The organism is Herbaspirillum rhizosphaerae, from assembly GCF_046025915.1.
Taxonomy (GTDB): domain Bacteria; phylum Pseudomonadota; class Gammaproteobacteria; order Burkholderiales; family Burkholderiaceae_D; genus Herbaspirillum; species Herbaspirillum rhizosphaerae_A.
In genome coordinates this window covers 57,672-115,342 of record NZ_JAQQFR010000003.1, presented here as the reverse complement: position 1 = coordinate 115,342, position 57,671 = coordinate 57,672, and the positions used below count along the sequence as shown (strand labels likewise).

Here is a 57,671-nt window from a genome sequence, read left to right as displayed (position 1 = left end):
GACTTTTACCATGGCGCCCGACCGTGATATCAAAGTGGAATATGCTCAACGCGCTCCTATTCTGGCAGTGATGCATCCGCATCATCCTTTAGCTGGACGCAAGCAAGTGGTGCTATCAGAACTGGCCGGCTATCCGCTCGCGCTGCCAAAAAAGAACATTACCATGCGCCGCCTGATTGACGCCTGCTGCAGTCGCAAGAACTTGCTGCTGGAGGCCACACTGAGTAGCGACTCCATCAACGCCTTATTGGGATTTGCCCTCGCAGGCGATGGAGTGACCTTTGCCGTGGGACTATCGATCCGAAAACTGGTCCAGAATGGCCAGCTCGTCGCACTGCCAATCCGAGACCGTGACATGAATACGCTTCAAATGGAAATCCAGTCCCTGTCAGGACGCACCTTACCGCAAGCAGCCCGCGCCTTTCTCAATACATTGACTACGTGCGCGAGCACTGACAACGCTCTTTTGGAAGGAAACGGTTGATGCAGCCTCAGACAGAAATCGTTGCCAGTGGCAATGCACAGATCGCGGTTGAATGGGCCGGCAATGGCCGCCCGATCGTTTTCCTGCATGCTAACGTCGCAGATCGTCGAATGTGGCGTCATCAGTTTGACACGCTCTCCGACAGCTATCGTGTCATCGCTTTTGACCGGCGTGGATTCGGTGAGACCAGGATGGTAGACGAACCCTATCGCCAGACAGACGATCTATTTGCCGTGTTGGATCAATTAGCTGACAGTGAAGAAGCGGCTATTCTGGTTGGCTGCTCACGCGGTGGCGGCATCGCCATCGATGCCGCCCTCGCCGCCCCTAAGCGGATTGCGGCACTGGTTTTGGTTGCCCCAGGCGTCGGTGGCGCTCCTGCTACGACGCCGATCTCGGCAGTACAACGTCTGCTGGACGCCACCGCAGCGGCCAGCAAGTTCGGAGATCTCGACAAGGTCAATCGACTGCAAGCCGCACTTTGGCTCGATGGCCCCCTTACGAAGGAGGGACGTATCGGAGGAGAAGCTCGGGAACTGTTCCTGTCCATGAACGCGGTCGCTTTGGCGACCCCGTCACTGGGCCGTGCAATCGAACCTGAGCCGGTTTGGGACCGGCTCGACCAAATCACGGTTCCTGTCCGTATCCTGTGCGGCACCCTCGATATCCCGCACATCAAATCACGTTGTGAACAACTCGCAGCAAGGCTGCCGAACAGCCAACTTGAGATGCTGAACGGATGCGCTCACTTGCCAAGCCTCGAGAAACCCGAGCATTTCACCGAGCGGCTACTGACGATTCTCGCCGACTGCCATGAAAGTAATTATCAAATGATTCGCCAACACGATGAATGACTCACCATAAAAGGCGCAATTTTTTGTAAACAATTTGTCGCTACCTTACTCAGAATTGCGAGGCGACCAATCGAGAGCCGTATTGCCTTTTTTGAACTGATGATAGCCGTGACAATTAACGGGTGACACCTGATAGCGCTTTCGTCCCTGAAGTCTGACAGCCATAATTGACACATAAAAGTATATGTTTCTTAGCGCCCCACCTGAAAACGAACAACCTATTCGCTGATACCATCAATCGCTGCGCATATTATCGGACTCAAGGAGAAATCGTCTGTTACTTCCAAAGACCATCAAACGTGATCTCTTGATTTTGTGGATATTGATTGCTACGGTCGCGCTGACATTAGCGTGGCTGCTGTTGCAACTAAGCCGCCAAGGAGCATCGTCGCAGATTGCCCAAGCACGCAATCGTGTTTCGATAAGCTGCGAAACGATTCGGGCTGGTGCTTTACGAGCACACCTCGTGGCATCGAAAAACGATGTTGCAACTTCGCTTTCGTCTTCAGCATCACAAGCTGTAATCGATCTGGCACTCAATGAAGAGCCTGGCATGGAGGGTGGTTTTTGGCAAGCTGGGCAAGGAGTCGTCGCTTACGCATTCCCGACTTATGACGGCACCGGTATCAAGCGCGATCCTCCGAGCGCTGAACTTGAGCGAATCGTTTCAATCGCACAGCGCGCGCGCGACTCTGCCAGTCTGATCACCGACGTACGCCCTGGACTACGAGAAGCTGTCGTTTTCGCAGCCTGCCCTGTGGAATCTGATTCAATACCCTTGATTGCGTGGACGCTTAAGCGCGTGCCCATTTTCGGCGCCGATGTATTGAATCAGTTACTCATCGCTCTGGGACTCTTGCTGGGTTTTGTCATCCTATCGGGGGCGTGGCTTGGATGGACCATCACACGGTGGAGACAGCAGTTTGCACAGGTGTCGGAACAGCTCGCTCAGGCAGAACGTCTGGCCACGCTTGGACGTATTTCGGCCGGACTTGCACATGAAATACGTAATCCTCTTGGCACCATGCGGATGAAGGCAGAGAACGCGCTGGCAGCGCCTGCCGACGTCCGCGAGGTCCGCGTAGCGGGAGCATTGGAATCGGTACTCTCACAAACTGCGCGTTTAGAATTGTTAGTATCGAGCTTGCTGGCATTGACCCAGCCATTTCGTGTTGAACGCAAGCCGGTAGATCTATACGAATGGCTTGAGGAACGGCGGCAAGCTCACATCGACACAGCATTAAAAAATGATGTCCGGATTGATTTGGTGATTGCCCCTGATACAGCCCTGTTGGCTCAAAGAACCTGCCAGTTTGATCCGGTGCAAATGGCGAGAGTATTGGACAATCTTCTTCTTAATGCATTAGCCCATACCGGTCGAGCCGGGGTTATAGAGATCGGCGCCAACCGTTTGCAAAATGGTGCTTTGCAATTGTGGGTTGCTGATAACGGTGCGGGCATACCTGTTGAGTTGCGCCACAGTATTTTTGAGCCATTTACTACCGCTCGCCCGGGAGGCACGGGATTAGGCTTGGCCCTCGTGAGAGAGATCATTCAGGCTCATGGCGGCAAGATCACACTTGTAGAAACGTCGACTGGCGCGCGGTTTGAAATGGAGTTGCCATGGCACGCATCCTGATTGTCGACGACGACGTCGCGTTCCGTAACAGCCTGGCGGAGACGCTACGCGATCTTCGCCACACTGTGCTTGAAACCGGTACCTGCGAAGCAGGTCTGCATCGCCTTCGCACCGAAGTAGTAGACGCTGCTATCGTCGACTTCCGATTGCCTGGCGATGACGGATTGGTATTCCTGCGCCGCGCGGCGCAGATATCGACGATACCGTGCATTATGCTCACGGCCTATTCCAGTGGCAGCAATACGATCGAAGCGATGCGTTTAGGTGCTTTTGATCATCTGATCAAGCCAGTTTCGAGAAATGCACTTGTAGAAATGCTTTCCCGGGCGCTGCAATACAGGCAGGCAGCAGAGGATCATCATGATGCCTTAGCCTCGACGCCTCTGGAAATTTCAAGTGATCGTCACGAACTCATCAGCAGCAGCGAAGCCATGCGTCAAGTGTTCAAACGTATCGGATTGGCTTCTGGCAGTGATGCGACCGTCTTGATAACCGGAGAGACCGGCACCGGTAAAGAACTGGTGGCGCAGGCCTTGCATCGCAACAGTCCACGATCCGGCAAACCGTTTGTCGCCGTGAATTGCGCTGCGATCCCGGCCGATTTGATGGAAAGCGAATTATTCGGGCACGTCAAAGGCGCATTTACGGGAGCGATTACCGACCGGGTGGGACGGTTTCGTGAGGCCGATGGCGGCACCCTATTCCTGGATGAAATCGGCGATATGGCCTTGCCGACACAAGCCAAAATTCTACGTGTGCTGCAAGAGCGCGAACTGACGCCTATCGGTGGAAATCAGGTAATTTCTGTCAATGTGCGGATTGTGGCGGCGACGCACCGGGATCTTCCGGCCAATGTGAAAGAAGGACGTTTCAGAGAAGATCTCTGGTATCGGCTTCAGGTGGTGCCAATTTTTCTCCCCCCGCTACGCGAACGTTTTAGTGACGTGCTGCAGTTAGCCGAACATTTCTTGCGCCTGATCAGCGGCGACACGCCAAAGCGCTTGACCCCGGCTGCCGCCAAAATGTTGCTGGCCTATCACTGGCCCGGCAATGTACGTGAATTGCGTAACGCCATGGAGCGCGCAGCAGTTCTGAGTCATGGGAAATTTATCGACGCACAGCACATCGGTTTGCCGGCCAACTCAGGATCGGCACCAGGACCAGATATCGATTGGAATGGAAGTCTGGCTGACGCTGTGAGCTATGTTGAGCGAGAAATGATCGTACGTGCATTGGCGGCTGCTGCAGGAAGCCGATCCGATGCAGCGCGTCGCCTTGGCCTATCGCGTCAGCAACTCTATCGCAAGCTGGAAGAATTTGGCATCACCTGAGACGGTATGTCAGTCGACATTGTCCGATTACGTGACATGACATTGTCACCAGAGCGGACAATCTAGTTGCAAAAAACAGGTAAGTCATTGATTTATAAAGATTCTGATGTAGGCATGATGATTGCGATAGTGATGATGTCACCCATCACTTCAAGGAGTTATCATGCACTCTCTCCGAGCACTCAGTGCCATTGCCGTAATCCGTGCCATCGCCGTTGCAGTCGGGTCGTACTCCATCAGCGCTTACGCCTTGCCTCCAGTTCCTGAGGACGTCCCACCACCTCCGCCGTCCGGGCAACTTACTTCGGTAAGCATGGTGATTCCGCCGGTTGCACAGGGACAGGTCAAGCGCATGCTAATCAATCCTTATGGAGAAGTAGACGGCTTGCGGCTTGAGGACGGCACTATTGTTAAATTTCCACCCCACATGAGCAATGCCTTGGCTGACTCGGTCAAGCCAGGCCAGATGGTCCGTGTTCTCGGACGTTCTGAAGCGCGTGGCACAGTCAAAGCCGATGCGATCATCAACCTGGCGACATCGCAGACCGTATTCGACCAGCCACCCGCAGTTGGGGATGGCAGGCCGCTGCCACCCCACTTGCGCGCCCAGACTCTACGGACACAAAAGGCAGAAGGCAGGATCGATGCGGTGTTGACCGGTCCGCGGGGGGAAGCCAACGGTGTCATTCTGACCAATGGCAGCATCGTTCGCTTTCCTTCTGAAAGCTTGCGCCTGTCAATGCAGCAAGGAGCGCCTTTTGCGGCATCTGGATTAGGAACCAGCAATGCCTACGGTACGTCGCTGGAAGCCGTGAGCGTTGGTACGAGCCTGTCAACACTTCAACCTATCTACGATCGATTGCCCTGAGATGGCCGGATTACCGGTGCCTGTCCGGGTGCGCATGGCGGTGTTCACCCGGACAGGAAAACAGACGTCTCTGAATTGCCTACCTTTATAAAGAACAACAACACATGTCTCCCAAAATCTTACCTATCGTTTTCCTGCTGGTGTCGAATGTCTTTATGACTTTCGCCTGGTATGGTCATCTCAAATTCGAAAACAGACCTTTATATGTAGTCATCCTGGTCAGTTGGATGATTGCTTTCGCTGAATACTGTTTTGCCGTGCCTGCAAATCGCATAGGCCACACCGTCTACAGTGCTGCGGAGTTGAAGACCATGCAGGAAGTTATCACCCTGGTGGTGTTTTCCATTTTTTCCATCTTTTATCTGGGAGAACAATTCACGCTCAATCATTTGATCGGCTTTGCCTTTATCTGCCTTGGGGCCTTTTTTATCTTCAAGGGACCCATCGGGTAGAAATCATCATGACGACGCGACGATCGCCCCCTCCTTCCGTAGCATGGTTACCTGGACTGAATTTCTTTTTGGCTGATGTGCGTGATGGGCTGGGGCCCTTTCTCGGCATATTTCTCATGAGCCGAGGCTGGCAGGCAGATGATATTGGCTATGTCATGACGATCGGCGGCATCGCCGGGATGTTGGCAACAACGCCGCTGGGAGCATTAGTTGATGCTTCCAGATCAAAGCGATTTTTGCTGGCACTCGGAGCTGTTTTTGTAATCATGGGGACGCTGGCACTTTTCATTTCCTCGTCGTTTGCCGTCACTGCAGCTTCTCAAATCGGCACCGGTATTGCCGGGGCCATCATCGGCCCCGCCATCGCTGGCATGACGCTTGGCATCGTTGGACAAGATGGATTGGCGCATCAGTTGGGCATCAATGAAGCATGGAATCATGCCGGCAATATGATATCGGCGGCATTCGCAGGACTATTGGGTTACTACTGGGGCTTACCGGCGGTGTTCATTCTCATGGGATTAATGGCTGTTGGCTCGCTGGCCTGCCTCTGGAAAATCAGACCGCAAGACATAGACCACAGCGTCGCCCGGGGACTAGAAAAAGACGCTGGGGATACCAGCTTCGATACATCAGCTCTGAGGGTGCTAACCAGTTCCGTACCGCTGCTGTTATTGGCAACAACAATGATGCTATTTCATTTTGGTAATGCAGCAATGCTTCCCTTGCTTGGACAGTCAATCGTCTCGCAGGGGCTTGCCGATCCCAGTGCATTCACGGCGATGACGATTGTCATCGCTCAATTGGTGATGATTCCCGTTGCCCTATTGGCAGGACGTTCTGCCATGCGCTATGGCTACTGGACGCTGGTGATGGCGGCCATGCTGGCATTGCCTATACGTGGTTTGATCGCTGCATACTGGAATTCGCCGTGGGCTTTGATCCCCGTCCAGCTTCTTGACGGGATCGGTGCCGGGTTGCTTGGCGTGGCGCTTCCGGGGCTTGTGGCGCAGATACTGCGAGGTAGCGGCCATATCAACATCGGCCTTGGCGCGGTGACGACAATTCAAGGCGTCGGAGCCTCATTGAGCCCTGCATTGGCAGGCATGATTGCACACCAATATGGCTATAGCATGGCCTTTATTGTGCTCAGCGCAATCTCTTCCATCGGTCTGTTTGTCTGGTTCTTTTCCGCCGAAGTATTTGCGAACCATAAACCGATCTACAAACGATCCGACGAGCCGACACGACCTATTACGACTATTCCGCCTTGAATCATGACGAACGCTAATCTACGTACGTCGACTGCTTCTTCAAAGGCGACTTAAACCCGGTTGTGGTTTTGCATCGAACACTGCCCCACTCACAGAACATCATGCTGATCACGACCTTAAACAGCGCTTCCGGGGATGGCACGGCCATCCCCGGCGTTGTTTCTGCCCTTAGATCTGACGGATACCTCCGTCGACAAACAGTTCGATACCGTTCACGAAGCTGGCGTCATCGGAGGCAAGGAAGACCGCTGCCTTGGCGATCTCGTCCGGCTCGCCGACACGGCCCATCGGAATGAGCGAGGCCAGGTGATCGAGGAAACCTTGCTGCTGAGCAGGATCGGTGCCGACAAGCTCGACCAGCCCGGGCGTCTTGATCGGGCCGGGGCTAAGGGTATTGATACGGATACCGCGGCCTTTGAGGTCGAGAATCCAGTTGCGGGCAAAGGCGCGAACTGCCGCTTTCGACGCCGCATAGACACTGAACGCTTCGGTTCCGCCGCTCGCGGCGGTCGAACCCGTGAGGATCACGGATGAACCGCTGCCCAGCAACGGCAACGCGGTTTGTACGGTGAACAAAGTGCCTTTCACGTTACGCGAGAACGTATCGTCGAAATGCGCTTCCGTAATCTGACCGAAGGGCATGAACGAGCCGCCGCCAGCGTTGGCCACAAGAATGTCCAGCTTGCCGTGCTGTTCTTTGACGCGATCAAAAAACGCCTGCAGTTGCACGGTGTCTGAGGAGTCCACCGATGCGCTTTGCACGCTACCGCCGATGGTCTTTACGGCCGCATCGAGTTCCGCCTGGCGACGGCCGGTGATGTACACAATCGCACCCTGGCTGACAAAACGCTTCGCAATAGCCAGACCAATACCAGTGCTGCCGCCGGTGACGACTGCCACTTTTCCCGCAAGTTTTAATTCCATGATTTTTCCTTCATCGTTGAAATGCGCACCTGATTAGTGACGCCTGTAACTTAGTGTGGCCTCCCACCTTGTCAAAGAGAAGACAGGCGGCAGCCATATCATTTATGCTTTAGTTGCATAAATTGAATTGAGGGGGATCGAAATGGATAAATTGCTGTGGATGCGCTGCTTCGTACGCGCGGTCGAAACCGGTAGTTTTTCGGTGGTCGCCAGAGAAATGCAAATCGGTCAGCCAAACGTGAGCCGCCATATCGCGTCGCTGGAAAAATCGCTTGGTACGCGCCTGCTGCATCGCTCTACGCGGCATATGGTGGCCACACCCGAGGGTCAGCGTTATTACGCCCAGGCGCGCCATGCGCTTGACATCATTTCTCAGGCCGAGTCCGATGCACATGGAGAGCAAGACCCCCATGGGTTGCTGCGCGTTGCCTGTCCGGAAAGTGTCGGTTCCGAGCTGATCATCGCAGCACTACCGCGTTTTCTCGACCGCTATCCACATGTAGACGTCGAGCTGCGCCTGGGGGACGAGTACATAGACTTGGTGGCCGAAGGGGTCGATATCGCCATCCGCGGAGGGACGCTCAAGGACAGCGCCCTGCGCGCACGGCGCGTGGGCACGTCTGAGCGCATTTGCGTAGCCAGTGATGCCTATCTGCAAAAACACGGCCTGCCGGGGCAACCGGAAGACCTGCTGCGCCATCAATGCATCATCTACACCTTGCTGGCTGGAGGCAGCGGCGCCTGGCCGTTCAAGAATGGACCTGTACCTGTCAGCGGCAGGACGCGACTCAACAACCTCGACGGCATACGCCGCGCCGTACTGCAGGGCTTGGGGGTCGGCTACCTTCCCTCGTGGATGATCGCCAGGGAACTGCGCACGGGCGAACTGCGCGCCTTATTGACCGACCATGCAACAGCCCCGTCCCCTCTGAACGTCTTGTATTCGGCCGACAGGCTGCTGCCGCAGCGGGCCGGCGTCTTCATTGAGTTCATCACAAAGGTGTTTGCGGACACTCCCGGCCTGAACGGCACTTCGCTGGTTTAAATTGATCCATGCTGCCAGCCTCCGGCGAAGACTGCGCCCCGATCGTACGCCCCTCATCACCCAACGCTTGCAGCTCCAGCGTGGAACGTGTATCTAAAGCTGCTCAAGACGAGCCCGAACATCCTTAGCGCGTGTACGGAGCGCATCCAGCTGGTCCCCTTGCATTTTTTGGAGTTGCTTATACACCATGCCCAAACGCGTATTGTTGCGCAGCAGCGGTTCATGACGCGCAAAAAAATCCCAGTACAACGCGTTGAACGGACAGGCGTCGTCACCGAGTTTTTGTTTCGGATCGTATCGGCAGCCCTGGCAGTAGTCGCTCATGCGTTGGATGTACGCACCGCTACTGACATAGGGCTTGGTCGCAATAAGGCCGCCATCCGCCCATTGACTCATGCCCAAGGTATTGGGTAGCTCAACCCACTCGAAGGCGTCTATATATACGCCTAAATACCAGCGATGCAGTGCCTGCGGATCCAGTCCGGCCAGCAGCGAAAAATTACCGATCACCATCAGGCGCTGAATGTGATGCGCGTGCGCAGTCTGCAACGACTGACCGATGGCATGGTGCATGCAGCGCATCTTCGTATCGCCAGTCCAGAACCAGCTTGGCAGGGGCAGCTCGTGACCGAGCGTATTGCACTCGTCATAGCCTGGCATATGAGCCCAATAAATGCCGCGCACATATTCTCGCCAACCGACAATCTGTCGGATAAATCCTTCCACGGCCGCCAACGGCGCACTACCGTTGCGATAGGCTTGCTCTGCGCTGCGCACCACTTCAAGCGGATGAAGCATTTTGACGTTAAGCGCAAACGACAGCAGCGAGTGAAACAAGCGCTGGCTCGTGCTGCTCATGGCATCTTCAAAGTCGCCAAAATGAGGAAGGGAGCTGTTGATGAATGCATCGAGACACGTCAGCGCCTCCTTGCGATTCAAGGGCCAGCGCATCTGCATTGCCTGCGGATCGCCAAAGCTGCGCACACCGCAACGCTGCAACAGCTCCCACAGGGCCTGATGGTCATGGGTCGGACGAGTATCTGCCGGCTCCGCCGGCGTTCCGGGCCAAGGCTTGCGGTTATCGTGGTCAAAGTTCCATTGGCCGCCTTCCGGCTTGCCTTGCGCATCGACAAGCAACGTAAAGCGGCGGCGCATATGGCGATAGAAATGCTCCATCAGCCATTGCTTGCGGCCCGCGTACAGCTGGGCCATTTCGTTGCGAGACGTCAGAAAATGTTCACTGTCGACTTCTGTCGTGGCAAATTGCTGCTGCGCAGCCCATGACCGAAACTCAGCATCCAGTCGCCATTCGTCTGGCGACTGCCATTCCAGGCGCTCTGCATCGTAGCGTCGCATCATTGCCCCCAGATTCTCCGAGATGGATTGTCGGTTGCTCGGATCGTCAAGCGCCACGTATCGTACACGGTGACCTGCCTCACGCAGATGACGCGCGAAGTCGCGCATCGCAGCAAAGATGGCTAAAATTTTTTGTGCATGATGCAATACGTAGTCAGTTTCCTGCCGTACTTCCATGAGTACATAGACGACGTGGGGATCTACGATCTGAAACCATGAATGTTCGGTGTTGAGCTGGTCGCCGAGGACCAGGCGCAAAGTACAAGTACTGCTTGTCATGCGAGGCTCCATTGGTGCAAATACGTCGTGTTTTTCTACTTGTTGCGACTCCGCACCAGGCGATGGTGTTCGGCCAGCTGTCTGTTTATGGCATTGTAGTCAAATCACTCCCTGCTTCTCAACGCCTGCATTTTTACGCTAACAACGCGAGTCGAAAAAAATGGCGCCGTGACAACGGGCGCCATTTCTGGACAAAAAGAACAGTGACTCGCTCAGGCGCTTTTCTTCGCAGCCTTCTTGCGCGGTGTCTTGGCAGGTGCTGCAGGTTCGTCCGCCATCGGTTGCCCGGCAACATTTTCTGCGCCATCGTTGGCTGCCGCAGCACGTTCGCGCGCAAAGTTGATGCGACGGATCATGCTCTCATTAGCTTGCGGGCCGGGCGTAAAGACGAACTCCGGCGAACTCAGCGGCTTGCCGGTCTTGCGGTCGACCATGATCGGGTCAGCCACTTCGCCCGAGGTCGAATCGACCAGCAGCACGCTTGGGCCTTCCGGCGCAAAGTGCTTGTTGCCCCAGCTGTTGAGCGCCACCAGAATGGAACGGAAATCACGTCCCAGATCGGTCAGCACATATTCGTAGCGCGGCGGACGCTCGCTGTACTGGCGACGCTCCAGCAGGCCGGATTCGACCAGCGAGTTGAGACGGCGCGTGAGCATATTGGGCGCGATATCCAGGCTCTTCTGAAACTGGTCGAAACGCGTCAGCCCGTGCATTGCATCGCGCAGGATCAGAATGCTCCACCATTCACCCACGCGTTCGAGCGTACGGGCGACCGGGCATTGCATGTTGCCAAAGCTTTTACGTTCCATAGACAAGTCCCATCAAGCTGATTATCATTCGATTGAACAACTTACTATCATTTTGATACTTACATTATAAAACAACTCGAAGGAGACCGCCATGTCCGATGTACTGATGTATTTGGAAGACTTTTCCTCCGGCCAGAAATTCAATGTCGCCGCCACCGAAACACTCAGCGCCGACGATATCAAAGCCTTCGCCACGAGCTACGATCCCCAGCCCTTCCATCTGGATGAAGCCGCAGCGGCGCAGAGTTTTTTTGGCGGCCTGGCGGCGAGCGGCTGGCATACAGCGGCGCTGACCATGCGCCTGCTGGTAAAGACGTTGCCGATCAAGGGCGGCGTCATTGGCGCGGGCTTTGAAGAGTTTCGCTGGCCGCGCCCTACTCGTCCGGGCGACGTCCTGCGCGTTGAAGTCGACGTGCTGGAGGTGAAGTTCTCACAGTCGAAACCGCAACAAGGCTTCCTCAAGCATCGCGTCACCACCTTCAATCAGAATAACGAACCGGTACTGATCATGACCGGCAACCTGCTGGTGCCGCGCCGGCCTCAGACTTGATCTGCCGATCGTTTAATTTTCGAAGATGAACTGCGTCGCCTTGTCGGCCGACAAGGGACGACCGTAGAAGTAGCCTTGAATCTCGTCGCAGCCCCAGGCGCGCAGCAACTCGCGCTGGTTGGCGGTTTCGACGCCTTCGGCGATGACCGACAGGCCCAGATGGTGGCCGAGATTGATGACCGCCTGCACGATTGCCGCGTCTTCGCTGTTAGGGCGCAGATGGCGGATGAAGGATTGGTCGATCTTGAGCTTGTCGATGGAGAAGCGCTTGAGATAAGCCAGCGAGGAATAACCCGTACCGAAGTCGTCAATCGCCAGCGTCAGGCCCCGCTTGCGCAGATCTTCCAGCAACTCGATGGTGCGTTCGACATCGCGCATGACGATGCCTTCGGTGATTTCCAGTTCGATGAAGGATGGATCGATCTGGCTTTCGCTCAAGGTCTCGGTGACGCGGCGCAGGAAGGATGGATGATGGAACTGGCGCGGCGAAATGTTGACGGCGATAACGAACTTGCGCGGTGTCTCCAGGCTCCAGATCTTGGCCTGGCGGCAGGCTTCGGCAAGCACCCAGTCGCCGATCGGCACGATCAGGCCGGACTCTTCGGCCAGGGGGATGAAGTCGGCTGGTGAAATCAGTTCACCGTTACGACGCCAGCGCACCAGCGCTTCAAAGCCGACCAGCTTGTCGTCCGTCAATCCTTGCTGGGGCTGGAAGTGCAATTCCAACTCATTGCGTTCGATGGCGTGACGCAGTTGCGCTTCCAGCGCCAGGCGCTCTTGTGCACGCGTATTGAGCGCATTCGAATACTGTACAAAGCAATCGCCACCGGCGTCGCGCGCTGCCTGCAGCGCGGCATCGGCATTCTGCAACAGATGCGCGTGCTCAGCGCCGTCGCGTGGATACTCTGCGCCGCCCATGCTCATGCTGGAAAAAATCTCATGCTGGCCGAACTCAAACGGCTGACGCATGTATTCCTGCAGGCTCGACAAGGCTTCCTGAAAATTCAGATGATCGCCCTTGGACTTATAGAGGATCGCCACATTGGCGCCGTTGAGACGAAACACTTCGCCGCCGTGACGCTCAGCAGCACGCTTGATGCGGCTCGCCATTTCCTGCATCAAACGATCGCCGAACGCATGGCCGAGGCCGCCGACGACGCGTTCAAAACGGTCGATCATGCCCAGCACCACGGTATGCGGTTCATTTTCCATGGTCTTGAGACGGCGCTCGAACGAGCCTCGGTGCGCCAGGCCGGTCAGGGGATCGTGGGCTGCAGCGAAGGCCAGCGCATTCTCCGAACGGAAGCGTGCCCACACGTGATACATCATGAACAGGGCTGCCAGCAGCATCCCGACGCTGTAGACATGTACAAGCCACGAAATCTGATCAACCCCGGAGTTGGCCATGTCGCCGACCTGATAGACGGAACGCTCGACATCGTGCTTGGCCTGATCCAGCAAGGTACGCACGCTATTGGTCTTGACGTTGAGATCCGCAAGCAAGGCGCGCGCAGGTTCGCGTGCGGTCGAGGACGAGTTTGCCATCAGTTTTTCCAGCGCCGGCCCCATGGCCAAAATCGCGTTGTAATTACTGAGCAGATCGGACATCTGCGCGGCTTGCTGCAAATCGCGGCGCACGAAGTCGAAATTGGCAGTCATCTGCTCGGCGGCCTCGGCTTCAATATGATCAAAGCGATCGCGGCCGATGGAGGCGACATAGTATTTGTTCAGTGCCAGCTGATAGCGCAGCAAGGCGCTTTCAAAATCCGAGAGATGACGCAAGGTCGGGATTTTCTCTTCCAGCAGCGGTGTGGTGGACGAACGAATATCATTGGCCGTACGCGCCATGGCAAAAAACAGCGCGATGCCGGCGGCAATCACGACCACCAGCAAACCGTAAATCGCCCAGCGATAACGTCGGCTGACTACTTGCATAAAAAGAACCCCAGCGAAGAGACCCACCCCCGGAAATATCGCAGCAGATGGAATCCAGGCGCGACCGGCATCCGGTCACCTCGCGCCAAACATGACAATCGACGCAACAATATGACGATGTGCGGCAACGGCCCATTGTTCGGTGGGGACGGTGACATGCGGCAGCGTTCCCTGCTTCCCATTTACAGCGAAACTGTATTTCCCTGAGTCAGACTTGATCATTATTGGCAGGCGCCGCCTTGGATTGAACCCTCGGCCCCCGCATCATTGCTTTTATCCACAGCGCTTGTCGAAGCGTCTTGTTATTTTGATTCGGTAGCTTAGCGAGGAAAATTATACCGGCAATACTGTTGGCAACCGCAATTCCAGAAGACCAGCGAGCCAATACAGAAAGATATTTGGTAAATTTCCAACAAGAATTTTCTGTGAGGGATGCAGATGCCCGTTTTTGGGGCAAACCGGCCATGGGAATAGCGTACCGGTGGAAAGGTCTTACCGCATAGACCGACAAGATCCCGCGCCGACGAGTCCGGACTCTTGTGGGTCTATACCGTTAATGAAACGACAAACTTCGCGTTTTCAAGTCTTCATCCGGCATCGGGTTGCGCCGACGGTTGCGCCAGTTGAAATGCCTTGAGCTGGCCGCAGGCTTCATCAATCGCTGCCAGCGTTGGATAAGGCGTCATATCCACCTCGAAACGGCGCGCATTGAAAATCTGTGGAATCAGGCAACAGTCGGCCATCGTGGGGGTGTCGCCGAAACAGAAACGTCCGCGCTGCGGACTCGCAGCAAGTTGCTGCTCCAGTGCCGCAAAACCCAGCTTGACCCAATGCTGTATCCACTGCTGCTTGACCTCCTCGCTCACACCCAGCTCCTGCTTGAGCATGCGCAGTACGCGCAGGTTGTTGAGCGGATGGATGTCACAGGCAATTGCCAATGAAATCTCGCGCACATGCGCGCGATCCAGCAGGCCCGACGGCAGCAGCGCCGGAGTCGGAAAGCGTTCTTCCAGATATTCCAGCATCGCCAGCGATTGCGTGATGTGGCGTCCGTCCTCTTCCATGACCGGCACCAGCGATTGCGGATTCAGTGCGCTGAATGCCGGTGCGAACTGTTCGCCGCCGTTGTTGACCAGATGCACCGGCACGGTGTCGTAGGACTGGCCTTTCAAATTCAACGCGATACGTACCCGATACGATGCCGAACTGCGGAAGTAGCTGTAAAGATGAATCGTCATACCTTCGTCTCCTTGGTATTTTTATGCTGGATTTATACTGGAATCATCAAAGTGAACGCGCCGGCAATACCGTGGCCGCCACGTCACCGAAACCGATGCGCGGCAGACCGTCGCGCTCGGCCCAGCCGCGCATGATGACGGTGTCGCCGTCTTCGATAAAGATACGCTTCTCGCCATTCGCCAGACTGATGGATTGCTTGCCGCCGGCGGTCAGCTCCAGCAGTGACCCGGCCGACTCAGGCGTCGGGCCTGACAAGGTGCCCGATCCCAATAAGTCGCCGGCGCGCAGGTTGCAGCCGCCGACGGTGTGATGCGCCACCAGTTGCGACACGGTCCAGTAAGCGTCCTTGAAATTGCCCAGTGACAGACGCTGCGGTGCAGTGCCTGCTTCACGCATGGCCTTGGTCTGCAGCAGCACCTCCAGTTGCACGTCGAAAGCGCCACCCGCGCGCAACTCGGCAGAGTCAAGGTATGCCATCGGCTGCGGATCGGCTGCGTCGCGTGTCCACGTCGCACGATACGGTGCCAGCGCCTCAATCGTGACAATCCATGGCGAAATCGTCGAAGCAAAATTCTTTGCCAGGAAAGGGCCGAGCGGCTGGTATTCCCACGCCTGCACGTCGCGTGCCGACCAGTCATTCAGCAGACACAGGCCGAACACATGCGACTCGGCCTGACCGATATCGATGGCGTCGCCGATGGCATTGCCCTGCCCCATGAAGACGCCGACTTCCATTTCATAATCGAGACGCTTGCACGGGCCGAATACCGGCGTGTCGGAAGTCGGCGGCTTGGTCTGGCCGACCGGACGGCGGAACTGCTGGCCCGACACGGCAATCGACGACGACCGGCCGTGATAGCCGATCGGCACCCATTTGTAATTGGGCAGCAAAGGGTTATCGGGCCGGAACAATTTACCGATCGCCGTCGCATGATGGATTGAGGTATAGAAGTCGGTGTAGTCACCGATCTGTGCCGGCAGCGCGTGTTCGGCTTCGGCTTGCGGCACCAGCGCCGACTCCAGTTGCGACTGATGCACCGAGCCGTCTCGTAGCAACGTCGACAAGGCAAGACGCAAGGCCGACCAGGTCGCGGCATCGAGTTCCATCAGAGGATTCAGATTGCTGCCCGCAGTCGCTGCGACGATGGCTTGGTGAACGACCTCGCCGAAGCCGCTGAATGCGCCGCTTTCAAAGGCTGCACGCAAGTCAAGAATCTGATCGCCGATGGCGACACCGGCGCGGAAGGATTCTCCGCTACCCTTGCAGCGGAACACGCCGTACGGCAAGTTTTGAATCGGGAAATCACTGCCGGCGAGATTGGCCGAGGCAACCCAGCTGCGCAGGGCGACGTCGTGGGTTTCGTTCAAAGAGATACGCATTATTGCTCCGGGCCTTGTTGTGGGTTGAAGTGCTTCTTGATGTCCATCCAGCACTGATAATAATTTTTTTGCAGCGTCGGCGAAGTCAGTGCATGACGCGTCGGCTTGATGATGTTGCGTGTCTCGAACATGAAAGCCATCGTATCCGTGACCTTGTTGGGCTTGCTGGTATCACTGTGACTGGCCTTCTCGAAGGTCGCGCCGTCGGGGCCGTGGCCGGTCATGCAATTGTGCAGACTGGCACCGCCGGGCCGGAAGCCCTCCGCCTTGGCGTCGTACTCGCCATGGATCAGGCCCATGAACTCGCTCGCGACATTGCGGTGGAACCAGGGTGGACGGAAAGTATGTTCGGCGGCAAGCCAGCGCGGCGGGAAGATCACGAAGTCCAGCGTATCCACACCCGGTGTATCGCTCTGCGCCTGCAGCACGAGGAAAATGGATGGATCAGGATGGTCGTAGCTGATCGAGCCGATGGTATTGAAATGGCGCAGGTCATACTTGTACGGCGCGTAATTGCCGTGCCACGCCACCACGTCCAGCGGCGAATGGCCGATCTTTGCCTGCCACAAGTTGCCGCCGAATTTGGCGATCAGGCGGAAGTCGCCTTCGCGATCTTCATACCAAGCCTGTGGCGTGAGGAAGTCGCGCGGATTGGCCAGACCGTTGGAACCCAGCGGCCCCAGATCCGGCAAGCGCAACAGTGCACCGAAGTTTTCGCAGACATAGCCTTGCGCCTGTCCATCCGGCAGCTTCACCTGAAACCGCACACCACGCGGGATCACGGCGATCTCTTGCGGTTCGAGATCGATCACACCCAGCTCGGTCAGCAATTGCAGGCGCCCGGCTTGCGGCACGATCAGCAATTCACCATCGGCCGAATAGAAAAAACGATCCGTCATCGATTGATTGGCGGCATACAAATGAATCGCACAGCCGGTCTGCGCGTCAGACGAACCATTGCCGGCCATGGTGATCAAGCCGGCGACAAAATCCGTCGGCGCCGTCGGCATGGTATGCGGGTCCCAGCGAAATTGATTTGGCGGCGTCTCGACATCGTCGAAGCGCGCGATCATGCCGTTGTCGATGCGCTCAAACGGCTCGTGCATCGCCGCCGGACGAATCCGGTACAACCATGAACGGCGGTTGTGACTGCGCGGCGCTGTGAATGCCGTGCCGGACACCTGCTCTGCATAGAGACCGTACGCGACTTGCTGCGGCGAGTTCTGATTGAGCGGCAAAGCGCCCGGCAAAGCCTCGGTCGCGAACTCATTGCCGAAGCCGGACTGATAGCCGGTAGCCTGTGCAGCGGCCTTGGCGATGGAGGATTCTGCAAGCGTATTCATGATGCGTCCTTCTCAAAACAAAATCGGAAAATTATTGCGGCCGATACCAATGCAGGCGCGCCACCATTAGCGCTGAGATGATTGCCGGCACGGCAGCCGCAATGAACAACGAACTGTTGGCCCATTGCATGGCGATCAGTTGACCGCCGATCACCGGCCCCAGCACGGAGCCAATGCGACCGATGCCGAGCGCCCAGCCGATACCAGTCGAGCGCAGTTGCGTCGGATAAAAAGTCCCGGCCAGCGCATTCACCGCCGGTTGACCGCCGACCACGCAAAATCCTGCTACCACCACGCTGATGAACAACAGCACCGGCATCGTCGCCACGTGACCGATCAGGGCGATGAACACACAAGCGACCACAAAGCAGCTTCCCAACACTCTGGTGAAACCGAAACGATTGATGAACCAGCCCAGCGTCAGCGTGCCGACAATGCCGCCCACTTGTAGCGAAGTACCTATCAGCACGGCAGTGCCGGTCGAGTAACCGGCATCCTTGATCAGCGTCGGCAACCAGTTGGAGAGGAAATACAGATTGATCAGATTCATGAAACTGATCAGCCACAACAACAGCGTCACACCGGCACGGCCTTCGCGAAACAGCTCGGCCACCGGCATGCCGTCGTTCTTGGCCTCCTTGACGACGACAGTGCTGCCCTCATTGACTTGCAAACCCGGCTGTACTTTGTTGAGCCAGCGCGCGACTTGTTTCATCGGGCGCTTGCGCAGTACCAGAAACTGAATCGATTCCGGCAGCCAGATCAGCATCGCCACACCCAACGCTGCCGGGATCAGACCGCCGACCAAAAACACCGAACGCCAGCCGAAAGCTGGAATCAGCGCTGCGCTGACAAAGCCGCCTACCGCCGCACCGACTGTGAAACCGCACGACACCAGCATCATGCGTGTGACGCGCTTGCTGTTGGGGCTGAACTCGCCGACCAGCGCCATCGCATTCGGCATGATGCTGCCCAAGCCAAAGCCGGTGATGAAGCGCAGCACCAGCAACTCGTCGATGGTTTCAACGCGCGTGGTCAGCAACATGCAGACGGCGAAGAAGAAGGTGGAAACAATCAGTACCGGACGGCGACCGTACTTGTCGCCCACCGGCGTCAACACCAGCGAACCCAGCAACATGCCGAACAGACCGGCGCCAAATACCGGGCCGAGGCTGGCCTTGTTGACATGCCAGTCGCCGATGATGGCAGGCGCGACATAGCCCATGGCCTGGATGTCGAAACCATCGATGATCAGGCACAGGCCGCACAGCAGCAACAGCCCGAATTGAAATGCGCCGAAACGGCTCTGCTCGACGACCTGGTCGACATTGATCACATCAGATTGCATCTGTGCTCCTCCAGATTGGTTGTGGATACGCGCGGCTTATCTATATATCAACGCAGCGCTTTTTTATTAGTGTAAGACTGTAGTGCAATGATGCGACTTTTACGATATAAATGGATCAATGTAGTTCATTGATATGATGAATAGTGATCAAAGCGTCAATACTGAACGAATGCTTCAAACATGATCGAACCAAAAGATATCGACCTCAATTTGCTGGTGGTATTTCAGGAAGTCTTCCAGGACCGGCAAATCTCTTCCGTAGCGCGCCGCCTGAATCTGTCGCAGCCGGCGGTCAGCAATGCACTGGCGCGCCTGCGTCGCACCTTCGGCGATGCCCTCTTCGTGCGGACGGCGCAAGGCATGCAGCCGACGCCGTTTGCCCAGCAATTGGCCGAACCGGTGGCGTCGGCGCTGCTCCATGTCTCCAAGGCGCTGAACCGGCAGGAAGCGTTTTCCCCTGCGACGAGCGAACGCCATTTCACGATTGCCATGACCGATGTCGGCGAGGTGTATTTCATGCCGGTGCTGATTGAACAATGCAGCCTTCTGGCGCCAGGCATCCAGATCAGCACGGTGCGCGCCGGCACGATTGACCTGAAGACCGAGATGGAGTCGGGCCGCGTCGACCTCGCCATCGGCGCATTCGACAATGTGTCGAGCGCCTTGTATCAGCGTCGCCTGTTTCGCCAGAACTACGTCAGCATGTTTCGCCAGGGTCATCCGCTGGCAGGCAAGAAGGTCACCATCAAGGAGTTCCTGGCGGCCCGGCATCTTGTGGTGTCCTCGCTGGAAAGCCCCTACGACCGCATCAACCAGAATCTGGAAAAAGCGGGCATCCGGCCGAACGTGCATTTTCGCGTGCCGCACTTCACCGCCGTGCCGTACATTGTCAGCACCACCGACCTGATCGTGACGGTGCCGCAAAAATTGGCCGAAAGCGCGGCGCAGCCGTTCAACCTACAATACATTCGTCCGCCGTTGCGCCTGCCGTCCTTGCAGACCAACATCTTCTGGCATCGCCGCTTCAATCAGGACGAAGGCAATGTGTGGCTACGCGGGTTCATCTCGGAGCACTTTGCCGAATAAGATACTTGGGAGACAGGAATGCATTATCTGCACTACGACCGCGAACAGTTGGACCGGCAATACAACGTGCGCTCCGGCATACCGCGTTTTCAGGATATCTTCGACCGCTGGAATCAGCAGGCAGACGTCTATCGCCAGCAATTGACCAGACTCCCGCCGTTGCGCAGCAATCTTCACTACGGCACGCACCGGCTGCAAACTCTGGATTATTTCCCGGTCGCCGACGCTGCTGCGCCGCTGCTGGTCTTTGTGCATGGGGGCTACTGGCGCTCGCTGGACAAGAACGACTTCAGCCATCTCGCCGAGCCCTACCGGCAAGCCGGCATCGCGGTGACCATGATCAACTATCGCCTCGCACCGGAAGTCGACATCCCCGAAATCGTTGCCGACGTGCGTGCGGCATTCGCCTGGTTGTACCGGCAAGCGTCGTCGTTCGGCTTCGATGCCGAGCGCATTTATGTCTTCGGCCATTCCGCCGGCGGCCACCTTGCCGCTGAACTGGCTAGTACCGACTGGCACAGCGCGGGTCTGCCGACGGACGCGATCAAAGGATTGTGCGGGGTCAGCGGCCTCTACGATCTGGAACCGATACGACTGTGCTACCTCAATGAGACCTTGCAGCTGGATGGGCCGCAAGTGCAGCAATACAGTCCGCTGCATCATCTGCCTGCAACGAAAATGCCGGTCATTCTGACGGCAGGCGGCGCAGAGTCGGCGGAGTTTCACCGGCAAAAAAACGCGTATGCGCTGGCGCTTCATGGCGCCGGCTTTCCTGTTCAACAAGTCAAACTTGCAGACGGCCATCATCTGGATGTCATCGACAAACTTGCCGACGGCAGCGGTGAACTGGCGCAAGCCATTATCGCCATGGTCGGCAAATAGCCGACGCCAAACTGCAAGAATGAAAAACGGCGGGTGGTATCATCTCCGTTCTTCGCGTTGCATCTCCGGCGGTATCAGGCATTACCCCTTACCTGTCATGGCAAGCCACTGCATGATCAGAGACCGCGCCCCGTATTTGCATCTTATTCCGCTCTCTGCCTGTCTTCCAGCGTAAGAGCCTGATTGAGTTTCACTGAGTTTCGCTGATGTCCCGTCCACCTCTGCTGCAAATCATTCCCCTGGCCGCGCTGACCGGCGTCGGCATGCTGGCGACCGATCTCTACCTGCCTGCTTTGCCGCATCTTGCGCACGATCTCGGCACCGACGTGCCGACTGTGCAGGCAACGATTTCGTCTTTCATGATTGCACTGGCGCTATCGCAATTGTTCTGGGGCGCCGTGGCGGACAAACTCGGCATGCGCAATACGCTGCTGGCGGGCGTCGCCTTACTGGCCGCGACCGGCGTCGCCTGCGCGCTGGCCTCGGATGTCGATGCGCTGATCATTTATCGCACGATTCAGGGCATCGGCGCAGGTGCGGCAACGGTGGTAGTGCCGGTGTTGCTGCGGCGGCGCTTCACCGACGCCGATGCGGTGCGTGCAATTTCATGGGTCAGCATCGCCGAATCGATCATCCCGGCCATCGCCCCGGTGATCGGCACCGGCATCCTGCTGGTATCGGGATGGCGCAGCAACTTCTGGCTGGTGGCAATACTGGCGCTGATCTTGCTGCCCTTCATCCTGGCGCTGGTGCCGGGCCGGCAGATATTGCATTCACCCGAAGAAACCATCAGCTATCCCGCCCTATTGCAAAACCGTGCTTTCCTGCGCGACGCTACCGTCTACGGACTGACCTTCGGCGCGTTGATCACCTTTGTTGCCAGCGCACCGCATCTGATTGAACAATGGAGCGGACGCGGCCCCGGCACCTTTGCATTAATGCAAGTCTGCGGCGTGTCGTCCTTCATCGTTGCCGCCTCGCGCGCAGGCGCCATGGCGCATCGCTGCGGCACCTACAAACTGATGAAAGCCGGCGCGATCGTCCAGTTGTTTTCCGTCGCCGGGCTGATCGCACTGGGCATCGTTGAAATACACCACGTTGTGCCGCTGATCCTCTGCTGGATGCTGTTCTGCGCCGGGCTCGGTCTGCGTGGCCCGTCCACAGTGACGCGCGCGCTGTCGGTGCCGAAGTCGCTGACCAGCCTGGCGTCCGGCTTCCTGATGTTCCTTGCTTTGACGCTGTCGGGTATCGGCACGCAGATTGCTGGTTTCCTGTTGCATTACGGTCTGCTGCCGGTGGCTTTGCTGGTTGCCGCCATGATCCTGGCCAGCATGGTGTTGCAAAAAGACACCGCAAGCGCGTGAAACAGCTGTTTTGCAACATACCGGATACATTGAGGAATAATTCTCATTCTCTTGATCATCTATAATAGAGCGCTTTAGCAAAACGCCTTCCGCTCGCTGGTTTCCTCCGCTGTTTCAGTTTCAGCTCGCCGCCAGCCAGCTAATGAGAAAAACATGTTCAAGAAAATCTGGTTCCAGATCCACTGGTTCATCGGCATCACTGCGGGCACCGTGCTGATGTTCATCGGCGTGACCGGCGCCATCCTGTCTTTCCGTGAAGAAATTACCGACTGGCTCAATCCCGGCATCGTCCATGTCGCCGTACGCCAGGAAGCCGCGTTGACGCCGCCGCAAATCCTCGAACGCCTGCGCGCAGAAGTGCCGCACGAACGCGTTGCCGTACTGATCGCGTCGACCGAACCGGGTGCTTCCGTGCGCATCAATTTCGCACCGCCACCGGGTGTGCGCCGCGGTGAAATGCGCTACGTCGATCCTTATACCGGCGCGCTGCTACCACCGTTGGCAGGCAACGAGTTCTTCGAATTCACCGAACGTTTCCATCGCTGGCTGCTGCTGCCGACCGACACCGGCAAGATCGTTGCCGGCAGCCTGTCGATGTGCTTGTTGATCCTGGCGCTGTCGGGCCTGTACATGCGCTGGCCGCGCCGCGCGCTGAACTGGCGCGCCTGGTTCAAGCTGGACTTCGGCCTGTCCGGCCGTTCTTTCCTGTGGAATCTGCACTCGGTGATCGGCACCTGGGCGTTGGTGATGTACGTGATCTTCACGACCACCGGCATGTTCTGGGCGTTCGACTGGTTCAGAGCCGGTGTCACTACGCTGGCAGGTCAGGAAACACCGGTACGCGCACCTCAGTCCAAAGACGCCAAACGCGACAAACCCAAAGGCATGGGTATGAACATGGAGAAGGACAAAGATAAGTCCGAGAAGTCCGACAAAGCCGACAAAACCGAACCTGCCCCGCTCGACCTCACACTGGCCTGGAACACGTTCGTGCGCGAAGCCGGGCCGTACACGCTGGTCAATATCCGCATTGCCGAGAAAACCACGCAGCCGGTTCAGTTCAACTACCTGTTGCCGGACGCCTCGCACGAACGTGCGCGCAACCGCCTGAACGTGTTGCCACAAACCGGCGAGATCAAGCTTAATGAGCGCTTCGCCGACAAGAGCACCGGCGGCCGCTTCATCGGCGCGATCTATCCGCTGCACATGGGCACCTACTGGGGCTTGCCAGGCCGCATCATCATGACGATTGCCGCGCTGATCATGCCGTTGTTCGGCATCACCGGATGGATGCTGTATCTGGATCGCCGCCGTAAAAAACGCGCCGTCCGCGCTGAACGCGCACTGCTCGATCAAAGCAAGACTGCGGCTGCAGGCACGACACCAACCGGCAACAAGGAAACCGTCCTGCTGGCCTATGCCACGCAAGCCGGTCAAGCCGAACGCATCGCCCTGCATACCGCAGCCGCATTGCAAAAAGCCGGCGTCGCCGTCACCGTCCAATCGTTGGCGACGCTGGATCCGGAACGTCTGCGTCATTTCCATCGCGTGCTGTTCGTGGTCAGCACCTTCGGCGAAGGTGAACCGCCCGACAATGCGCGCCGCTTCGCCAAACAACTGGCACATCAGCAAGGCAGCACTTTAAGCCACGTGAAATACGCCATGCTGGCGCTCGGTGATCGTCATTACGAAAAGTTCTGCGGCTTCGGCCACACGCTCGATCACTGGCTGCGTAGCCAGGGTGCAGAGGCATTCTTCCCGATGATCGAAGTCGACAACAACGCACCAGCGAGCCTGGCCAAATGGCAACACGAGCTGAGCGCGCTGACCGGCGGTGCACCGCTGGAAGAACAAATCTCCGCACCGGCTATGCAGGAAGTCGCCTATCGCGCCTGGACGCTGCGTACCCGCACACTGCTTAACGCAGGCAGTTGCGGCCACGGCATCTATCATCTGGAATTCGACGCGCCGTCGAGCAAAGATATGAATTGGCAATCCGGTGCACTCGTGGAAATCCTGCCGCGCCATGCAGATGACCGGATCGATCTCTTCCTCTCTCGTACCGCGCTCGACGGCAAGACACAAGTTCAGCATCAAGGTACGACGCGCACGCTGGCTGACGCGCTTTCACGCAGCATCTTGCCTGCGGCGGGCAACCTGCCATCCGGCATCACGGCACAGGCAATGGCGGACGGCTTGCAAACCCTGGCTGCGCGCAAGTACTCCATCGCTTCGATTCCGCGGGATGGACGCTTGCACTTGCTGGTGCGTCAGGCGGTACATGACGACGGTCTGGGCGTGGCCTCCGGCTGGCTGACCGAAACTACGCAGCCAGGTGCAGCCGTCGACATGCGCATCCTGGAAAACAGCAGCTTCTCGCTGGCGCCGGAACCAGTGCCGGCCATCTTCATCGGCAACGGCTCCGGTCTCGCCGGTCTGCGCAGCCATCTGCGCGCACGCGTGCAACTCGGCCTGCGCCGCAACTGGTTGCTGTTCGGTGAACGCAAGCGCGAACACGACTTCCTCTATCGCGCCGAAATCGAGCAATGGATGCAAACCGATATACTCAGCCGCGTCGACCTGGCTTTCTCGCGCGATCAGGCGGAACGCATCTACGTACAAGACAAACTGCGCCAAGCCGCCGACATGCTCACAACGTGGATTGCAGAAGGCGCCGTGCTGTATGTCTGCGGCAGCCTTGATGGCATGGCGGCGGGCGTGGATGCCACGCTTGCCGACATCCTCGGCGACGCAGCCTTGGACGATCTGATCGCTCAAGGCCGCTACCGCCGGGACGTGTACTAAACTTTTGTCTTTGCCTGCCGCAGGCTGAACTCCGCCTGCGGCAGCGCCCACATCACGGCATCCATCACCATCGGTATCGCCTCTGCCTGTATGCACAGGCACAGCTGCATGCGACGCGCATGATCCAGCGGCGACATGCGCATGAAGCAGACGCAATGCCCGCAGCTTTGCATCACGACCTGCCGCAGGTGCGTGACATCTTCTCTCTCCACCGTAATATGCATCATGCGTTCGCGTTGCTTAGGTAGCGACATCTGTAACGATGCCTGTCGGGGCGATGCAGGCATAAGCCAGGAAGGCGTCTTTACCGGCGTCGGCGCCGGAGAAAATGCAGGCAGGGTTTCCGGGAAAAACAATTTATTCACCAGCGACGAGCGCCTGCGCCACACCATCGGATACATAGTCATCCTCTTGTTGAGTCTTCATGCAACAAGCTTAGTCACGCTGCCATAAATCCCGTCTAAAAAGAATGGCACGGGCAGTAAACACGACGTAAACCTGCAGCGCGTTGCAACACTTTCCCACCGGCACGCCAGAACGTGTCAGCAGGTGCCGCCTTTTGCTGTAGGACACCGCCGATTCGTAGCCGGAACGCCCTCCTTCGCCCGCAAGCAGGCAAAAACTCGGCATATACTCGACCTGTCATTGCCTTTCCGACGCCGCACGTCTGCGCATCCATTCAGCGTCGCCACGGCATTCTTACCCCGACCAGGCCGGTCATTTTGTATTGCCGGATAGTGAAGATGAAACAAAAAAATCTCAGAGACATCATCGACCATTGCTCTACCCGCCTGCGCTGGCTGATGCTGGCCGTACCGCTGCTGCTGAGCAGCTGCGGCTCGCTGCCGCGCATTGTTCCGGACATGGACAGCCAGCCGGCCCAAGTCATCCAGATCAAAGGGGGACGCGGCATCCTTACGCCGGAACAAAGCCAGGCCGCGCTCGACAAACTCAAGAATAACAAGCAAGACAATCAGGACAACCTGATTCTGGAGAAACACCTCGCTGTCGAGGAAGCCGTCACCGGTTCGCCTTTGGTTGCGGGCAACAAGGTCACGCTGCTGATCGACGGCCCGGCGACCTACGCATCCATGTTTGCCGCCATCCGCGAGGCGCGTGATCACATCAACATGGAAACCTATATTTTTGAAAGCGACGATACCGGCAAGCAGTTCGCCGACCTTCTCATCGATCGGCAAAAACATGGCGTTCAAGTCAACCTGATGTATGACAGCGTCGGCACGCTCAACACGCCGCGCGAGTTTTTTCAGCCGCTGATTGACGCCGGGGTGCAAGTGCTGGAATTCAATCCCGTCAATCCGGCGCAAGCGCGCAAAGGCTGGGAAGTCAATCAGCGCGACCACCGCAAGCTGCTGATCGTCGACGGTAAAACAGCCTTCGTTGGTGGCATCAACATCAGCAGCGTGTATTCCAGCGGCTCTTTCCGCAAGCGCAAGCCGAAACAAGATGATGATGCCAACAAAGTGCCATGGCGCGATACGCAGGTGCGCATGGATGGGCCTGTCGTCGCCGAGTTTCAGAAGCTGTTCATCGATACATGGGAAAAGCAGCACGGCCCTCAACTGGCCGCGAAGAACTACTACCCAAAGATCGCCAATCAGGGCAACGACATCGTGCGTGGTATCGGCAGCTCGCCGGACGATCCGTACAGCGTGATCTACGCAACCTTCATCTCGGCTATCCAGCATGCCGAATCCAAGGTCTACCTGACCAACGCTTACTTCATTCCTGATCCGCAACTGCGCGATGCCTTGAAGGATGCGGTGAAACGCGGCGTCGACGTGCGCCTGGTATTGCCGAGCAAGAGTGACTCGGCGCTGGTGCTGTATGCCTCGCGCTCGTTCTATACCGAATTGCTGGAAGGCGGCATCAAGATCTACGAACGCCAGGATGCGCTCTTGCATTCCAAGACGGCAATGGTTGACGGCGTCTGGTCGACCATCGGCTCGACCAACCTTGACTGGCGCAGCTTCATTTATAACCAGGAGATCAATGCCGTCATTCTGGGACCGCAGTTCAGTGCGCAGATGCAGGCCATGTTCGACCGCGACATCGCCGCATCGAAAGAGATCACACTTGAAGCGTGGAAAGACCGTCCTATCAGCGACCGCATGAAAGAATTCGGCGCGGGTCTGTGGGCGCGCTGGCTGTAACGACTGAAACGCAATCCGGCGCATCTGGTTTCATCGCCTCACCTCGCCGCCGACGCAACAAGGAATAATGCATGTATCGTTTTCAAGACCAACTATCGCTATCGCCAACCTCTTTTTCACGCTGCATCGCGATAGCGATGACAGTACCACTTGCTCTGTGGCTGGCATTATCCTGCGTACATGCCGTAGCTGCCGATGCACCGACCAGCGCTGCAGCCCTGCAAGAAAAATATCAATCCCTGCAACCGCAACTGGCGCACAACCAGTTCTCCCGGCCGATCTCGCTGAACTCAACCGAAAGTTCCTCCGCCATCAAAGGCGACATCTATGCCGTGGTGGACTACCCTTTCGCACAGGTACACGGCTCCCTGACTTCACCGGCACACTGGTGCGACGTCCTGATCCTGCATCTCAATACCAAGTATTGCCGTGCCGGTCCTGGACAAAATCCATCGACAATCAGCATGCGCGTCGGCAAGAAGAACAGTCAGGATCTGGACGACGCCTATCGGCTCGACTTCGCCTACCGGGTAAACACCAGCAGCGATGACTATTTTGACATTCGCCTGAATGCCGACAAGGGGCCGCTGGACACGCGCGACTATCGTATCCAGCTCGAAGCGATCCCCACCGCCGACGGCCGCAGCTTCATTCACCTGATGTATTCCTACTCCTACGGCTTCGCCAGCCGTGTCGCCTTGCGCGCCTATCTGGCGACTGCCGGCAGCGACAAGGTCGGCTTCACCGTGGTGGATAAATCCAGCGACGGAAAACCCAACTACGTCGGTGGCATGCGCGGCACGGTCGAGCGCAATACCATGCGTTACTACCTCGCCATTGACGCCTATCTGAGCGGATTGGCAACCACGCCGGCACAGCAATTGGAGCAACGCCTGCAAACCTGGTTCGCCGCCACCGAACGCTATCCGCGCCAGTTGCATGAGGTGAATAAGGAAGATTATCTGACGATGAAGCGCAAGGAGTATGCGCGCCAGAATAGTGAAAAAACGCCGGACTGACAGGCCGCCGGCGCTGCTCAGATTTCTGCTTGTGCGCCGCCCAGATACCAGCGTGCTTCAATGTCACCTGCCGACAACGGCTTGGAATGCAGATAGCCTTGCACGATGTCACAGCCGGCTGCACGCAGGAAGTCGTGCTGTTCCTGCGACTCCACGCCCTCGGCAACGACTTGCAGATGCAGCTTATGGGCGACCGCAATGATGGCTTCCGTAATCGCCACATCGTCGGCATCAGCAGGGATACCCTTGACGAAACTGCGGTCGATCTTCAGCGTATCGAGCGGATATTGCTTGAGACTGGCCAGAGACGAATAGCCGGTGCCAAAGTCATCCACCGAAATGGTCACGCCCAGCTGACGCATGCGCTTGAGCAGCACCACTGCTTCCTGAGGATTTTGCATGATCGCGCCTTCTGTGATTTCCAGCTCCAGCATCGCTGACGGCAGGCCGCTTTGTCCAAGCGCATTGTCAATGGTCGACAGCAGATCATCGGAAGAGAATTGGCGCGGCGACAGGTTCACCGCAATGCGGCCGAACTGATAGCCACGGTCCAGCCAGGCTTTGCCCTGACGGCAGGCTTCGCGCAATACCCAGGCGCCCAGCGGCACGATCAGGCCGGTCTGTTCCGCCAGGGTGATGAACATTCCCGGCGCCACCAGCCCGCGGGTCGGATGACGCCAGCGGATCAAGGCTTCGGCGCCGCAAATGGCGCCGTCGAGCGCAGAGAATTGCGGCTGATAATAAAGCTCGAATTCCTTGCGCTCGATCGCATGACGCAAGCTGTTTTCCAGCAGCATCTGTTCCAGCGCATGATTGCTCATTTCCTTGCTGAACAGCTGAAAGGCATTCTTGCCGCGTTCCTTGGCGTGGTACATGGCGATGTCGGCGTTCTTAAGAATCGCGATTGCATCTTCGCCATGTTCCGGATAGGCGGCGCTGCCGATGCTGGCGCTGATGAACATCTCATGACCGTTGATCACGAACGGCCGCAGGATACTGTTGATCAGGCGCTGGGCGATGGCGGAGATCATTTCCTGCGGTGGTGAACCGCCGAGGATCACGACAAACTCGTCACCGCCAAAACGCGCCAGAACGTCGTCCGGGCGCAGTTGCTCACGCAGACGCTCGGCCGCTGCCACCAACAACTGATCGCCGGCATGGTGGCCGAGCGTATCGTTGACGGTCTTGAAGCGGTCAAGGTCGATGAAGAACAGCACCAGCGTTTCACCGGCCGTCTGCGCCGCCTCAATCTGCTGCGCAAAAATGCGCATCAGGCTACTGCGATTAAGCAGACCTGTCAGGCTGTCATGGTCGGCGAGGAAGGCCAGTTTATTTTCGGCCTCCTTGCGGATGGTGTTGTCGGTGAAGACACCGACGTAATTCGTGATGCCGCCCTGATTGTCGCGGATGGCCGAAATCGACAGCCATGCCGGATACCAGCTGCCATCCTTGCGACGGTCTTTCATCTCACCCTGCCAATGGCCGTCTGAAGCGAGGCGCTGCAGCATGCCGCGATTGATTTCAGCCTGCGCACCGGGGCCTGTCATCATGCGCGAACGCTTGTCCATAGCTTCTTCCGGGTGATAGCCGGTGATGCGCGTGAAAGCGGGATTGACGGCGAGGATGCGAAACTCGGCATCGGTAATCAGGATGCCTTCGCTGGTCGATTCGAAAACACGGTCGGCAAGCCGGGACTGCCATTCGGACTGCACCTTCTGATTGACGTCGAGCGCCATTTCCACCAAGGCGGTGCCGCCGTCGTACTGGCACACGCTGCCATGTACTTCCACCCAACGGCGCGTACCGTCGCGACTGAGAATGCGATGGGTATAGCGCACATGCTCTTCTGCGCCGGAGAGACGAGCCTGCAGGTTTTCTTCCAGCAGGGCGAGGTCTTCCGGTGCGGTCAGGCTGGCGATATGCAGACCGATCACATCGGCAGCGCGATCGTAGCCGAGCATGTTGGCCATCTTGTCATTGGCATGCAGCACTGCGCCGTCGCTGCGCAGCATATATACGCCCACCAGCGACTGATCCGCAAAGTAGCGGAAGCTGCGCGCCAGATCCGCCGACGGCGCGCGCACCTGCTGATGAAGCTGGCCGGCAAAGGCGTGCGCAGGACCACGCGCATGCATGTTGTGCGCGCGCGCCGAACGGCCATACCTCGCCTGAATGGCGACGAACGCATTCGATAATCGTCTCTGCAATGCTCTCAAGCTTTTTCCGCTTTTCCTATATCAGGCCCGGCCGCGAACCTGTTGCCGGTTGCGTGCCATCGCCTGGGTCTCCAATGATATTTTTATATATCTTTCCTGAGGAAAGATAGCCGGCCTGTGTGCAGTGCCGATGCGCCGCTGCTGCACGTATTGCCGAGGTCCGGCCGGTCAGTGCGCCATGCTTTTTATCGTGCATTTCGCGCGCAGGCGCTAGATTAGCATGCCCGCTGCGCCAGCTTCATGAATCGACGTCAAAATAGCAGCGCCAGCTTACGCCGGGCTTGCGAAGTTTCCTTGCGTCACTATTGGAGGGCGGTTTCAGGAAAGCTTACTGGAGGTCTTCCAGGCTGAGGGAAATGTACTGGCGCAACACCGGCTCGGCCAGCTTCTTCTTGACGGCGTCGGCGATGCGCGCGCGATGTTCGGTGTACAGCGCAACGATATTGTTGCTGGTCAGCCCGCCGATGGAGATCAGCGTCGAGCGGGCCACAAAACCCGGCAGCACGGTGCCGTTATTGCGGATGATAAAGGTCACGCGGTCGTCGCCGGTATCCTTGGGGCTTTCAAGTAAAAACTGTTGTTTCGACATGCAACGGCATCAACGGAATCATGAACGGGCCGCATCGTAACATACCGTCGGCAAGATCGCACTACGGAAAATACGCCGCCGGACTGCAAATCTGATCATGCGTCCCATATCGAAAAAATATAACCGGTAATCCACGGCGGGCCTTCCGTTGCCGCGCATTTTCACTGTCATCTTTAACGTCAGTCTGATGCATTGCTTATCTATCGCTTCATCTGCTTTCAACCAGCGATGTATACGTTAGAATATAACGAAGCATTGCTCGCCAATACTAATACCAATCTCAAGCACGGCTGCAGCGATAACCATCGCAGTTGCGACTTTCACAGAAACAGGAAGACGATATGAAAAAAGCGCTGGCACTACGCCATGTCTCGTTTGAGGATCTTGGGCAGCTGGAACCCTTGCTGAAAAAGCGCGGCTTCGACGTCAGCTATTTCGAAGTGGGTGTGGATTCCTTCTCGACCATGTCACCGCTCGACGCCGATCTGGTGGTGGTGCTGGGCGGCCCGATTGCGGTCTACGACATGGATGCCTACCCCTATCTGCGTGCGGAGATAGCCTGGTTGCGCGCACGCTTACTGGATGACTTACCGACGCTGGGCATCTGCCTCGGTGCACAATTGATGGCGGCGGCGTTACACGCGCGAGTCTACCCGGGAAAATCCGGCAAGGAGATTGGCTGGGGGACTCTGCAACCCGGCGAGCATGCCGGTGACATTCCTTATATTGAAGAGTTGATCGGCAACGACACGCACGTGTTGCATTGGCATGGCGACACCTTCGATCTGCCGGCGGGCGCGAAACATCTGGCGTCGACAGATCGCTATCGCAACCAAGCGTTCTCGTGGGGACGTAATTGCCTGGCGCTACAATTTCATCCGGAGTTCGACGTACGCATGGTGGAGCAATGGCTGATCGGCCACGCGCATGAAATCGCTCACACGGAAGAAGTCAGTCTGGCCGGCTTGCGTTCGGGTGCAGTGCAATACGGCCGCAGCTTCCAGAACGCTTCGCATGCCTTCTGGAATGGTTGGCTGGCCAGTATCGGCACGCCGGCGATCGCAAAAAGAAAGACAGCCGAACAAGTCGGCTGAAGATTTGTAACGATCGAGGTTTAGTGCAACCTCGATTTATCAAGAGTTCAGTCTGCGGCACCGGCCTGTTCCAGGACCTTTTTTACCAAATCAGGTAACTCGTCGAGATAGTCCTGCGTTTTTGGCAGCACATGGGCGATGCCGCACGTGAGTGCCTCACTGACATGCGTATCATCAGAAAACCCGCTGCACATCACCGCAGGAATGCGCACGCCTTGCTCGCACAACTCGTTATAAAAATCCAGTCCGCTCATATTGTCATCAAGCTGATAATCGATCACCAGCAAATCGAATACCCCGTCGCGTAACAAGCTGCGTGCCTGCGCGATACTGCCGGCGGTACCAACCGTGTAGCCGCGCTTTTCCAGACGACGCCGCGCCAGCATGCGCAGGCCTTCGTCGTCCTCAATGATCAGAATGGCGGGGTCTGATGCAGTCATTTGCCACCACGCCCTGCTGTCGGTACTTTGATGATCTGCAGGAAAAATCCGAGCCGGCGCACTGCCTCGATGAAAGCCTCGTACTCCACCGGCTTGGTGATGTACAGATTGCAGCCGTAATCGTAGCAACGCTCGATTTCGCGCGGATCGTCGGTGGTGGTCAGCATGATGATGGGAATATTAGCAGTGACGTCACTTTCCTTGAGACGCTTGAGTACATCGACACCGCTTACCCGCGGCATGTTAACGTCCAGCAAAACCACGATGGAATCGAACCCCGGTTTATTCGGCGCGCCATCGCTGTTGAAAAAATAATCGAGTGCTTCCTGTCCGTCTTTCAATCGCAGAAAGCCATTGGACAGACCGGCGCGGCGCAAGTTTTTTTCCACCAGCAAGGCGTGGCCGTCATCATCCTCGACCAGCAGGATGCCTACTTCTTCGCTATCAGCCATGAGTTTGTTCTCCTTGAGCAAGTTGGCTTGCAGGACTGTCTGTCGGTGTCACCGGCAGCGAGGTATAAAAAGTGGTGCCGACACCTTCAGTGGATTCGACCCAGATCTTGCCGCCGTGCCGCATCACGATCCGCTTGATCAGCGCCAGACCGACGCCCTCTCCTTGAGCCACGTCTGCATGCAGACGGTTGAACGCTGAAAACATTTTGCCGAGATAGTCGGCTGGAATGCCAAGGCCGTTGTCCTTGACATAATAGGTGCGAAAATTCGGCTGCCCCGGATCCGACGGCAAGACGCCGATCTCTACCGTCCCCGGGCGCTTGGGATCAAGATAATTGACCGCATTGCCGACCAGGTTTCCGAAAATCTGCTCAATCGCAGTCGGGTCTCCATAGCACGGCGGCAACGGCTGTGCCAATACCAGAGCCTCGCGTTGGCGAATGGTGGAACTCATGGCATCGATCACCCTCCCGACGATTGTATTGACGTCGGCTTGTTGCGACTGATACTCGACCCGGCCTACACGCGACAGACGCAACATGGAATCAATGATCGATGCTGAACGCGAAACCGCCGTGCGGATGAACTTGAGCGACACCTCGACGTCATCCTCAATCAGATCATGGATACGTTGCTTGTCCTTGTCGTTGAGGTTGCTTTCAGCAATCGTGTCGTGCATTTCCCTGATCGAATGATGCAACTCCTTGCTGAAGCCTTGCAGGTTCACCAGCGGCGAACGCAAATCATGCGACACGCTATAGATAAACATTTCATTGTCTTGCGTCTGCCGCTGCAAATCGTCATTGACCAGCGCCAGTTCGCGCGCGTGCCCTTCCAGTTGCTCACGGTAAGCGCGGGCGTTTTCTTCCGCCTGCTTCAACCGCCCGTGTGTCTCGTGCAGTACTCTGTCAAGGTCCGTGATTTCATCGTTGCCGCCAACTGCGCTGGCGAGTGCCCCACCTTCGCTGAGCTGCCTCGCATTGTCGGTCAACACGGCAAGACGACCACCCACATCCTTGCTAAAAATTTTTGCCGCTATTGCCGCTGCCAGAACTGAACCGATCAAGGCAATCCACAACGCGATATTTTGCAGTTTCCGCGCTTCGAGCACGCGCTGCTGGCGTACGTCATCGAGCGCTTCTTCCACCTTGATGAAATCAGCCAACTGGCGCTGAATAACCTGAATCAGGCTTAACGCCTTCGGATCCCGCAAGGCTGCCACCAATTCGTCACGGCGACCGTTCTTGAGCAATTCGGTTTGCTGATCCGTCCAGGTGTGGTACTCCTTCACCGACGCGCGAATCTGCTCCGTCGCACGCAACTGTGAGGGATTGTCGACGACGAAATCACGCAACTCATTGACTTCTTTTTCGATGCTCTCCCACAGGTCTTTTTTCTCGAGTCCGCTGGGATCATTGAGAATAATGGCCGCACGCAAGCGCGCCGATTGCAGCAATACCGGCTCGCGCACTTCCGCAGCCTGAATGATGACGTCTTTGGTATGCAAGGCCCACACCTCGGCTTGCGTGGCGTTTTCCTGGCTCTTGTACAACACCCCCAGCAGACCCAATTCAAACAGGCCAGGAATTGCGATGAGCAACAGACCTTTCTTGAACAGCTTCATAAACGGCTTCTCTCTCCGGAAAAACACGTCAACAAATGAATCAGACCGTCCCCCGGAGCAAGCATTCTGTCCCGGACAATTTGTTATTTATTATTTTAAGGAAGTATCCGGATTCGTTCTAACTAATCCCCACATATTGCATTTACGTTACTGAAAGTTACGTTGATGCCAACAAAGTTATTTATTGGCATCGTCTCATAAACAATTTCAAACCGCTATTTATTTTTGTACCGCCGACGAGACAAAAGCCGCATTGCAACGTCAATACAACGCCGAAACAATGCGACTGAAAGTGAATTGCAAAACCGACAATTGTTATTAGTTGATTAACTAAAAATCAATGTCAGGTGATGTGCATACGACCACCTTCGTGGTCGTATGAATTGAAGTCAGCAAGCTGGAGAACACGCGATAAACGATGCTGAAACAAGCGACGTCAAGCCGGCGAAAGAACGGTTCGCATCGTCTTATGCTCTGCGTAGTTGATGTGCCAGGATAAGGCTTCGCTTAGCAGATGCGGCGTCTGACCGCCGGTGGTCGCGCAGGCACGTGAAAAATATTCACGCAAGGCGGGACGATAGTCGGGATGCACGCAATGCTCGATGATCAGCGGCGCGCGTTCACGCGGTGCCAATCCGCGCAAGTCAGCCAGACCATATTCGGTCACCAGCACATCGACGTCATGTTCCGTGTGATCGACATGCGACACCATCGGCACTACGCTGGAGATATCGCCGCCACGGGCAATCGACTTGGTGACGAAGATCGAGACCTGCGCATTGCGGGCAAAGTCACCTGACCCACCGATACCATTCATCATGTGGGTGCCGCCGACGTGAGTCGAATTGACGTTGCCGTAGATGTCGAACTCCAGTGCCGTATTAAGTGCAATGAGGCCGAGACGGCGCACCAGCTCGGGATGATTGCTGATCTCTTGCGGCCGCAGCACGATACGCGAGCGATATCGATCAAGATCGCGCATAAACCTGACATTCATCGCCGACGACAAGGTGATTGACGATGCCGACGCGAACGCCAACTGACCGGAGTCGAGCAACGCAATGGCGCTGTCTTGCAGCACTTCCGAAAACATCGTCAGGTTGCGAAACGACGACCGTGTCAATCCATGCAATACCGCATTGGCGATGGTGCCGATGCCGGCCTGCAGTGGCGCCAGTTCAGGACCCATACGTCCGGCGACTACTTCGCCTTCGAGAAAGGCAATGACGTGTCCGGCGATGGCATTGGTTTCTGCATCCGGTGGCAGTACGCTGGACGGACTGTCGGGTGTATCAGTAATAACGATGGCGGCGATGCGTGACGGATCAATGGGAATGGCACGCGTGCCGATGCGTTGCGCCGGATCGGTCAGCGGAATCGGCTGGCGTGCCGGACGCGAAGCCGGCAGATAGATATCGTGCAAACCGGCCAACGCCAGCGGCACGCTCGTATTCAGCTCGATGATCACCTGCGGCGCCTGCTCAACGAAGCTCGCCGAGTTGCCGACTGACATGGTGGGGATGATGCCTTCTGCCGTGATGGCGGCGGCTTCGATGACTGCGATGTCGATCTTGCCCGGCATGCCTGCCCGCAGCTGTTCGACGGTTTCGGACAAGTGCTGATCGATAAACATCACTTCACCGGCATTGATTTTCTTGCGCAAGACGTTATCGACCTGAAACGGCAACCGGCGCTCCAGCAAACCCGCTTCGGCCATCAGACCATCACTGTCGTTACCCAGCGACGCGCCGGTAACAACGGTAAAGCGCAAGGCTTCGGTTTTGGCGCGCTCGGCGAGTGCGCGCGGAATGGCTTTGGCGTCACCGGCACGGGTGAAACCGCTCATGCCGATGGTCATGCCGGTGTGAAACAGGCTGGCAGCCTCGGTGGCAGACATGACTTTGTCTACCAGCGAAGACGGAATACGCTCGCAATGCATGTGGTTCTCCAACTCGATTTTAGATGAGGTAAAGATGGTTCTCTGCCATCTTGTCAAACGAGTATAAAATCGGGAAAGCATGCACTGTATGATTTAAATACCCTATATTCAGTCGTTTTTCGCATACCTGGTTTTCTTTATTTATCTTTCATTTCTATTTTTCTGCCACCGCCATGGACATTCGCGCGCTGCGTTACTTTTCGGAAACCGTCAGGCTCAACAGCTTCAGCCGTGCTGCCGATGCCCTGCACGTGACGCAATCGACCGTCAGCAAAATGGTGCGTCAACTGGAAGATGAAATGGATGCCCCGCTGCTGATCCGTTCGGGACGCAGCCTTCAGCTCACCGATACCGGCCGCGTCGTCTACGAGCAAGCGCAGCAGATTCTTGCCAACGTCGAGCGTCTCAATACCGAGGTCCACAACACCCGCAACCTGCGTCAGGGCCATCTTGAAATCGGCATCCCACCTATGGTCAATATTCTCTGCACGCCGGTGCTCAAGGCGTTTCGCGAGCGCCATTCCGATATCGCCATCACGCTGGTGGAAGACACCGGCCCGCGTATTGAACAGCGCGTCGCCTCTGGTACGCTGGAAATCGGCATGACGGTGCTGCCCATCGCTCCTGAACTTGAGCTGAATGCCTTGCCCGTAGCGCACTACCCGATCTGGGCAGTGGCGCAAACCGGACACTTCCAAAAACAACGCAGCACACTGCCCTGCAAATCGCTCAAGGACATGCCCCTGCTGTTGCTGAACAATGAATTCGGCCTGACGCGCACCCTGCGCAGCATGTTCCGCGAGTCCGGCATCGAGCCAGATATCGCAGCCCAGAGCGGCCAATGGGACTGGCTGGTCGGCATGGCACTGGCGGGTATGGGTGTGGCCTTGTTGCCGGAACCGTTTATCCATCGTATCGCCACCGATCAATTGCAATCAGTAAGGCTGATCGAGCCCGAAGTGCAATGGCAAGTCGCCTATGTCACACGCGGCGCTTACCTGTCACATGCAGCCCGCGCCTGGCTGGCACTGAGCGAAGAGCTATTTGCCGGTGGCAAATCCGTGTGAATATCTTCGCTCGCAGCCTCGGGCATGCATGAAAACTCCGACTGCCTCCTGCGCATTTAAGTCATACCGGCAATAGCTGCCGTTTCTATACTGCGAAGACAGCCATTCTCTTTGGTTTCTTTACGGCTACCGCCCTTCGCCAGCATGCCGCTCCCTCTTCGCTATTCTGCTTTCACCAGCCTGTCCCTGCCGCTACGACGCTGGGCATCGGCATTTCCCTTGCGCAACGCCAGCCTGTCCGAAGGGTTGCGCGCCGCATTCAGCGCGGGCACCATGCTGATGCTGGGCGAGTTGCTGCACAACCCGCAGTTTTCCTGGGCGGCCATTGGCGCCTTTCTCACCTGCCTTGCTGACAGCGCCGGGACAAATCGCGCGCGACTTGCTTCGATGGGCGGTTTTGCCGTTGCGTCGACGCTGGGCGGCATGTTTGCCGCAACCTTGTCCGGCATGGGCATGCCCGTTGGCTTGCTGGCCATCATGTGCTGTGCCGGAATTGCCGGTTTCGCACGGATCTACGGCGCGGCGACTGGTCTGGTGCTGATGCTGGCAGCCGGCGTATCGGCCATCCTTGCAGATTTTCCGGTGGCGCTATGGCCTCTGCAACACAGCCATGTCGTGATCTATTTTTCCGGCTGCGTCTGGGCCGTCTGTCTCGGCCTGACGGTCTGGCGCATTCATCCCTTTGCACCGGCCCGCCATGCCGTGGGCCGCGTCTACGGCGCACTGACTGAACTGACACGCATCGTCGGCAGCAACACCACTGATCTGAGTTTTCAGGATGAGAATGCAGCGCAGACGCGACGCCACGTACGCGCCGATATCACGGCGGCAAAAGCCACCTTGATGGCCATTGCCACAGATCGCGCAGATTCGCACTCGCTCTATGAAAACCTGCTGATCAAACTAGCGCGCGCCGATGCACTGCTTGACTGCATCACCGCGCTCGGTGATCTGCGTTTGTCCCCCTACGCAACGCCTTTATCGCGCCTGCGTCTAAGTCGCGTGCTGCAGGCGATGGCCTTGCTGCTCGGAGAAATCCAGCGCGACCTTACCGCCCCGCGACACCACATCAACGAGGCCGACGACGCGCGCGCCGTTCTGCGTTTGCGCCAACTGATCGGCCGCATGCCATCAAGGGCAGCGCAATTGCTGAGACTCCCCGACTTGCACGACGAGGCCGGCCTGTCCGTACTAGCCGACTGGAAACGTACTGCGCGCAAAGAATCATCCCGGCCAGCCTTGCGCGACAGCGCCATGGAGTTGCTGCGTGTCGCCGCATCACATCTACAGACAGGTTCAGCCGAGGTACGACATGCCCTGCGTTGCGCTGTTGCTGCCGGTGCGACGTATCTGATCGTGCATTTGCTGGTGCTGCCGTTCGGCTATTGGGCCACGATGGCGACCATGCTGGTCATGCAGCCGTCGATTGCCGACAGCTGGTCGCGCAGCATGGAACGCGCCGTGGGCAGCATCGTCGGCGGTGTGCTGGCGGTGTTGCTGTGCCTCTCTATCCATTCACAGCTGGTCTTGGCTTTGCTGGTGTTTCCGCTGGCACTGCTGGCAATGGGATTGCGTCCGGTCAGTTACGGCTTGTATGCGACCTTTTTGACGCCGGTTTTCGTATTGGTTGCCGATGTCGCCAGCGATCCTCAGCAGCAACTGAGCAATGCCCTGCTACGTGCGGGCAACAATGTCATCGGCACCGTGATCGCGATTGCCGCGACTTACTTCTTGTGGCCACGCAGACAGGAGGCCAACTTGCATCACAGTTTGTCGCAGATGATCACCGCTAATCTCGCGTATCTGCGCAGCGCATTGGATGCAACCCACGATGTCGCCCAGATGCACGCATACCGTCGCGCGGCCTGCGTCATCAATATCGAAAACGGATTATTGCTGCAACGTCTGCTACGCGAAGGGGAGTTGGAGGGAGATGGGAAACAGGCATCTCAAAAGGCGCATCATGCACGCGTCAGCGTTGCGCTGTCGCGTCGGCTGGCGAGCGCCGCCACGCACATCTGGCTGCATGCAGGACAGGATGCATCGCAGGAGGTGCCCGATCAATTTGATCAATTTGACCAATGGCTGGACAGGATGGCCGATTTGTTTGCACGCAGGCTGACCGTCAACGCATCGTGCACACGCCTGCTGCATCAGCGTCCGGTGATGCGCGACATGGCGCAGGCCGATGCGGTAGAGACCTTATGTCTGCTGGCGCTGGCCATGTATCCGGAATTGCAGCGCACCAGCGAACAATAGAATAGTCGTCCGGTAGACGTCGAACACAAAGCGGCGTTCTATTCCGGCTGTTCCAGCAATTGCTGCATCACGTCGCGCGTCGGCGGCATGGTGTGCGTTGGAATCTTGATCATCGATCCCCACTCAATCCAGTCACGGGCGGTGCGATCGCAAATGGCAATCACGTGATCGACTTCGCCGGCCAACGGCAATCCGGCGTCCAGCAAAGCCTGTAGTGCCGCCGGACGATTCGCTTCTGCAGCCACGCAATAGTCGGCCACCGCACCTGCCACGTGCAGCATCTGCGCCAGTCGCAACTGGCGCGATTCCTCATCAAGCCCGGCCTGCTCCGGTGCTTCGTGATGCAATACCGCCTCACAAAAGAAACGCGGAATATCCCAGTCCTGCATCATTGCCGCCGCCAGATCGAGATGGTGATAGCCGAAGCGTGTCTTCTCGGCCGTCCGTAATTGTTCTGGATCGAGATTTTCGCTCAGCAGAGTCGAGTAAGCATCCGGACGCGCCGACGCCAACCCGAGCCGGCCGATATTGGCCAACAAGCCGCTGGCGAACATTTCGCTCGGCGGTGCATCACCATAGTATTCCGCCAGAGCCTGCGAGGCACAGGCCATCGCTACCGTGCGCGCCCAGAATCCGCTGTAATCAAAACCTGGACAGCCCTCGTCACGCCGCTCAGCCGTCAGCGAAATTGCCAGCGCCAGTTGGCGCACGGCATGCAAACCGATCATCAGCAAGACATCCTTACTGATGGCGACGATCGGCCGTCCCTTGTTGATCGAAGCGCCGTTGCCGATCTTGATGATGCGCCCGGCAAGTAAAGGGTCGGTCTGAATCTGTGTCACCAGTTCCGGCAGGGAAACGTCTTCCTGCCTGCACATGCGCATGATGTTCAGACGAACGCCGCTGGGCGACGGCAAAGTGTCGTCCTGTTTAAGAGTCTCGAAATCCGTGGGATCAATGAAGTTAGTCATAAGGGACCATTTCAAATCGGCGCCAGACATTTATTGGCGCAATCCACGGATGTTATCAGTTACCGAAGGTTCGGGGCCATGCAAAAAACGAGACAATGGCACGAGAGTCACACTACACGGCGCCTCCGCACTGCAGCATTGTCAAAAAGAAAACAATTGAGAATCAACAATTGCAAGCCTAGGCCTTTAGCGTTGCAGTCGCTGGCTCCCGATGCAGCGACGCGCACCACAACACGCCGCTGACCAGACAGATGATCGCCAGCAGTTCCAGCCGGGTCGGCAGGCGTTGCTCCCACAAAAATCCATAAAGCAGCGCAAACAAGGTTTCGAAGATGATCATCTGTCCGCTCAGCGTCAGGGGCAGCAAGCGGCTGGCACGATTCCAGAAAGCGTTGCCGACCACCGACGCGAAGATCGCCACGGTCGCCGCCACACCCCAGAAGCGCAGCCAGTCGGCGCCGTCGTGCCCTTCCATTCCGTGAGAAAACGCAGGGATCACCAACACCAACGCCAGTGCACCGGTGACAATGCCGGTCAACAGCGACCAGTCATGTGAAGAAATATCAGGACGTCGCGCCAGCCAGCGGCTGTTGCGCACCGAGTAGGTCGACCACGACACCAGTGCGCCAAAGCCACACAGCAAACCCGCAGCGCGGGTGGCAAGGTCGCCTTTGGCGGATTCCGCCGACAGCGCTTCCATGCCGACCAGACCGACGCCGAAAAGGCATAGCGCCATCGGCGGCAGCAAGGCGCTCAGCTTCAGAGCGCCTTCATCACGCGCGCCGATCACGCTGACCACGACGGGCAGTAAGCCGATGATTAGTGAAGTCGAGGCGCCGCCCGCCCATTGCACGGCGCTGGCCAGGAAGAGGTAATAGAGAATATTGCCGAGGAAGCTCAGGTAGATCAGCGCGATCCATTCATCCCGGCCCAGACGAGGCATCAGGACGCTCCAGCGTGGCAGCAACAACAGGACCGCAACCAGACCGTAGGCCAGATAGCGTGCTGCCGATAATTGCAGTGCGCTGAAATTGCCCAGCACCTGCGGCGCCAGAAACACCAATCCCCAGAACGCACCAGCGGCAACGCCGTTACCGACGCCAATGAGAATCTTGCCCTGTGATTTATTTTTCATCCTGTACCTCGCTTCACTATTGCCATGCAGGATAGTGAAATGGCGCAGCGATGTATTGACCGCCCCTCGCCAAAAATAGGCCGAGGCTACTGACGACGTTATGGCGACGTCATTGCGACGTCATTGCCCGGCTATTTGCGGTGCTGCTTGCGGTAGGCAGCAGGTGTCAGACCGGTGGTGCGGCGCATGGCGCGCGTCAGTGCGCTTTGATCGGAATAGCCCGCGCGCAGTGCCAGTTCTGCCAACGGCACATCTGATTCAACCAGTGCTTCCTGCACCAGTCGCAGACGCAGATCCGATAACCACTCTTGCGGCGTCTGTTGCAGCTCTGCCTTGAACAAGGCATGCAGGCGACTGACACTGAGATTGGCGGCACGCGCCATCACTGCGGCCGTCCAGAGGCGTCCTGGCGCGGCTTCGATCCGGCGTAGCAAGGCATGCAGGCGTGACGCACGTGGTGGCATGGCCGTCAACGCATCGAGCAGCAACGGCGTGCAATGGCGTGCCATCGTGTCTGGCAGCTGGCCGGCGGGCCGGTCTGCGCCGATGCTGAGATCGATGAAATCGAGCAGCCGCCGCACCGCTGCCGGGATCGGCAAAAAAGTCTGTAACCGCAAACGCTCGGTATCGTCTTCACCGATGTCGGCAAGATCGCAGTCGAGAATCAGGAAGCGATTTTTGCCGCTGGCCGATTGAACATGACTGGTATCGGGTGCCACGAAAGCGGCGCGTGCAACGTCAAGTTTGTCGCCACGGCCATCGACTTCGATGTCCATTTCCCCCTGCATGGGCAGCACGATCTGGACGTGTTCATGCCGATGCAGAACGCCGTCGCCGCCATACGTGCGAAAAGTCAGAGGATGAGAGATTGCCATGCAGGTATTGTAGTACTGCGCAGACCTTGACGATTATTCTGTCCGGCAATTGCTTAAGGAAATTCCTGATACCGTTGTCAATTCGATCATCCTAAACTCCTTTCCATCCCCACACGACATCCTCAACGGAGCCAACGATGAACGCCACCAGCAACGAGACTAGCAACGACATCTCTCTCAGCTATTGCATCGCCAACTATGCAGTGACACTCGACATCCTGGCATTGCTGGTGAGGAAGAATTACCTGACGCGTGAAGATGCGCTGGAGTCGGTGCGCCGAGCCCGCAAGCTGGCCAGCCTATCCAGCGGCACGCCCGGCGAATATGACTACATTGCCGCCGCCAAAGAATGCATGGAAGTAATCGATCAGGTCTTCAAAGCTGACACCTCGCATCTGTCGCCATCGGCGGCAATCGCGGCAAACACCATCAGCAGCATGGAAGCTCAGGCCTCCTGAGCCTTTTCCACGGATATCCGACGCTTTGTACGCGAACCGAAATTGTTGGCGTAGATCCAGGTAAATTCTGCGCCCAGCAAAAAGATCTGGGCCGAGTAATAAATCCACGCCAGCAACAACGCAAATGATCCGGCCGCACCAAAGCCGGAGCTCATCCCGGTACGTCCCAGATACAGACCAATCAGCGATTTGCCGATCAGAAACAGAACGGTCGTCGACATCGCGCCGATGCGCACGTCATGCCAGGACAAATCGGCACGCGGCATGAATTTGTAAATAGCCGAAAACAGCGCCGTAAAGACACCGAAGGAAATCAGCAGATTCAGCACCTGCATGAAGATTTCCCAGCCCTCGATCCAACCACCCCACCATTTTCCCAAAGCAGCCAGCCCGGCGCTCACGACCAGCGACACCATCAGCATGAAGCCAAGGCCGAGTATCAGGCCGAACGACAATAAGCGCGTACGTATCAAGGCCCAGATGCCATTGACTCTGGCGACGACGGGCGTGCGCCAGATTCGGTCAAGAGCATTTTGCAATTCAGCAAAGACGGCGGTGGAGCCGATCACCAGCGTGATGATACTGAGCGTGGTGGCGAGTGCACCGTCAGAAGACACGCTCACCGAACGTAACAAACCCTGCACGGCAATCGCTCCCTCTTCGCCCACAATGCTGCGAATCTGCCAGACGATCTCGCCCTGTGCCGCGTCCTTGCCAAAGATCATGCCGGCAATAGCAATCGCAATGATCAGGATCGGCGCAATCGAGAACGCCGTGTAGTAAGCGATAGCGGCTCCCATGCTGGGCGCAAAATCATCCAGCCAGGCATTGACCGCAGCACGGCTCAATTGCCATGCGACCTGCCAGCGGTTGCCGGGCGCAATTTTGACGACATCAGGATCCAGTCTTTTGTCCTCGCGAACGGGAGCAGAGACTTCGGCTTCGACCTGCTTTGCAGCAGCCAGTGCGGCCACCTCTCCTGCCCGCTTATCATCCTGTTTACGTTTTGCACGCCAAGACGACGCCAGCGACAAGGCGCTGCTCAGAACCGGAAGCAGGTCATGCAGCAAGGTGGAGGCATCGTCATTCTTTTTTTGCAATCGTGGCCGCGAACGTGCTGCCGGCTGCGCCGCGACAGAAATGGCAGAAACAGCAGAAACAGCAGAAGCGGGAACGCGCGCACGCAGGCGAGCTTGTGTAGCGAACTTGTTCGACACGGCAAGAGGCAACGCGGTGCGGTTCGACTTGCCGGTTGTTTTACGCTTGCGTAGCAGCAGCACGCCGAGCATTGAGGCAGCGGCGAGAGCGACTGCACCGGCAGCTATTTTCTTTTTGCTGCCAGATAGTTTTTCCTGCGAGGATGCCTCCGATGCCGAGGATGCAGGCACCACAGTGGATGCCGGTAGTGGCGGCACTACCGGCTCATGTCGAAGATTATCCTGATGACTCATCATCCCTCCTGCCTGCGTTATTTTTTCTCTTGCTGCGCCTTGTTCACTTCACCTTCCGTGACCGGTTTTGCCGGTGCAGCGGTTGGCTCCGATTTAGGCCCAGCGCGTGTCTGCGTAGCCTTGGCCAATGCGCCGGCGCAATCCGCATCCTTGACGTTGCCCAGATTAACCAGCGGCAAGAAGGCGGCAAGCGGCGATGCGACTGCCAGCACTGCCGCAGCGCCGGCCTTGAGCGCCAACGGTCCCTTGTAGGGGCCAACGTCTGGATGCTTGAAAGACCCCTTGGCGTAGAGCGGCGTGCGCAAGGAAAATATACGCACGCCCTTGGTCTTGGGACGTATATCAAGATTGAGCAATTCCTTGGCAAGATCGATGTCGCCCGTCACGTCGACCAATGCATCATCGGTATCGACAATGAACTGGCGGATGCCGGCGCGCCCGTTTTTCACCTCAAAATCGCTTGCCATGCAGTTCAGATGGATCTGCTTGTCGCCGAATACCTTGACGAACACGGCGTTGGCGACATTCAGCCCGGCGGCTTCGAGAATGAATTTACTGATCGATCCCTCACTGACCACCGCGCCAAGTTCGCCGTTGGATGTCGCCAACATCGACGACACCGAATTGCCGTGACCGGTCAGCGCGGCGTCGGCATTCACCTCACCAAAGCTGGCGCTCATGGACTGCAGCGTTGGAAACAGCTCACGCACCTTCAAATGCCTTGCAGCCAGTTTGACTTGCGCATTGATGGACTTCTCCCGGCCATCAAGCGAGATATTGGACGTGACATTGCCGCCGGCCATACCAAAGTCAAGCGGCGTCAGGCTCAGTACTTTGTCCTTCATGTGGAGTTCGGCAACGATGTCTTTCAGGGGAATCTTCTCGCTACGCACCAGCTTCTTGCCTTTGAAGGTGACGTCGGCGTCAATGGCACCCCATTTGTCGGTGTTGAATTGTTCAACCGGCAGCGCCTTGTCGTCCGGTTGGACGGCGGCCTTGCCGCGCGCCTGTTTTTCCACATTGCTATCCGCACCGACAGCCGGGCCAAGGTCTTGCAGACGCAGTTGCTGGGAGCTTACTTCTCCGCGCAGCAACGGCCGCGGTTGACGCGGCAAATATTGCACGGTCCCGGCGAGATCGCTGCTACCGACGGTGCCGGTGAAATTCTGATACGTCCAGTTCCAGACTTCGCCCTCCTTCTTGCCGATCAGGCGTCCACGAGTGGAGTAAGGCGGCGTTTCCGGCAACAGCACACCGGTCAGCGGGTAGAGATTCGCCATGCTCGAGCCGCCCAGCGTCAATTGCAAATCGATGCCCGACAGCGAGCGTGGGTCGGTCAGCGTGCCATCGATGCCAATCTTGTTTTCGCCGAGCTGAGCATTGAGCTGAATCGGGTAGACGGTGTCATCCTGCTTCAGCGCCATGACAGCGCCGGCCTTACCTGATCCGCTGATCTTGGCTTTGCGGTAGGTGCCACCTAGTTCAAACTGCAGGCCGAATTTTTCCACAGCCTGGGATGGCGGAGCTGCCGGTGTCTCTGCGCGCGTTGCAGTTACGGCCTGGCGGGCCTGCGTTGCATCGACCTTGTCGGCAATCGAGACCACCTTGGCCTGCAAATCGAGAGCAATGATGCCGTCGACGTAGCGAATAGTCCCGCTGGAAAACGCCAGGCGTTGCACTTCGAAACTCCATGCCGACGGCTCCGATGCGTTTTGTTTGAAGGTCCAGGTATTGCTGCCGTCCGCGCGGCGCTCGAGAGCGATAGCGGGTGCATCCAGGACGGCATCGGTCAGCACCACCGTCTTGCGCAGCAGGTCGAGCGGATGCAATGCAATATCGACACGACGCGCGACGAACATCTGCGGCCCGGCAGTGCTCCATGAGGGATTGGACAGATGGACGTCGGCGGCACTGATTTCCGGTCGCGGCACATAGCGCCGCCAGCCTTGCTCAGTACGCAACCCCTGACGAAAATGCACTTTGAGATCGCCTTGAATGGCAAAATCGCGGCCAGTGAGCAAGGACACTTCACGATTGATGTAAGGCCTCGCGAGATTCCAGTCGAAAACGGCGACGAAGATGATGATGGCCGCGACGAGTAAAAATATCGCCAGCAAGCCGGTCAGGATATACCGCGCTATGGGGTGTCTCATTCGCGAGCCTATGAAGATTGTTTTTTGATTTTTCGCAACGCATCCGGGCGGCTTTGCGGGTGCTTCGGGCAATGTTCAGTGATCCGTGATCAATAGTCCATGCCGACGCAAAGCGGCACAAAATCCGCGCCTCGACCATAGCGTACGGACAACACGCGACCGGCGGCATAAGAAGATGCCCTCTTTACTTGTAAGACTTGGGGAAGGAACTGTGGAAAAACAGAGGATAGAGACGAAAAAAGCCGGCCTGTTAAGGGCCGGCCATCACGACAGACATTGACTACGAAAGCGAGGCATTACCTCACCGACGCATTGCCTGTAAAACAACTTTCAACGATCAGCCGCGTGCCGGAATCGCCAGTCCCTTGACCACGGCAGGACGCGTCACAAATGCAGCCAATGCGCGTGCAACGTGAGGGAAATCCTTGAAGCCAACCAGCTCGCCCGCTTCATAAAACCCAACCAGATTGCGCACCCAAGGGAAGATCGCGATGTCGGCGATGCTGTAATCGCCCATCACCCACTCATGTTCAGCCAGACGCTGATCAAGCACGCCGACCAGGCGACGCGACTCGGCGACATAGCGGTCGCGTGGACGCTTGTCTTCGAACTCTTTACCGGCGAAGCGATGGAAGAAGCCGAGCTGACCGAACATCGGGCCGATGCCGCCCATCTGGAACATCAGCCATTGGATCGTCTGGTAACGCTCAGCCGGATCCTGCGACAGAAACTTGCCGCTCTTGTCGGCCAGATACATCAGGATGGCGCCGGATTCGAACAAGGCCAGCGGTTTGCCGCCGGGGCCATCCGGATCGATGATTGCGGGGATCTTGTTGTTGGGATTAAGCGAAAGGAATTCCGGCGACAACTGGTCGTTGGTTTCAAAGCTGACCAGATGCGGCTCGTAAGCAAGACCGGTTTCTTCCAGCATGATGGAGACTTTGACGCCGTTCGGTGTCGGCAGCGAGTAGAGCTGGATACGTTCAGGATGCTGGGCCGGCCATTTGGCGTTGATAGGGAATGAAGACAATGCGGACATAAAAATTACTCCAGTATGGGATCGACTTCCTGGACGAATTTTTCAAAATCTTCCAGGGGCAATGGCCGGCAGAAGAAATAGCCTTGATAGGCATGGCACCCTGCATCGGCCAGGAAACTGCGTTGCGCATCCGTCTCGACGCCTTCGGCGATGACTCCCAGTCCCAGACTTTGCGCGAGCGCGACAATGGTCTTGGCGATGGAGGCATCGTTGGGGTCGACGAGAACATCGCGCACAAACGACTGGTCGATTTTAAGCTGGTTCAGCGGCAAGCGCTTGAGGTAGGACAAAGACGAGTAGCCGATACCGAAATCGTCCAGCGAGAACTCGACACCCTTGGCCTTCAGCGCGTACATTTTCTGGATGATGTCTTCGACGTTGTCGACCAACAGGCTCTCGGTCAACTCCAACTTGAGGCGCTTGGGATTGGCGCCGGTTCTGGCGATGATGGCGGAGACCGTCTCGACGAAATCGGATTCGCGGAACTGTTGTGCACTGACGTTAACGGCGATGGTGAGGTGCGAGGTATCCACGCGTTCGGCCCAACGCGCCAGTTGCGTGCATGCGGTTTCCATAACCCAATTGCCAAGCGACAGAATGAGGCCGGTTTCTTCCGCCAGCGGGATAAACTCACCCGGCGGCACCGTACCACGCTGCGGATGCTGCCAGCGCACCAGCACTTCTGCGCCGGTTACGCGACCGCCCTCGACCACTTGCGCCTGATAATGCAATACCAGCTGTCCACCGTCGATCGCCTTGCGCAAGCCGGCTTCCAATGCTGCTCGTTCCAGCACCACGGTTTGCATAGCCGGATCGAAGAAACTCATGGAGTTGCGGCCGGTTTCCTTGGATTTGTACATGGCCAGATCGGCTTGCTTGAGCAGCTCGTCGATGGATGCCTGGCGGCCGCGGAATACGGTGGCGCCAACGCTGGCGGTGGTGCGGTAGTCAACGTCTTCCAGTTGATACGGCTCACCCAGCACGCTGAGAATTTTTTCGCCGATGGCTTTGGTCTGGGTGGCGGCTTCCTGCGGACTCTTGTGCAGACTCTCCAGCACCACCACGAACTCGTCGCCGCCCACGCGCGCCACCGTATCGTTGGTACGCACGCTCAACGCGAGGCGCTGCGCGACTTGCTTGAGCAACAGGTCTCCCTTGTCGTGGCCGAGCGTGTCGTTGAGCGTTTTGAAATGATCCAGATCGATGAACAGCAACGCGCTGCATGTCTTGTTGCGCGCACTGACGGCAATCGCCTGCTTGAGGCGATCCAGCAGCAGCGTACGATTAGGCAGACGCGTCAGTGCATCGAAGAAGGCCAGCTCCTTGATACGTTCTTCGGCGATCTTGCGTTCAGTGATGTCGTGATGCGTACCGACATAGTGCGTGGTGCTGCCGTCATCGCTCTTGACGGCAGAAATGGTGAGCCATTCCGGAAAAACCTTGCCGTTCTTGCGGCGCGTCCAGACCTCACCCTGCCAGCCGCCGAAGCGCTGAACGGTTTCCCAGATCTCGTCATAGAACTGCGGGCTGTGACGATCCGAACGCAACACGTCGGGCGTCAGGCCGATGATCTCTGCGGCGGAATAACCCGTCATTTTGGCGAAGGCGTTATTGACGCGCAGGATACGGCTTTCTGCATCGGTAACCATGATGCCTTCGAGCGAGTCGAACGCTACGGCGGCGATGCGCAACTCAGCTTCAACCTGTTTGCGTTCAGTGATGTCGCGGCCGCTGGTACGGTAGCCGGCCAGTGCGCCGTTGGCGTCGTAGATCGGAACCCATGATGCCGACAGCCAGAACAGCGAACCGTCCTTGCGCACGCAACGGAATTCGAGATCGTCGCCGCGTTCGCCAAGCAGACCTTTGTCCAGCTCCGGCCCCACACGTGGCAAGTCTTCAGCGTAAATCATCTGCGCTCTGAGATCGTCCATCGCCATGCATTCTTCCACCGTGTAACCGGTGTACTCTTTGACCGAGGGGTTGATCCAGCGCGGCTTGCCATCCATGCCCCACCAGATTTCCCAGTTGACGGTGCAGTCCGCGATGGCGCGGAATTGCTCTTCACTGGCGCGCAGCTCGCTCGTCATCTTGCCCGCCAGACGAATCGCGCGGCGGCGGCTCGACATCAGCGCCCACGCCAGCAAAGCCAGCAGCAAGGTCAGACCGATACCGGTGACCGCGGTCTGCGCCTCGGCGTTGCGACCGTAGCGTGCGTTGAAGTCGTCCATGGTGTTCATGGTCAACGTCCAGTTGTGACCTGCTACGACCAGATACTCAGTGGCGGATATCGCATCTTTGTGCAGTGGCGCGGCGGCGGCATCACTGCCGACGGAGCGATACAACACCGCCTCCGGCGAAGGCTCAACCCCGTCGTAAATGGAAAATGCCACGCCCATCGGCTGCTCGCCATACAGGCTGGCAATCACATCGCTCATGCGAAACGAGGCATGCACCCAGCCAACCAGATTGGCACGGCGTTCTTCAATGGTCGACAGCGGCATGCCGTGTGCATAGACCGGCAGATACATGAGGAAACTCGCCTGCGCTTCATTGCCGTTGTCGATATCCAGCAGCACTTTGCCGGAGATGGCAGCCATGCCGGAGTCGCGGGCTTTTTCCATTGCGCGGCGGCGCTTGGTTTCGGACCAGGGATCGTAGCCGAACGGCGCGCGATTGTTACCGATATAAGGCTCGCGCATGATGATCGGCGCATAGTTAGCGCGGTCGCCCGCAGGGCGAATTGCGTAATCGGCAAAACCGAGTTGATGCATGCGCGCGATGTGATTGATCTTTTCGTCAGCGGGCAGCCACTCTTCGGCACCGATGGCCTGAATGCCGGAAAAATTGGCGTCCAGATTCAGCGAACTGACGTAGTCATGGAAAGCGGTACGATCAAACGTACCTGAAGAAACTACCAGACCTTGCACGCCATGCAACATTTGCTCGTAGCTGGCAATGCGCTGCTCGACGCGGCTGACCGCTTCGCGCAGGGAAAAATCAAACTGCGCCCGCAGTTCCTTGTTGGATGCCTGGCGTTCGTGATCCCACGCCAGCCAGGTGACGCTGAAGCCGGCGATCAAAATCACCAGCGGCAACAAAATCTGCCGGACCCAGTTCACGGCTCCGCCTGAAAATCGACCATCGACGCAGCCAGCGAAGGTGAGAAGTATTTTTCGAAGATACGGCGGACGGTGCCGTCTGCGCGCATCTCTTCGACCAGGGCGCGCCATTTTTCGCGTTCGGACTGCGGTAGGGCCTTCTTGGACATGATGAGACCGTGCGGTACTGATGGATCGTTGAACTCAATAATCGATGTCACGTCGCGGATGTGTTTCTCTTCCACCACAGGATAATCGAAGGGTTCCATGATCATGCCCTGGATGCGATTCACCATCAGTGCCTGATACAGCGGATCGAGACCGCCCGCCTGCGTCACGCGATTGGCGGCAGCCAGTTTATCAACCAGACGATTGGCGGAGTCGCTGTAACGAAAACTGCGGATCACGCCAAGGCGGAAGTTTTCACTGCGCTCAAAATCGGCCAGCTGTCGCATGGCGGCATCCTTGCGCACCAGCAGGTAATACTTGTTACTGAAGTACCAGGCGAAGGAGGCGAACCGACGGCGTTCCGGATTGGCGATGCCCGACAGACTGAAATCGAGCGCGCCCGATTCGATCAATTGCCAGATACGCGCGCGTGACATCAGACTGACACCAACCTTGCAACCGCTGCGGCGAATCAGTTCATCGGCAAAATCTTTATCGATGCCGGTGTCGGTATTGGCGGAGTACAACAGGCCGTGGTCATGCAAAGCAAGTGTGTAGGGACGGGAACAATCGGGACCGCCTGCATGGGCAATATCCGGCATGCATGTTGCGAGCAGCATGCTGCAGACACTCGCAATACGAACAAAGCGGCGGCGGATCACCGTCCCCCCGGCGATAAAAATAACAGAAATACGGCCCCCTTCGTGTGCATCCGTGTGCATCCTGTAGATGCGTTTTATGACGTACTGACTACCGGCATTCATTTTTCATTAATTGGCTTGTCTGAACATTATTTTTATTGCTTCAAACCAACACCATGTCGTGATGAAAACAATACATCACGGCACATTACAACAATGATCGGATTGAAAATCAGCACTGCCATGGTCGGCTGATGTTACCCGACGCCCCACTAAACTGCAACCGAGGAAATAGGCAGGTAAACGGGCTGTTTACGCCGGATGCAGAGTCCGCAAACATCCTGAAAAAGTTCAGCAATATGTCAGCATCACAACGAAATGCAATGCGACAATCCGCCTCGTTGTCTGATCGCAGCACGTTGCCCAATTGACGAAGACAGGAGAGTACATGCCGACCATCCGCCTATTGCTGCTGAGTACAATTTTCTGTGCCTCCGTCTTGCGTTCTGTCAGCGCAGCAGAAGTCGACGTCGTCAACAGTCCTGTGCCTGTCGTGCTGCAAGATCGCTTTCATGTGCAACCCGAAAACGGCGCAGGCGACATACCGATACGTGTATCGCGCGACTGGACATTTGCGCAAACGGACGTCACGCGCGCCGTCATCATCATCCACGGCTGGCCACGGCGCGACATTGATGCCGACAAGGATCTGCAGCAACGCGCCGGCGCCCTCGCAGAGGGTACGCTCTTCATCACGCCGCAATTTCTCACCGCAACCGACGTCACCGCCCATCACCTCTCCTCCACGACGCTACAGTGGCAGGAAAGCGGATGGCTGCAGGGCTACGATGCCAAATCGCCGTCACCGATCAGCAGCTTTACCGTGATGGACGCGATCTTTGCACATCTGGCCGACCGCACGCTGTTTCCCAATCTGAAAGACGTGGTGCTTGCCGGTCACTCTGCCGGTGGCCAGTTCGTGCAGCGCTATGCGGTGGTCGGGCGCGGAGAAATGAATCTCATCGCTGCCGGTATTCATGTGCGCTATGTCGCAGCGAATCCTGCGGCGTATTTGTATTTCGGCGACGAGCGGCCACAACCAGACGGTTCTTTTGCCGACGCCCGCGCCAGTTGTCCCGGCGTCAGCACATGGAACAACGGCCTCGCAGCCAAACTGCCAACCTATCTGACGCGACCGGTGTCGCCAGGCGCGCTGGAAGACGACTACCTTCAGCGCGACGTTATCTACCTGCTGGGTACAGCCGACAACGACCCCAACGCCGACGCGCTTGGGCAGGCATGCGCCTTCAAGAGCCAGGGAGCGACGCGGCTGGAACGAGGACATGCCTACTTTCGCTACATCACTGCTGCTGCCGACACAGCCCGCTTGCCACAACGCCATCGCCTGCTGGAAGTGCCGGGCGTTGCTCATCGTACTTTCGCCATGTATCACTCGGTTTGCGGACTGGCAGCGTTATTTGATAAACCCGGCTGCGTAACAACGCCTTGAGTTGAGATATCGGAGCACTGTCGAACCGAACTTTGCAGCGATGAGAGATTAAAATAGCTTATCTCTCAACCGGCCGGCAAAATCATCATGAGCATCACGAGCAAATTGAAGAACATCGCTTCATCCGGCCCTCAGGCGGCCTTGCTTGCAGCACTCTTATTTGGCGCTGCAACGCCGCTGGCCGGCATGCTGCTCAACAACAATTCGCCGTGGATGATTGCCGCCCTGCTCTATCTGGGCTCGGGCCTTGGCCTGACGATCTATCGCCGGATCACCGGCGCCAGCCAGGCCCTACCCGCGCGCAGTGAGTTACTCTGGTTCGCCGGGGCGATTGCCTGCGGCGGTGTCCTCGCGCCGGTGTTGTTGATGATCGGACTCACGGGCATGCCGGCGTCTTCAGCATCATTACTACTCAATGCGGAAGGTGTTTTCACTGCATTGCTGGCGTGGTTCGCCTTCAGGGAAAACGTCGACAAACGCATCATGACCGGCATGCTCGCCATTGTCGTCGGCGCCGTCATTCTCAGTTGGCCTGCGCAAACCGGGCCAATTACGCTGTGGCCGATGCTTGCCGTACTAGGCGCTTGCCTGGCATGGGGACTCGACAACAATCTCACGCGCAAAGTGTCGCTGAACGACGCCACCTGGATCGCGTCCGTCAAAGGCCTTGTGGCCGGCGGGACGAATCTGGTGCTGGCATTGCTGGCCGGAGCCCATTTTCCGGAAATGCCCGTGATCGGCGCCACGCTGCTGGTCGGCTTTCTGGCTTACGGCGTCAGCCTTGCCCTATTCGTCGCAGCGCTGCGTCATCTCGGCACGGCACGCACAGGTGCGTATTTTTCCGTCGCACCATTCTTCGGCGCCGGTCTTGCCTTGCTGACCGGAGAAAAACTGACGCTGCAACTCGCCGTCGCAAGCTTCTTCATGGCATGGGGCATCTGGCTGCATCTGTCGGAGCGGCACGCGCACGCGCATCGCCATGAAGAGATGGAACACGACCACGAACATACCCACGACGAACACCATCTGCACGATCACGCCTTCCCGGTCGCACCCGGCACGACGCATCGCCATCGACACCTTCATACAAACCTGACCCACTCGCACGCACATTATCCGGACGCGCATCATCGGCATCAGCATTGATGATTGCGATGTTACTGAAATCATGACTCAACACGACGACACCATCATCAGCTTCGCACCGGCGACATCGTCCGACCTGGATGAACTGGTGGGCATCCGCATCGCCGCCATGCGTGAAAGCCTGGAACGCGTCGGACGTTTTGATCCGGACAGGGCGCGAGAGCGTTTTCAATCGGGATTCTCGGCGGATCACACGCGTTACATCCTGTCTCATGCCCAGCGTGTCGGCTTTGTCGTGGTAAAGCAGGATGAGAATCATCTGCTACTGGATCATCTGTACATTCATCCTGACCATCAGGGACAAGGCATCGGCAGCGCTGTATTGACTCAACTATTTTTCGAGGCAGATGCTGCCGCATTACCGATGCGCGTCGGCGCGTTGAAACAGAGCGAAGCGAACCAGTTTTATCAGCGGCATGGTTTTAAAAAAATTGACGAGGGAGAATGGGATGTCTACTACGAGCGGCAAGCGCAGTGACTTGCGCTGAAACTTGCACGCCGCAGCGTACAATTCCCTGATCTGATGATTTGTTCTTATCCCGCATTCCAGCACAACTGAAGAGAGACCGCCATGCACTACGTTCTTTTTTACCGCTTCGTCAAAGACAGCAAGACCGTCAAACTGCCGTTCCGCAATGACCACCTCAAATTCGCGTGGGAAGCAGCCGAACGCGGCGAACTGATTCTCGGCGGCGCACTCAGCGATCCGGAAGATGAGGCCATGCTGCTGTTCAAAGGTGACTCGCCGGAAGTGGCCGAGAACTTTGCCAATAAAGATCCATATGTGACCAATGGCGTCGTGACGCAATGGCAGGTGCGCTTGTGGACGACGGTGGTGGGAAAAGATGCCGCTTCGATCGTTCGTCCAACCTGAACAGCGAAAACACGCAAGCAAATCAAAATTTATCGTTTATCGAGCAGGCTCTGAAAAAGAGTGACAAGACGAGCCTGATCCTGCCCAAGAGGCTCAAAGAAGCGACGGTCGACTTCTTCCACGACGGTAATCGCTTTTTGCGCAAGCTTGCGACCGGTTGCAGATGCGGAGATGACCTTGGCTCTTGTATCAGTGGGATGATCAGCGCGTTCGAACAGACCGCTGGCAAGAAGAGCACGCACGACTTGAGAAGTCGTCATCGGATCGCTGCCCGTGAGCTGAGACAGTTTCATTTGGGTAAGCGGTTCTTCGGCCCCGAACCAGGTCGCGACGGCAAGCATGACAAACTGCGTGTGCGTCAATCCCAGCGGCTGCAGCGCAGCACGCTGCTCGCGTTGCCAGTTATTGGAGATGCGCCATAGCAAAAAACCGGGACTGTCAGACGGCCCACTGTGGCTGGTGGGTAGTGGTTTCGATTTCATCGATGAATCCTTTGTGTTGCAAGATCAACGCCCATTGCGTTCGCGATCGTGCTTGAATCCTTGTCGGTCAGAGGGACAAGGCCGCGGCGCAGAACCATTCCCCAGCTCGGCGCAGCGCACAGATCCAGCTCGCTGCGCAACGCCTCCAGCGGCGTCTCTTTCACCTCGATATACCTCACGCGGCGACGGAACGGTACGAATCCGCCTCCCATATCAAAGGGAAAGACTTCTTCATCCTCCACCACTCCCATTGCAGTGAATGCCTTCAACGGCGCACCATGCATTTCGACCGCTGGAGAATAATAGAAGAAAATATCGCCCGACTTCATTCGGCGTAAAGGCTGCGCCTTGCCGTGACACACTTGCGCAAAGCCACCTGCCACCCCGCGTTGAACATGGGAGCGAGATACAACACCTAGCCAGGACTGGCTCATGTACTCGCTCATGTCACACCCGGCCTTCCGCTTGCGCCACGAGTCCCTGCAGGACTTGCGGGAAGTCGGAAGAAACTCCCGTGCAAATATCCTGTGCATTTTCTCCGACCACGTCGATCTCGTAGGTGATCCGGTTGCGGCCGTCAGGCAGCGGATCGATCTGATGTGTCACTCGGACTACGACGTCTCCAAGCGTAGTCTCGTCGGAAAACAGATGCGGCTCAGTGACTTCGACAAGTTGCGATCGGATGACGTCATGATCAGGAAGCACCATGGAAAACCAGGAGCCTGTAGCGAAAGGGCCTTCCAGGGAGCAGTCGTGCACACCGGCGTTCCAGTTCTTCCAATCGGATACTGCTTTGAAAAGTGCCCAGATGGTTGTCGCCGGCGCGACGGTGTCATGGCTATAGGATGCGGTGGCGTGTTTAGCATTCGACATATCTATCTCCTTAATAAGTACACATATTATATGCGCACTTATTATATCCGTCAACAACGCTCATCCACTCCCGAAATTTGATTAGCAATCAGCATATGTCATCCGTCAGCCGGAAGCCGGCGTTCGAAGCATGCCCGCTCTTCTCTACCCTCTTTCTATTCTCAGATTTTCCAAGGCGAACTTGATCAGCTCGCTGCGTCCTTCGATATCCAGCTTGCGCTTGATATTCAGACAATGGGTTTCGACGGTGCGCACACTCAGATCCAGCGTCTCCGCGATGCTCTTGTTCGACGCGCCCTTCGCTATCTGCTCAAGGACCTGGCGTTCGCGCACCGTGAGCGACTCTTCTTTGATACGCGGTTGGGCGAGGATGGGCATCAGTGCAGCGCTGTAATACACACCCCCGTTCAGTACCGCTTCGATTGCACGCACGATGTCGCTTCCAGGCGCGTCCTTCAGAACGTAACCTCTCGCGCCTGCACGAATCGACTGCAAAACGTACTCAGCCTTGTTGTGCATGCTGAGGATCAGCACCGCGATGTCGGGGAAATTCGATTGAAATTTCCCCGTCAGCTCGATCCCGCTCCTACCTTGAAGGTTGATGTCCATCAACACCAGGTTGATTGGCTGCTGCGCCGCATGCTTCAAGGCTTCGTCTGCAGTACCGGCTTCGGCAA

The 57,671-nt window shown here is 57.2% G+C and carries 52 protein-coding genes (2 of these 52 cut by a window edge); 24 read left to right on the top strand and 28 right to left on the bottom strand.

Features of this window, described 5'->3' with window-relative positions; translation table 11 throughout:
* The 7 genes from PQR63_RS05420 to PQR63_RS05390 all read left to right on the top strand — a co-directional run.
* Positions 1-484, top strand: the 3' portion of a protein-coding gene (locus PQR63_RS05420) for a LysR family transcriptional regulator (protein WP_408166316.1). 452 nt of this gene lie to the left of the window's left edge; 484 of the gene's 936 nt are visible here — the last part of the coding sequence; its start codon lies off the left edge, out of view; its stop codon occupies positions 482-484.
* Positions 484-1,338, top strand: a complete 855-nt coding sequence (locus tag PQR63_RS05415; protein ID WP_408166314.1) for an alpha/beta fold hydrolase — start codon at positions 484-486, stop codon at positions 1,336-1,338. Before PQR63_RS05420 ends, PQR63_RS05415 begins: the two co-directional genes overlap by 1 nt.
* 307 nt (positions 1,339-1,645) lie before the next feature.
* A complete protein-coding gene (locus PQR63_RS05410; protein ID WP_408166312.1) occupies positions 1,646-2,977 on the top strand; it encodes a sensor histidine kinase in 1,332 nt (443 codons plus the stop codon).
* Positions 2,962-4,308, top strand: a complete 1,347-nt coding sequence (locus PQR63_RS05405) for a sigma-54-dependent transcriptional regulator (RefSeq protein WP_408166310.1) — start codon at positions 2,962-2,964, stop codon at positions 4,306-4,308. Before PQR63_RS05410 ends, PQR63_RS05405 begins: the two co-directional genes overlap by 16 nt.
* 163 nt (positions 4,309-4,471) lie before the next feature.
* The gene (locus PQR63_RS05400) at positions 4,472-5,176 is read left to right on the top strand and encodes a hypothetical protein (protein ID WP_408166308.1); all 705 of its coding nucleotides are present in this window, start codon (positions 4,472-4,474) and stop codon (positions 5,174-5,176) included.
* A 104-nt stretch (positions 5,177-5,280) separates the two neighbouring features.
* Positions 5,281-5,628 (top strand): DMT family protein, encoded by a 348-nt coding sequence (locus tag PQR63_RS05395; protein ID WP_408166307.1) that lies wholly within the window; start codon positions 5,281-5,283, stop codon positions 5,626-5,628.
* Positions 5,629-5,636: 8 nt separating this feature from the next.
* The gene (locus PQR63_RS05390; RefSeq protein ID WP_408166305.1) at positions 5,637-6,902 is read left to right on the top strand and encodes an MFS transporter; all 1,266 of its coding nucleotides are present in this window, start codon (positions 5,637-5,639) and stop codon (positions 6,900-6,902) included.
* 168 nt (positions 6,903-7,070) lie between these two features.
* On the opposite strand, the gene PQR63_RS05385 is transcribed toward PQR63_RS05390, so the two are convergent.
* A complete protein-coding gene (locus PQR63_RS05385) occupies positions 7,071-7,826 on the bottom strand; it encodes an SDR family NAD(P)-dependent oxidoreductase (RefSeq protein WP_408166303.1) in 756 nt (251 codons plus the stop codon).
* A 127-nt stretch (positions 7,827-7,953) separates the two neighbouring features.
* On the opposite strand from PQR63_RS05385, the gene PQR63_RS05380 reads away from it, so the two are divergent.
* On the top strand, positions 7,954-8,871 hold the full coding sequence (locus PQR63_RS05380; protein ID WP_408166301.1) for a LysR family transcriptional regulator: 918 nt from the start codon (positions 7,954-7,956) through the stop codon (positions 8,869-8,871).
* A 93-nt stretch (positions 8,872-8,964) separates the two neighbouring features.
* Here the strand turns inward: PQR63_RS05380 and PQR63_RS05375 are convergent, their stop codons facing one another.
* Together PQR63_RS05375 and PQR63_RS05370 are read right to left on the bottom strand one after the other, a co-directional pair.
* The gene (locus tag PQR63_RS05375) at positions 8,965-10,506 is read right to left on the bottom strand and encodes a cryptochrome/photolyase family protein (RefSeq protein WP_408166300.1); all 1,542 of its coding nucleotides are present in this window, start codon (positions 10,504-10,506) and stop codon (positions 8,965-8,967) included.
* Between the two features lie 212 nt (positions 10,507-10,718).
* A complete protein-coding gene (locus PQR63_RS05370) occupies positions 10,719-11,315 on the bottom strand; it encodes a winged helix-turn-helix transcriptional regulator (RefSeq protein ID WP_408166298.1) in 597 nt (198 codons plus the stop codon).
* Positions 11,316-11,406: 91 nt separating this feature from the next.
* Between PQR63_RS05370 and PQR63_RS05365 the strand changes: the two genes are divergently transcribed.
* A complete protein-coding gene (locus tag PQR63_RS05365; protein ID WP_408166296.1) occupies positions 11,407-11,865 on the top strand; it encodes a MaoC family dehydratase in 459 nt (152 codons plus the stop codon).
* Between the two features lie 12 nt (positions 11,866-11,877).
* On the opposite strand, the gene PQR63_RS05360 is transcribed toward PQR63_RS05365, so the two are convergent.
* The 6 genes from PQR63_RS05360 to PQR63_RS05335 all read right to left on the bottom strand — a co-directional run bounded on the left by PQR63_RS05360 (position 11,878) and on the right by PQR63_RS05335 (position 19,110).
* Complete coding sequence (locus PQR63_RS05360; RefSeq protein ID WP_408166295.1) at positions 11,878-13,800, bottom strand: putative bifunctional diguanylate cyclase/phosphodiesterase; 1,923 nt, start codon at positions 13,798-13,800, stop codon at positions 11,878-11,880.
* Between the two features lie 208 nt (positions 13,801-14,008).
* Entirely contained in the window at positions 14,009-14,266 is a 258-nt protein-coding gene (locus tag PQR63_RS05355; RefSeq protein ID WP_408166293.1) for a hypothetical protein, read from the bottom strand.
* Between the two features lie 121 nt (positions 14,267-14,387).
* Positions 14,388-15,038: a maleylacetoacetate isomerase gene (gene maiA, locus PQR63_RS05350; RefSeq protein WP_408166291.1), complete on the bottom strand. Its 651-nt coding sequence runs from the start codon at positions 15,036-15,038 to the stop codon at positions 14,388-14,390.
* A gap of 46 nt (positions 15,039-15,084) precedes the next feature.
* Positions 15,085-16,419, bottom strand: coding sequence for a fumarylacetoacetase (fahA, locus tag PQR63_RS05345; RefSeq protein WP_408166290.1), 1,335 nt, complete (start codon positions 16,417-16,419; stop codon positions 15,085-15,087).
* The gene (hmgA, locus tag PQR63_RS05340; RefSeq protein WP_408166288.1) at positions 16,419-17,762 is read right to left on the bottom strand and encodes a homogentisate 1,2-dioxygenase; all 1,344 of its coding nucleotides are present in this window, start codon (positions 17,760-17,762) and stop codon (positions 16,419-16,421) included. Before hmgA ends, fahA begins: the two co-directional genes overlap by 1 nt.
* 31 nt (positions 17,763-17,793) lie before the next feature.
* Positions 17,794-19,110, bottom strand: a complete 1,317-nt coding sequence (locus tag PQR63_RS05335) for an MFS transporter (protein ID WP_408166286.1) — start codon at positions 19,108-19,110, stop codon at positions 17,794-17,796.
* Positions 19,111-19,290: 180 nt separating this feature from the next.
* Here PQR63_RS05335 and PQR63_RS05330 point away from each other — a divergent pair, with 180 nt between their 5' ends.
* From PQR63_RS05330 to PQR63_RS05315, 4 genes are all read left to right on the top strand, one after another.
* A complete protein-coding gene (locus PQR63_RS05330) occupies positions 19,291-20,196 on the top strand; it encodes a LysR family transcriptional regulator (protein WP_408166284.1) in 906 nt (301 codons plus the stop codon).
* An 18-nt stretch (positions 20,197-20,214) separates the two neighbouring features.
* Positions 20,215-21,078 carry an alpha/beta hydrolase gene (locus tag PQR63_RS05325; protein ID WP_408166282.1) on the top strand — a complete coding sequence of 288 codons (864 nt, stop codon included), beginning with the start codon at positions 20,215-20,217 and terminating at the stop codon, positions 21,076-21,078.
* Between the two features lie 206 nt (positions 21,079-21,284).
* A complete protein-coding gene (locus tag PQR63_RS05320; protein WP_408166280.1) occupies positions 21,285-22,442 on the top strand; it encodes an MFS transporter in 1,158 nt (385 codons plus the stop codon).
* Positions 22,443-22,595: 153 nt separating this feature from the next.
* Complete coding sequence (locus PQR63_RS05315) at positions 22,596-25,247, top strand: PepSY domain-containing protein (protein ID WP_408166278.1); 2,652 nt, start codon at positions 22,596-22,598, stop codon at positions 25,245-25,247.
* Here the strand turns inward: PQR63_RS05315 and PQR63_RS05310 are convergent.
* Positions 25,244-25,648, bottom strand: a complete 405-nt coding sequence (locus PQR63_RS05310) for a hypothetical protein (protein ID WP_408166276.1) — start codon at positions 25,646-25,648, stop codon at positions 25,244-25,246. The two genes, PQR63_RS05315 and PQR63_RS05310, sit on opposite strands and share 4 nt — an antisense overlap.
* 342 nt (positions 25,649-25,990) lie before the next feature.
* Between PQR63_RS05310 and cls the strand changes: the two genes are divergently transcribed.
* Complete coding sequence (cls, locus tag PQR63_RS05305) at positions 25,991-27,421, top strand: cardiolipin synthase (protein WP_408166275.1); 1,431 nt, start codon at positions 25,991-25,993, stop codon at positions 27,419-27,421.
* Between the two features lie 137 nt (positions 27,422-27,558).
* Positions 27,559-28,440, top strand: coding sequence for a hypothetical protein (locus PQR63_RS05300; RefSeq protein WP_408166273.1), 882 nt, complete (start codon positions 27,559-27,561; stop codon positions 28,438-28,440).
* 17 nt (positions 28,441-28,457) lie between these two features.
* Here the strand turns inward: PQR63_RS05300 and PQR63_RS05295 are convergent, their stop codons facing one another.
* Both PQR63_RS05295 and PQR63_RS05290 read right to left on the bottom strand, forming a co-directional pair.
* Positions 28,458-30,656 carry a putative bifunctional diguanylate cyclase/phosphodiesterase gene (locus PQR63_RS05295; protein ID WP_408166271.1) on the bottom strand — a complete coding sequence of 733 codons (2,199 nt, stop codon included), beginning with the start codon at positions 30,654-30,656 and terminating at the stop codon, positions 28,458-28,460.
* Positions 30,657-30,984: 328 nt separating this feature from the next.
* A complete protein-coding gene (locus PQR63_RS05290; protein WP_408166269.1) occupies positions 30,985-31,245 on the bottom strand; it encodes a hypothetical protein in 261 nt (86 codons plus the stop codon).
* A 341-nt stretch (positions 31,246-31,586) separates the two neighbouring features.
* Between PQR63_RS05290 and PQR63_RS05285 the strand changes: the two genes are divergently transcribed.
* The gene (locus PQR63_RS05285) at positions 31,587-32,339 is read left to right on the top strand and encodes a glutamine amidotransferase (RefSeq protein ID WP_408166267.1); all 753 of its coding nucleotides are present in this window, start codon (positions 31,587-31,589) and stop codon (positions 32,337-32,339) included.
* 47 nt (positions 32,340-32,386) lie between these two features.
* On the opposite strand, the gene PQR63_RS05280 is transcribed toward PQR63_RS05285, so the two are convergent.
* The 4 genes from PQR63_RS05280 to scpC form a co-directional block, all read right to left on the bottom strand.
* Positions 32,387-32,779 carry a response regulator gene (locus PQR63_RS05280; RefSeq protein ID WP_408166265.1) on the bottom strand — a complete coding sequence of 131 codons (393 nt, stop codon included), beginning with the start codon at positions 32,777-32,779 and terminating at the stop codon, positions 32,387-32,389.
* Positions 32,776-33,231, bottom strand: a complete 456-nt coding sequence (locus PQR63_RS05275; RefSeq protein ID WP_408166263.1) for a response regulator — start codon at positions 33,229-33,231, stop codon at positions 32,776-32,778. The genes PQR63_RS05280 and PQR63_RS05275 overlap by 4 nt, the downstream gene beginning before the upstream one ends.
* Positions 33,224-34,855, bottom strand: coding sequence for a sensor histidine kinase (locus tag PQR63_RS05270; protein WP_408166261.1), 1,632 nt, complete (start codon positions 34,853-34,855; stop codon positions 33,224-33,226). The genes PQR63_RS05275 and PQR63_RS05270 overlap by 8 nt, the downstream gene beginning before the upstream one ends.
* Before the next feature lie 436 nt (positions 34,856-35,291).
* Entirely contained in the window at positions 35,292-36,794 is a 1,503-nt protein-coding gene (gene scpC, locus PQR63_RS05265; RefSeq protein WP_408166259.1) for a succinyl-CoA:acetate CoA-transferase ScpC, read from the bottom strand.
* A 173-nt stretch (positions 36,795-36,967) separates the two neighbouring features.
* On the opposite strand from scpC, the gene PQR63_RS05260 reads away from it, so the two are divergent.
* Both PQR63_RS05260 and PQR63_RS05255 read left to right on the top strand, forming a co-directional pair.
* Positions 36,968-37,861 (top strand): LysR family transcriptional regulator, encoded by an 894-nt coding sequence (locus PQR63_RS05260; protein ID WP_408166258.1) that lies wholly within the window; start codon positions 36,968-36,970, stop codon positions 37,859-37,861.
* A 144-nt stretch (positions 37,862-38,005) separates the two neighbouring features.
* Positions 38,006-40,120, top strand: coding sequence for an FUSC family protein (locus PQR63_RS05255; RefSeq protein WP_408166256.1), 2,115 nt, complete (start codon positions 38,006-38,008; stop codon positions 40,118-40,120).
* A 38-nt stretch (positions 40,121-40,158) separates the two neighbouring features.
* Here the strand turns inward: PQR63_RS05255 and PQR63_RS05250 are convergent, their stop codons facing one another.
* The 3 genes from PQR63_RS05250 to PQR63_RS05240 form a co-directional block, all read right to left on the bottom strand.
* Positions 40,159-41,091, bottom strand: coding sequence for an HDOD domain-containing protein (locus PQR63_RS05250; RefSeq protein ID WP_408166254.1), 933 nt, complete (start codon positions 41,089-41,091; stop codon positions 40,159-40,161).
* A gap of 178 nt (positions 41,092-41,269) precedes the next feature.
* Positions 41,270-42,226 carry a DMT family transporter gene (locus tag PQR63_RS05245; RefSeq protein ID WP_408166252.1) on the bottom strand — a complete coding sequence of 319 codons (957 nt, stop codon included), beginning with the start codon at positions 42,224-42,226 and terminating at the stop codon, positions 41,270-41,272.
* A gap of 131 nt (positions 42,227-42,357) precedes the next feature.
* A complete protein-coding gene (locus PQR63_RS05240) occupies positions 42,358-43,101 on the bottom strand; it encodes a helix-turn-helix domain-containing protein (RefSeq protein WP_408166250.1) in 744 nt (247 codons plus the stop codon).
* Positions 43,102-43,238: 137 nt separating this feature from the next.
* On the opposite strand from PQR63_RS05240, the gene PQR63_RS05235 reads away from it, so the two are divergent.
* Positions 43,239-43,559, top strand: coding sequence for a hypothetical protein (locus tag PQR63_RS05235; protein ID WP_408166248.1), 321 nt, complete (start codon positions 43,239-43,241; stop codon positions 43,557-43,559).
* On the opposite strand, the gene PQR63_RS05230 is transcribed toward PQR63_RS05235, so the two are convergent.
* The 5 genes from PQR63_RS05230 to PQR63_RS05210 all read right to left on the bottom strand — a co-directional run bounded on the left by PQR63_RS05230 (position 43,547) and on the right by PQR63_RS05210 (position 52,070).
* Positions 43,547-45,010 (bottom strand): YihY/virulence factor BrkB family protein, encoded by a 1,464-nt coding sequence (locus PQR63_RS05230; RefSeq protein ID WP_408166247.1) that lies wholly within the window; start codon positions 45,008-45,010, stop codon positions 43,547-43,549. The genes PQR63_RS05235 and PQR63_RS05230 overlap by 13 nt on opposite strands.
* A 17-nt stretch (positions 45,011-45,027) precedes the next feature.
* The gene (locus PQR63_RS05225; protein WP_408166246.1) at positions 45,028-47,163 is read right to left on the bottom strand and encodes an AsmA family protein; all 2,136 of its coding nucleotides are present in this window, start codon (positions 47,161-47,163) and stop codon (positions 45,028-45,030) included.
* 337 nt (positions 47,164-47,500) lie between these two features.
* Positions 47,501-48,202, bottom strand: coding sequence for a glutathione S-transferase N-terminal domain-containing protein (locus tag PQR63_RS05220; protein WP_408166244.1), 702 nt, complete (start codon positions 48,200-48,202; stop codon positions 47,501-47,503).
* 5 nt (positions 48,203-48,207) lie between these two features.
* Positions 48,208-51,321: a bifunctional diguanylate cyclase/phosphodiesterase gene (locus tag PQR63_RS05215; protein ID WP_408166242.1), complete on the bottom strand. Its 3,114-nt coding sequence runs from the start codon at positions 51,319-51,321 to the stop codon at positions 48,208-48,210.
* Positions 51,318-52,070: a substrate-binding periplasmic protein gene (locus PQR63_RS05210; protein WP_408166240.1), complete on the bottom strand. Its 753-nt coding sequence runs from the start codon at positions 52,068-52,070 to the stop codon at positions 51,318-51,320. Before PQR63_RS05210 ends, PQR63_RS05215 begins: the two co-directional genes overlap by 4 nt.
* Here PQR63_RS05210 and PQR63_RS05205 point away from each other — a divergent pair.
* The 5 genes from PQR63_RS05205 to PQR63_RS05185 all read left to right on the top strand — a co-directional run bounded on the left by PQR63_RS05205 (position 52,053) and on the right by PQR63_RS05185 (position 55,639).
* Entirely contained in the window at positions 52,053-52,364 is a 312-nt protein-coding gene (locus PQR63_RS05205) for a hypothetical protein (RefSeq protein WP_408166238.1), read from the top strand. The genes PQR63_RS05210 and PQR63_RS05205 overlap by 18 nt on opposite strands.
* A gap of 193 nt (positions 52,365-52,557) precedes the next feature.
* Positions 52,558-53,619, top strand: a complete 1,062-nt coding sequence (locus PQR63_RS05200; protein ID WP_408166237.1) for an alpha/beta hydrolase — start codon at positions 52,558-52,560, stop codon at positions 53,617-53,619.
* 87 nt (positions 53,620-53,706) lie between these two features.
* On the top strand, positions 53,707-54,765 hold the full coding sequence (locus tag PQR63_RS05195) for a DMT family transporter (RefSeq protein WP_408166235.1): 1,059 nt from the start codon (positions 53,707-53,709) through the stop codon (positions 54,763-54,765).
* A gap of 22 nt (positions 54,766-54,787) precedes the next feature.
* Positions 54,788-55,243, top strand: a complete 456-nt coding sequence (locus PQR63_RS05190; protein ID WP_408166233.1) for a GNAT family N-acetyltransferase — start codon at positions 54,788-54,790, stop codon at positions 55,241-55,243.
* 93 nt (positions 55,244-55,336) lie between these two features.
* Positions 55,337-55,639, top strand: coding sequence for a YciI-like protein (locus PQR63_RS05185; protein ID WP_408166231.1), 303 nt, complete (start codon positions 55,337-55,339; stop codon positions 55,637-55,639).
* Between the two features lie 29 nt (positions 55,640-55,668).
* Here the strand turns inward: PQR63_RS05185 and PQR63_RS05180 are convergent, their stop codons facing one another.
* The 4 genes from PQR63_RS05180 to PQR63_RS05165 all read right to left on the bottom strand — a co-directional run.
* Positions 55,669-56,121, bottom strand: a complete 453-nt coding sequence (locus PQR63_RS05180) for a MarR family winged helix-turn-helix transcriptional regulator (protein ID WP_408166229.1) — start codon at positions 56,119-56,121, stop codon at positions 55,669-55,671.
* Positions 56,118-56,555, bottom strand: coding sequence for an EVE domain-containing protein (locus PQR63_RS05175; RefSeq protein ID WP_408166227.1), 438 nt, complete (start codon positions 56,553-56,555; stop codon positions 56,118-56,120). Before PQR63_RS05175 ends, PQR63_RS05180 begins: the two co-directional genes overlap by 4 nt.
* A 13-nt stretch (positions 56,556-56,568) precedes the next feature.
* Positions 56,569-56,994, bottom strand: a complete 426-nt coding sequence (locus tag PQR63_RS05170) for an SRPBCC family protein (RefSeq protein WP_408166226.1) — start codon at positions 56,992-56,994, stop codon at positions 56,569-56,571.
* Between the two features lie 144 nt (positions 56,995-57,138).
* Positions 57,139-57,671 carry the 3' portion of a response regulator transcription factor gene (locus PQR63_RS05165; RefSeq protein ID WP_408166773.1) on the bottom strand. 76 nt of this gene lie beyond the right edge of the window, so 533 of the gene's 609 nt are visible here — the last part of the coding sequence; its start codon lies off the right edge, out of view; the stop codon is at positions 57,139-57,141.

Bases quoted from the DNA above. Each gene is read 5' to 3' on its own strand.
- PQR63_RS05370 (WP_408166298.1), bottom strand. From the start codon at position 11,315: ATGGAACGTAAAAGCTTTGGCAACATGCAATGCCCGGTCGCCCGTACG.
- PQR63_RS05390 (WP_408166305.1), top strand. From the start codon at position 5,637: ATGACGACGCGACGATCGCCCCCTCCTTCCGTAGCATGGTTACCTGGA.
- PQR63_RS05400 (WP_408166308.1), top strand. From the start codon at position 4,472: ATGCACTCTCTCCGAGCACTCAGTGCCATTGCCGTAATCCGTGCCATC.
- PQR63_RS05365 (WP_408166296.1), top strand. From the start codon at position 11,407: ATGTCCGATGTACTGATGTATTTGGAAGACTTTTCCTCCGGCCAGAAA.
- scpC (WP_408166259.1), bottom strand. From the start codon at position 36,794: ATGCATTGCGAGCGTATTCCGTCTTCGCTGGTAGACAAAGTCATGTCT.
- PQR63_RS05360 (WP_408166295.1), bottom strand. From the start codon at position 13,800: ATGCAAGTAGTCAGCCGACGTTATCGCTGGGCGATTTACGGTTTGCTG.
- PQR63_RS05195 (WP_408166235.1), top strand. From the start codon at position 53,707: ATGAGCATCACGAGCAAATTGAAGAACATCGCTTCATCCGGCCCTCAG.
- PQR63_RS05200 (WP_408166237.1), top strand. From the start codon at position 52,558: ATGCCGACCATCCGCCTATTGCTGCTGAGTACAATTTTCTGTGCCTCC.
- PQR63_RS05230 (WP_408166247.1), bottom strand. From the start codon at position 45,010: ATGAGTCATCAGGATAATCTTCGACATGAGCCGGTAGTGCCGCCACTA.
- PQR63_RS05260 (WP_408166258.1), top strand. From the start codon at position 36,968: ATGGACATTCGCGCGCTGCGTTACTTTTCGGAAACCGTCAGGCTCAAC.
- PQR63_RS05315 (WP_408166278.1), top strand. From the start codon at position 22,596: ATGTTCAAGAAAATCTGGTTCCAGATCCACTGGTTCATCGGCATCACT.
- PQR63_RS05255 (WP_408166256.1), top strand. From the start codon at position 38,006: ATGCCGCTCCCTCTTCGCTATTCTGCTTTCACCAGCCTGTCCCTGCCG.
- PQR63_RS05375 (WP_408166300.1), bottom strand. From the start codon at position 10,506: ATGACAAGCAGTACTTGTACTTTGCGCCTGGTCCTCGGCGACCAGCTC.
- PQR63_RS05320 (WP_408166280.1), top strand. From the start codon at position 21,285: ATGTCCCGTCCACCTCTGCTGCAAATCATTCCCCTGGCCGCGCTGACC.
- hmgA (WP_408166288.1), bottom strand. From the start codon at position 17,762: ATGAATACGCTTGCAGAATCCTCCATCGCCAAGGCCGCTGCACAGGCT.
- PQR63_RS05175 (WP_408166227.1), bottom strand. From the start codon at position 56,555: ATGAGCCAGTCCTGGCTAGGTGTTGTATCTCGCTCCCATGTTCAACGC.
- PQR63_RS05325 (WP_408166282.1), top strand. From the start codon at position 20,215: ATGCATTATCTGCACTACGACCGCGAACAGTTGGACCGGCAATACAAC.
- PQR63_RS05280 (WP_408166265.1), bottom strand. From the start codon at position 32,779: ATGACTGCATCAGACCCCGCCATTCTGATCATTGAGGACGACGAAGGC.
- PQR63_RS05225 (WP_408166246.1), bottom strand. From the start codon at position 47,163: ATGAGACACCCCATAGCGCGGTATATCCTGACCGGCTTGCTGGCGATA.
- PQR63_RS05185 (WP_408166231.1), top strand. From the start codon at position 55,337: ATGCACTACGTTCTTTTTTACCGCTTCGTCAAAGACAGCAAGACCGTC.
- PQR63_RS05405 (WP_408166310.1), top strand. From the start codon at position 2,962: ATGGCACGCATCCTGATTGTCGACGACGACGTCGCGTTCCGTAACAGC.
- PQR63_RS05245 (WP_408166252.1), bottom strand. From the start codon at position 42,226: ATGAAAAATAAATCACAGGGCAAGATTCTCATTGGCGTCGGTAACGGC.
- PQR63_RS05220 (WP_408166244.1), bottom strand. From the start codon at position 48,202: ATGTCCGCATTGTCTTCATTCCCTATCAACGCCAAATGGCCGGCCCAG.
- fahA (WP_408166290.1), bottom strand. From the start codon at position 16,419: ATGCGTATCTCTTTGAACGAAACCCACGACGTCGCCCTGCGCAGCTGG.
- PQR63_RS05275 (WP_408166263.1), bottom strand. From the start codon at position 33,231: ATGGCTGATAGCGAAGAAGTAGGCATCCTGCTGGTCGAGGATGATGAC.
- PQR63_RS05240 (WP_408166250.1), bottom strand. From the start codon at position 43,101: ATGGCAATCTCTCATCCTCTGACTTTTCGCACGTATGGCGGCGACGGC.
- PQR63_RS05170 (WP_408166226.1), bottom strand. From the start codon at position 56,994: ATGTCGAATGCTAAACACGCCACCGCATCCTATAGCCATGACACCGTC.
- PQR63_RS05395 (WP_408166307.1), top strand. From the start codon at position 5,281: ATGTCTCCCAAAATCTTACCTATCGTTTTCCTGCTGGTGTCGAATGTC.
- PQR63_RS05285 (WP_408166267.1), top strand. From the start codon at position 31,587: ATGAAAAAAGCGCTGGCACTACGCCATGTCTCGTTTGAGGATCTTGGG.
- PQR63_RS05310 (WP_408166276.1), bottom strand. From the start codon at position 25,648: ATGTATCCGATGGTGTGGCGCAGGCGCTCGTCGCTGGTGAATAAATTG.
- PQR63_RS05415 (WP_408166314.1), top strand. From the start codon at position 484: ATGCAGCCTCAGACAGAAATCGTTGCCAGTGGCAATGCACAGATCGCG.
- PQR63_RS05330 (WP_408166284.1), top strand. From the start codon at position 19,291: ATGATCGAACCAAAAGATATCGACCTCAATTTGCTGGTGGTATTTCAG.
- PQR63_RS05210 (WP_408166240.1), bottom strand. From the start codon at position 52,070: ATGCCGGATATTGCCCATGCAGGCGGTCCCGATTGTTCCCGTCCCTAC.
- PQR63_RS05300 (WP_408166273.1), top strand. From the start codon at position 27,559: ATGACAGTACCACTTGCTCTGTGGCTGGCATTATCCTGCGTACATGCC.
- maiA (WP_408166291.1), bottom strand. From the start codon at position 15,038: ATGACGATTCATCTTTACAGCTACTTCCGCAGTTCGGCATCGTATCGG.
- PQR63_RS05335 (WP_408166286.1), bottom strand. From the start codon at position 19,110: ATGCAATCTGATGTGATCAATGTCGACCAGGTCGTCGAGCAGAGCCGT.
- PQR63_RS05190 (WP_408166233.1), top strand. From the start codon at position 54,788: ATGACTCAACACGACGACACCATCATCAGCTTCGCACCGGCGACATCG.
- PQR63_RS05250 (WP_408166254.1), bottom strand. From the start codon at position 41,091: ATGACTAACTTCATTGATCCCACGGATTTCGAGACTCTTAAACAGGAC.
- PQR63_RS05385 (WP_408166303.1), bottom strand. From the start codon at position 7,826: ATGGAATTAAAACTTGCGGGAAAAGTGGCAGTCGTCACCGGCGGCAGC.
- PQR63_RS05355 (WP_408166293.1), bottom strand. From the start codon at position 14,266: ATGGCCGGTTTGCCCCAAAAACGGGCATCTGCATCCCTCACAGAAAAT.
- PQR63_RS05235 (WP_408166248.1), top strand. From the start codon at position 43,239: ATGAACGCCACCAGCAACGAGACTAGCAACGACATCTCTCTCAGCTAT.
- PQR63_RS05180 (WP_408166229.1), bottom strand. From the start codon at position 56,121: ATGAAATCGAAACCACTACCCACCAGCCACAGTGGGCCGTCTGACAGT.
- PQR63_RS05270 (WP_408166261.1), bottom strand. From the start codon at position 34,855: ATGAAGCTGTTCAAGAAAGGTCTGTTGCTCATCGCAATTCCTGGCCTG.
- PQR63_RS05205 (WP_408166238.1), top strand. From the start codon at position 52,053: ATGGGCAATATCCGGCATGCATGTTGCGAGCAGCATGCTGCAGACACT.
- PQR63_RS05290 (WP_408166269.1), bottom strand. From the start codon at position 31,245: ATGTCGAAACAACAGTTTTTACTTGAAAGCCCCAAGGATACCGGCGAC.
- cls (WP_408166275.1), top strand. From the start codon at position 25,991: ATGAAACAAAAAAATCTCAGAGACATCATCGACCATTGCTCTACCCGC.